At 57.8% G+C, this 43,423-nt stretch carries 37 protein-coding genes and 1 tRNA gene (1 of these 38 cut by a window edge); 14 read left to right on the forward strand and 24 right to left on the reverse strand.

Translation table 11 applies throughout. The features are described from left to right. The 3 genes in view from ruvA to Ga0074115_RS07185 are tightly spaced (at most 32 nt apart) and all read right to left on the reverse strand, a layout consistent with a single transcriptional unit that may run on beyond the window. Positions 1 to 24, reverse strand: the 5' end (the start) of a protein-coding gene (gene ruvA, locus Ga0074115_RS07175) for a Holliday junction branch migration protein RuvA (protein ID WP_057955238.1). It extends 585 nt beyond the left edge of the window; only the first 24 of its 609 coding nucleotides appear in the window; its start codon is at positions 22 to 24; its stop codon lies beyond the left edge, outside the window. After that, positions 21 to 521, reverse strand: coding sequence for a crossover junction endodeoxyribonuclease RuvC (ruvC, locus tag Ga0074115_RS07180; RefSeq protein WP_198295053.1), 501 nt, complete (start codon positions 519 to 521; stop codon positions 21 to 23). Before ruvC ends, ruvA begins: the two co-directional genes overlap by 4 nt. Positions 522 to 553: 32 nt before the next feature. Then, positions 554 to 1,300, reverse strand: coding sequence for a YebC/PmpR family DNA-binding transcriptional regulator (locus Ga0074115_RS07185; protein ID WP_057955239.1), 747 nt, complete (start codon positions 1,298 to 1,300; stop codon positions 554 to 556). Positions 1,301 to 1,587: 287 nt separating this feature from the next. On the opposite strand from Ga0074115_RS07185, the gene Ga0074115_RS07190 reads away from it, so the two are divergent. From Ga0074115_RS07190 to murI, 6 genes are all read left to right on the forward strand, one after another. Continuing rightward, the gene (locus tag Ga0074115_RS07190) at positions 1,588 to 3,087 is read left to right on the forward strand and encodes an HDOD domain-containing protein (protein ID WP_060528365.1); all 1,500 of its coding nucleotides are present in this window, start codon (positions 1,588 to 1,590) and stop codon (positions 3,085 to 3,087) included. A gap of 644 nt (positions 3,088 to 3,731) precedes the next feature. Further along, positions 3,732 to 4,331 (forward strand): TatD family nuclease-associated radical SAM protein, encoded by a 600-nt coding sequence (locus Ga0074115_RS07195; protein ID WP_057955241.1) that lies wholly within the window; start codon positions 3,732 to 3,734, stop codon positions 4,329 to 4,331. A 3-nt stretch (positions 4,332 to 4,334) separates the two neighbouring features. After that, positions 4,335 to 5,246, forward strand: coding sequence for a tRNA modification radical SAM protein MnmL/YtqA (locus Ga0074115_RS07200; RefSeq protein ID WP_057955242.1), 912 nt, complete (start codon positions 4,335 to 4,337; stop codon positions 5,244 to 5,246). A 67-nt stretch (positions 5,247 to 5,313) separates the two neighbouring features. Then, positions 5,314 to 6,309: a ubiquinone anaerobic biosynthesis protein UbiU gene (gene ubiU / locus Ga0074115_RS07205; protein WP_057955243.1), complete on the forward strand. Its 996-nt coding sequence runs from the start codon at positions 5,314 to 5,316 to the stop codon at positions 6,307 to 6,309. Positions 6,310 to 6,330: 21 nt separating this feature from the next. Beyond that, the gene (locus tag Ga0074115_RS07210; RefSeq protein ID WP_057955244.1) at positions 6,331 to 7,236 is read left to right on the forward strand and encodes a U32 family peptidase; all 906 of its coding nucleotides are present in this window, start codon (positions 6,331 to 6,333) and stop codon (positions 7,234 to 7,236) included. A gap of 56 nt (positions 7,237 to 7,292) precedes the next feature. Continuing rightward, the gene (murI, locus tag Ga0074115_RS07215; protein ID WP_057955245.1) at positions 7,293 to 8,087 is read left to right on the forward strand and encodes a glutamate racemase; all 795 of its coding nucleotides are present in this window, start codon (positions 7,293 to 7,295) and stop codon (positions 8,085 to 8,087) included. 24 nt (positions 8,088 to 8,111) lie between these two features. On the opposite strand, the gene Ga0074115_RS07220 is transcribed toward murI, so the two are convergent. Next, positions 8,112 to 10,805, reverse strand: coding sequence for a phosphoribosyltransferase (locus Ga0074115_RS07220; RefSeq protein WP_232432961.1), 2,694 nt, complete (start codon positions 10,803 to 10,805; stop codon positions 8,112 to 8,114). Between the two features lie 192 nt (positions 10,806 to 10,997). Beyond that, positions 10,998 to 11,480: a ubiquinone anaerobic biosynthesis accessory factor UbiT gene (gene ubiT / locus Ga0074115_RS07225; protein WP_232432962.1), complete on the reverse strand. Its 483-nt coding sequence runs from the start codon at positions 11,478 to 11,480 to the stop codon at positions 10,998 to 11,000. 85 nt (positions 11,481 to 11,565) lie between these two features. Here ubiT and Ga0074115_RS07230 point away from each other — a divergent pair, with 85 nt between their 5' ends. Both Ga0074115_RS07230 and Ga0074115_RS07235 read left to right on the forward strand, forming a co-directional pair. Beyond that, positions 11,566 to 12,447, forward strand: coding sequence for a TauD/TfdA family dioxygenase (locus tag Ga0074115_RS07230; protein ID WP_057955580.1), 882 nt, complete (start codon positions 11,566 to 11,568; stop codon positions 12,445 to 12,447). 92 nt (positions 12,448 to 12,539) lie between these two features. After that, entirely contained in the window at positions 12,540 to 13,181 is a 642-nt protein-coding gene (locus Ga0074115_RS07235) for a gamma-butyrobetaine hydroxylase-like domain-containing protein (RefSeq protein ID WP_006475026.1), read from the forward strand. Between the two features lie 10 nt (positions 13,182 to 13,191). Here Ga0074115_RS07235 and gspC read toward each other — a convergent pair whose 3' ends face one another. The 14 genes from gspC to leuC all read right to left on the reverse strand — a co-directional run bounded on the left by gspC (position 13,192) and on the right by leuC (position 29,308). Continuing rightward, positions 13,192 to 14,127 (reverse strand): type II secretion system protein GspC, encoded by a 936-nt coding sequence (gspC, locus tag Ga0074115_RS07240; RefSeq protein WP_057955579.1) that lies wholly within the window; start codon positions 14,125 to 14,127, stop codon positions 13,192 to 13,194. Positions 14,128 to 14,148: 21 nt separating this feature from the next. Further along, entirely contained in the window at positions 14,149 to 14,688 is a 540-nt protein-coding gene (locus tag Ga0074115_RS07245; RefSeq protein WP_057955578.1) for an SPOR domain-containing protein, read from the reverse strand. Positions 14,689 to 14,752: 64 nt separating this feature from the next. Continuing rightward, positions 14,753 to 16,024, reverse strand: coding sequence for a bifunctional tetrahydrofolate synthase/dihydrofolate synthase (gene folC / locus Ga0074115_RS07250; protein WP_057955577.1), 1,272 nt, complete (start codon positions 16,022 to 16,024; stop codon positions 14,753 to 14,755). A gap of 15 nt (positions 16,025 to 16,039) precedes the next feature. Beyond that, entirely contained in the window at positions 16,040 to 16,900 is an 861-nt protein-coding gene (gene accD, locus Ga0074115_RS07255) for an acetyl-CoA carboxylase, carboxyltransferase subunit beta (protein ID WP_005965843.1), read from the reverse strand. A gap of 51 nt (positions 16,901 to 16,951) precedes the next feature. Continuing rightward, entirely contained in the window at positions 16,952 to 17,758 is an 807-nt protein-coding gene (gene trpA, locus Ga0074115_RS07260) for a tryptophan synthase subunit alpha (protein WP_057955576.1), read from the reverse strand. Continuing rightward, positions 17,755 to 18,972 (reverse strand): tryptophan synthase subunit beta, encoded by a 1,218-nt coding sequence (trpB, locus tag Ga0074115_RS07265; RefSeq protein ID WP_057955575.1) that lies wholly within the window; start codon positions 18,970 to 18,972, stop codon positions 17,755 to 17,757. Before trpB ends, trpA begins: the two co-directional genes overlap by 4 nt. Then, complete coding sequence (locus tag Ga0074115_RS07270) at positions 18,956 to 19,582, reverse strand: phosphoribosylanthranilate isomerase (protein WP_057955574.1); 627 nt, start codon at positions 19,580 to 19,582, stop codon at positions 18,956 to 18,958. Before Ga0074115_RS07270 ends, trpB begins: the two co-directional genes overlap by 17 nt. A gap of 41 nt (positions 19,583 to 19,623) precedes the next feature. Continuing rightward, positions 19,624 to 20,385 (reverse strand): tRNA pseudouridine(38-40) synthase TruA, encoded by a 762-nt coding sequence (truA, locus tag Ga0074115_RS07275; protein WP_057955573.1) that lies wholly within the window; start codon positions 20,383 to 20,385, stop codon positions 19,624 to 19,626. Positions 20,386 to 20,458: 73 nt separating this feature from the next. Further along, positions 20,459 to 23,533, reverse strand: a complete 3,075-nt coding sequence (locus Ga0074115_RS15760) for a motility hub landmark protein FimV (protein WP_158294668.1) — start codon at positions 23,531 to 23,533, stop codon at positions 20,459 to 20,461. A 136-nt stretch (positions 23,534 to 23,669) separates the two neighbouring features. Continuing rightward, on the reverse strand, positions 23,670 to 24,689 hold the full coding sequence (locus Ga0074115_RS07285; RefSeq protein WP_232432963.1) for an aspartate-semialdehyde dehydrogenase: 1,020 nt from the start codon (positions 24,687 to 24,689) through the stop codon (positions 23,670 to 23,672). 90 nt (positions 24,690 to 24,779) lie between these two features. Next, positions 24,780 to 25,895, reverse strand: coding sequence for an aspartate-semialdehyde dehydrogenase (asd, locus tag Ga0074115_RS07290; protein WP_057955572.1), 1,116 nt, complete (start codon positions 25,893 to 25,895; stop codon positions 24,780 to 24,782). 105 nt (positions 25,896 to 26,000) lie between these two features. Beyond that, entirely contained in the window at positions 26,001 to 27,074 is a 1,074-nt protein-coding gene (leuB, locus tag Ga0074115_RS07295) for a 3-isopropylmalate dehydrogenase (RefSeq protein WP_060528368.1), read from the reverse strand. Between the two features lie 149 nt (positions 27,075 to 27,223). Then, positions 27,224 to 27,859, reverse strand: coding sequence for a 3-isopropylmalate dehydratase small subunit (leuD, locus tag Ga0074115_RS07300; RefSeq protein ID WP_060528369.1), 636 nt, complete (start codon positions 27,857 to 27,859; stop codon positions 27,224 to 27,226). A gap of 45 nt (positions 27,860 to 27,904) precedes the next feature. Beyond that, complete coding sequence (gene leuC, locus Ga0074115_RS07305; protein ID WP_057955570.1) at positions 27,905 to 29,308, reverse strand: 3-isopropylmalate dehydratase large subunit; 1,404 nt, start codon at positions 29,306 to 29,308, stop codon at positions 27,905 to 27,907. Between the two features lie 98 nt (positions 29,309 to 29,406). Between leuC and Ga0074115_RS07310 the strand changes: the two genes are divergently transcribed. Further along, a complete protein-coding gene (locus Ga0074115_RS07310) occupies positions 29,407 to 30,318 on the forward strand; it encodes a LysR family transcriptional regulator (RefSeq protein ID WP_060528370.1) in 912 nt (303 codons plus the stop codon). A gap of 187 nt (positions 30,319 to 30,505) precedes the next feature. After that, on the forward strand, positions 30,506 to 31,165 hold the full coding sequence (trhA, locus tag Ga0074115_RS07315; protein ID WP_060528371.1) for a PAQR family membrane homeostasis protein TrhA: 660 nt from the start codon (positions 30,506 to 30,508) through the stop codon (positions 31,163 to 31,165). A gap of 10 nt (positions 31,166 to 31,175) precedes the next feature. Here trhA and Ga0074115_RS07320 read toward each other — a convergent pair whose 3' ends face one another. From Ga0074115_RS07320 to Ga0074115_RS07335, 4 genes are all read right to left on the reverse strand, one after another. Then, on the reverse strand, positions 31,176 to 32,312 hold the full coding sequence (locus Ga0074115_RS07320; protein WP_057955568.1) for an MFS transporter: 1,137 nt from the start codon (positions 32,310 to 32,312) through the stop codon (positions 31,176 to 31,178). A gap of 68 nt (positions 32,313 to 32,380) precedes the next feature. Continuing rightward, positions 32,381 to 33,481, reverse strand: coding sequence for a chorismate synthase (gene aroC, locus Ga0074115_RS07325; RefSeq protein ID WP_057955567.1), 1,101 nt, complete (start codon positions 33,479 to 33,481; stop codon positions 32,381 to 32,383). Between the two features lie 4 nt (positions 33,482 to 33,485). Next, positions 33,486 to 34,802 (reverse strand): TolC family outer membrane protein, encoded by a 1,317-nt coding sequence (locus Ga0074115_RS07330; RefSeq protein ID WP_057955566.1) that lies wholly within the window; start codon positions 34,800 to 34,802, stop codon positions 33,486 to 33,488. Between the two features lie 108 nt (positions 34,803 to 34,910). Continuing rightward, entirely contained in the window at positions 34,911 to 35,762 is an 852-nt protein-coding gene (locus tag Ga0074115_RS07335) for a M23 family metallopeptidase (protein ID WP_060528372.1), read from the reverse strand. Between the two features lie 166 nt (positions 35,763 to 35,928). On the opposite strand from Ga0074115_RS07335, the gene Ga0074115_RS07340 reads away from it, so the two are divergent. Further along, a tRNA-Leu gene (locus Ga0074115_RS07340) sits at positions 35,929 to 36,015 on the forward strand. Positions 36,016 to 37,186: 1,171 nt separating this feature from the next. Here Ga0074115_RS07340 and Ga0074115_RS07345 read toward each other — a convergent pair. Beyond that, a complete protein-coding gene (locus Ga0074115_RS07345; RefSeq protein ID WP_057955563.1) occupies positions 37,187 to 37,627 on the reverse strand; it encodes a helix-turn-helix domain-containing protein in 441 nt (146 codons plus the stop codon). Between the two features lie 419 nt (positions 37,628 to 38,046). On the opposite strand from Ga0074115_RS07345, the gene Ga0074115_RS07350 reads away from it, so the two are divergent. Genes Ga0074115_RS07350 through Ga0074115_RS07360 form a run of 3 tightly spaced genes read left to right on the forward strand, consistent with a single transcriptional unit; the run spans position 38,047 to position 43,207 of the window. Continuing rightward, on the forward strand, positions 38,047 to 38,655 hold the full coding sequence (locus Ga0074115_RS07350) for a TetR/AcrR family transcriptional regulator (RefSeq protein WP_057955562.1): 609 nt from the start codon (positions 38,047 to 38,049) through the stop codon (positions 38,653 to 38,655). Then, positions 38,652 to 40,103: an efflux RND transporter periplasmic adaptor subunit gene (locus tag Ga0074115_RS07355; RefSeq protein WP_057955561.1), complete on the forward strand. Its 1,452-nt coding sequence runs from the start codon at positions 38,652 to 38,654 to the stop codon at positions 40,101 to 40,103. The genes Ga0074115_RS07350 and Ga0074115_RS07355 overlap by 4 nt, the downstream gene beginning before the upstream one ends. Next, entirely contained in the window at positions 40,100 to 43,207 is a 3,108-nt protein-coding gene (locus tag Ga0074115_RS07360) for an efflux RND transporter permease subunit (RefSeq protein WP_057955560.1), read from the forward strand. Before Ga0074115_RS07355 ends, Ga0074115_RS07360 begins: the two co-directional genes overlap by 4 nt. The last annotated feature ends 216 nt before the right edge of the window (positions 43,208 to 43,423 follow it).

Genomic DNA, 43,423 nt, shown 5'->3' on the forward strand with positions numbered 1-43,423 from the left:
CTCGCCCCTGAGCCGGCCGATCATCGCCGCAGATTTCCGCCGATACGAGCCAGGGTGATCCCGGTATGGGCATGACTGAGCGCCACCGCCAGCGCATCGGCGGCATCGGTGACGGGTTCTTTCGGGAGGTTGAGGATCATTCGCACCATGTGCTGCACCTGGCTCTTTTCTGCACCGCCGCTACCGACCACCGCCTGTTTGATGGTGCGCGGGGTGTACTCCGCGACCTCGAGCCCCTGGCTGACCCCGGCGCAGATCGCCGCGCCGCGGGCCTGGCCCAGCTTCAGCGCCGACTGGGGATTCTTTGCCACAAACACCTGTTCGATCGCCATCACTTGCGGCCGGTAGGTCTCGATCACCTCGCTCAGACGGCTGAAGATCTCACCCAGTCGCGGCGGCAGCGCATTACCTTCCAGGCGCAAGGTTCCATGCACCACATGAGAAGAGCGCACCCCGTCGCTGTCGATTACGCCAAAGCCTGTCACCCGCGAGCCGGGATCGATACCGAGAATCCGCAGCACGATGCTTTACCACCGCTCCCAGACAGCGCGGATCAAGCCAACGCCTCCATGATCTCATCAGAAATCTCGGCGTTAGTGTAGACGTTCTGCACGTCGTCCAGATCCTCCAACATGTCGATCATGCGCAGCATCTTCTCCGCGTCCTTCCCCTCCAGCACGGTGCTGGTGGCGGCGCTGAAGGTCACCTCGGCGTTGTCCGGATCGAAACCTGCGGCGATCATCGCATCCTTGACATCGGAGAAGTCATCCGGCGAGGTCATCACGTCGATGGAGCCGTCGTCGTTGGTCACCACATCTTCGGCGCCCGCCTCCAGGGCCGCCTCCATCAGCGCATCCTCATCGGCGCCGGGAGCATAGCTGATCACCCCCTGCTTGCTGAACATGTAGGCCACCGAGCCGTCGGTTCCCAGATTGCCGCCCAGTTTGGAGAAAGCGTGGCGCACTTCCGAAGCGGTGCGGTTGCGGTTGTCGGTCATGCAATCGACGATCACCGCCGCACCGCCTGGGCCGTAACCCTCGTAGCGCAACTCATCGTAGTTCTCGCCCTCACCCGCGCCGGCACCGCGTTTCACCGCCCGGTCGATGGTGTCCTTCGGCATGTTGGCACCCAGACCCTTGTCCACGGCCAACCGCAGGCGCGGGTTGGCGCCGATGTCGCCACCGCCCATGCGCGCCGCCACGGTGATCTCACGGATCAGTTTGGTCCAGATCTTGCCGCGTTTTTTGTCATTAGCGGCTTTCTTGTGTTTGATGTTGGCCCATTTACTGTGTCCAGCCATGGATTACCTCGTTTCTGTTGGAGAGCTGATGGCAGTGGCGTCGGCAGCAGCCCGGCAGCCAGTTTTGAGAATGGCCGCTGCGCCTTGCGCAAAGCCCGCGTTACTCAGCCAGGAGAGTTCGCCTGGCCCGAAAAACTCTCGATTCTAACACTCCCCACCAGCGGCCGGAACTCTCCTGCGAGTTGAATTCCGTCGCCTCTCCGCCCATAGCCGCGATAAAGATCCCGCTTCCTCGGCCGACCCTAGTGGTGGAAACCAATAACCATACTGACTGGTGACCTTCATCCATGTCCGATGCGCTCAACAGCTGGCTCACCCGACTCGCCAACAAACCTCTGCCCGCGCTGCAACGCACCCTGACACGGGTCCGCGATCTGCTGAATCAGCCAAATGCAAGCCACAGCACCTTTGCTGCTGTGGTGCAGTACGACCCGGGCTTCAGCCTCTACCTGTTCCAGCAACTCAACCGGCAACCCAACAGACCCAGAGAACCGATCTGCAACATCCATAACGCCCTGCCGCTGATCGGCATGGGCCTGCTGGAGCGGGCTGTGATGGAGCTCACTCCGCTCGAATCACAACTCAAAGGCCCGGCAAGACGCGGATTGCTCGGCTGTTACAGCCGCGCCGCCCATGCGGCGATCTATGCCGAGAGCATCGCACAGCGCCAGGGACAGAGACACCCCAAGAATTTTGCCACCGCCGCCCTGCTCCACGAGCTCGCCGAGATGTCACTCTGGTTGGCAGCCCCGGAGCAACTCAGAGATATGGAGCGGGCAATCTCCCGCGGAGATGGCCGGGAAGATGCTGCGCTGAAGACCTTTGGTTTCACTCTGGAGGCACTTAACCTGGCCTTGGGTGGCCGCTGGGAACTGCCCGAGTTGGTGCAAGAGGCGCAGGGGCTGTTTAACAGTTTCCAGCCCAAGGCACTAAGCGTGATGCTGTGTATCGCCCTGGCCCGCAGCAGTGCAGAGAGCTGGAGCGGAGAGGAGACCCAGGAGAATATCGAGCTACTGGGGGAATTTCTGAATATCCCTGAAGCGAAGGCCCAGGCCCTGAGCCACCAGATAGCGGTCGCGGCAGCCCATGAACTCTACACGCTACCACTCCCGCTAACGGCTTTCAGTCTGGCCAGGGCCGTTGCAACTGCGGCAAGCAGACCAGCCAAAGCTCAGCACTCAACACCCAAACAGCCACCTCGGTTGAAGCAAACAGGCATTAAAGCGACCAAGCCAGCGCCAACACCCCAAGCCGTAAAGAGAGCCCCGCCGCCGGCCGCACCACGCACAACACCACCCACCCCGCCTGCCAAACCGCCCCCTACAAAGCCCGCCAAGGCACGCCCCAACCCCCTGCAGACCATCATCGCCGACAGCATGCGGGAGCTGAAACAGCGCCATGGCATGCAACGGATCATGTTCTCCATGCTCACCCCCGACCGCAAACAGCTGAAGGCACGTTTTGTGATCGAAACCGGCCAGCAGGCCTCGCTGAAGGACTTTCAGGCGCCGCTGACCCAGACCAACATCTTTACTCTGCTACTGCAGAAACCACAGCCACTCTGGCTCAGGCCCGACAACATGACCAAGTACCTGCCGCTGATCCCGGAACAAGCAATCAGTGTACTAGGTGGCAGAGAGTGCCTGATGATGTCGATCTTCTTCGGCGACAAACCGATCGGGGTACTCTACGCCGACAAGGGCTCAGAGAAGAGCAGCCTGAGCATGGAGCAGTTCGCCAACTTCAAGGCACTCGGTATCCGCTCGATGAAACAGTTGCGTAGGTGATGCTTTCCGCTGGTTACCTCATGAGAATCAATCGAGTCCGACCCGAATGGCACTAAGGAGCATCTGAATAAGTCAGGGCCGTACAGATTGCTGATAAAAATGCGCTGATTTGAGGCGCACATCGCACGTAATAGCCAGCTATTGCGAAGGTTTGCAACGAAAAATCAGCGTATTTTGGCAGCAAGATGTAGGTCCATGAGTTGTTCAGAGGCTCCCTAAGCTAAGGGGGGTTAGCTGCGGTGCGGGATCTCTTTCATTTCATGTCGTGGGCCGTTAGAAGCGGGAAAGGTTTGGGTCTTCGTTTGACGCACCGGGGTTCTCGCCGGTCCGGTCGTAGCGTGAGGATATGGGCGGCTTGCATTCAAGCTCTTCCTGTCATCTGACAACAGGCCTGCCTTTACGCAAACCACGCTGACACAAAGACGGAAAAGCAGACCAGAAAGAAAAGCGCTTGCTGCATCGTGGACCAATGCGGTAACTCTTCACCCTCCCTACAGGGCCGTATCATAGTGACATCGCTGTTTGTGTCGACACCAAAAACCAGACGCAGCGCAAGGATTTTCCCGGATAGCGATTGACCCAGATCATTTGCACACCCCCAGTCCCGGCTAGAATGGGCGGTTTTCACTGCCAGACTGAAGCACGTGCCGCAACAGATCGCCTACCAGATCAACAACAGACTCTATCTCAGTATCACCGACCGCTGCACCCTGGAGTGCGCTTTCTGCCCAAAGACCCAAGGCAACATGCAGGTCAAAGGCTACGACCTGACACCAGATCACCGCCCTGAGGCCGAAGAGATCATCGCCGCCATCGATGACCCAAAGGCTTACGATGAGGTGGTGTTCTGCGGTTTTGGTGAACCAACACTGCGCCTCAACGTGCTGCTGAAGGTGGCTCGTAACATTAAATCGCGCGGTGGCCGGGTACGGGTTAACACCGACGGGCTTGCCAATCTTGTGCACAAAAACGACACTCTGCCGGCGCTGAGCGAGTGCGTCGATGCCATCTCGGTATCAATGAACGGCCAGAACGAAGAAGTCTACGAACGCCACTGCCGCCCCAACCTGCCCGGCTCGTTTGAGGCGATGATCAAGTTCATCGAGGACGCCAAGGCCCACATCCCCCAAGTCACCGCCACCGCAGTAAACGGTTTGGAGGGGCTCGACATCGACGCCTGCCGAAAGCGGGCCGAGGCGCTTGGGGTGGAATTTCGCCAACGCGAACTGGACCGGGTCGGCTAGTCGATGACCCTGGCACAGCAGGCCCCAACCTTCGGCCAATATCTGCTCCAGCGTTACGGTGAGCGGGTCCACAAGGTCGCCATCGACGCCGCCTTCACCTGTCCCAACCGAGACGGCAGCAAGGGTATCGGCGGCTGCACCTTCTGCAACAATGTCTCCTTCAGTCCGAACGGTCGCCAGCCCAAGTCAATCGCAGAACAGATCGCAGCGGGGCGGCGGGTGATCCGCAAACGCACCGGGGCGAAAAAATACCTCGCCTACTTCCAGGCCTACACCAACACTTATGGCGACCTGCAGCAGCTAAAGTCCCTCTACGACAGCGCCCTGGCCGAGCCCGACGTGATCGGTCTGTCGGTGGGTACCCGCCCCGACTGCGTGCCACCGGCGGTACTCGATCTGCTGGCCGGCTACCAGGCGCAAGGCTACGAGATCTGGCTGGAGCTGGGGCTACAGTCCGCCTTCGATACCACGCTGCAGCGAGTCAACCGAGGCCACGGTTTTGCTGAATACCAGGAGAGCGCCAGCGCGGCCAGGGCACGGGGACTAAAGCTCTGCACCCATCTGATCGCCGGTCTGCCTGGAGAGCAGGCGAGCCACTGCCACGAATCCCTGAGGCGGGTGCTGGAGGTCGGCACCGATGGCCTCAAGCTGCACCCGCTGCATGTGGTCAAGGGCACCCAGCTGGCCAACCAGTGGCGACGCGGCGAGTACACGCCGCTCACCCTGGAGAATTACATCCAGATCGCCGCCGACCTGGTGGAGATGGCGCCGGCCGGAGTAGTCTGGCACCGCCTCACCGGCACCGCCTCCCGGGATATCCTGCTGGCACCGGAGTGGTGTGCTGAGAAGTGGCGGGTGCTCAACGGCATCGAGCAGGAACTGCGCCGGCGGCGCACCGGCCGCAAGGTGGCATAAGCGCCGCAGCACAGATATCTAAGATAGTCGCGGCCTTGTCCGCGCCAGCACGTTTGAGGAATCCACTATGGAACTGGTCTGCCCGGCAGGTAATCTGCCCTCCCTGAAGGCCGCTGTCGACAACGGAGCCGATGCGGTCTATATCGGCCTGCGCGACGACACCAACGCACGCCACTTCCCCGGCCTCAATTTCAACCAGAAGCGCGCCAGCGACGGCATCGCCTATGCGCGGCGCAAAGGGGTACGGGTGTTCATGGCGATCAACACCTACCCGCGCCCGGATGGCTGGCAACGCTGGCAGCAGGCGGTGGACAGCGCCGCCGATCTGGGTGTCGATGCACTGATCTGCGCCGATATCGGGGTGCTCGACTACGCCTCCAGCCGCTGGCCCGACCTCAACCTGCACCTCTCGGTGCAGGCCTCTAGCACCAACTACGAGGCGTTGCGTTTCTATCACGACCACTTCGGCATCAAGCGGGCGGTGCTGCCGCGGGTGCTGTCGCTGCCCCAGGTCAAGCACGTAGTCGACAACAGCCCGGTGGGGATCGAGGTGTTCGGCTTCGGCAGCCTCTGCGTGATGGTGGAGGGGCGCTGTATCCTCTCCTCCTACGTCACCGGCGAGTCGCCCAACACCCAGGGCGCCTGCTCGCCGGCCAAGTATGTGGAGTGGAAGGATGGCCCGCAGGGGATGGAGTCACGCCTCAACGGCGTGCTCACCGACCGCTACCAAGAAGGTGAGCAGGCGGGCTACCCGACCATCTGCAAGGGACGTTTCGAGGTCGGCGACAACACCTTCTACGCGATCGAGGAGCCGACCTCGCTCAACACCCTGGAGCTACTGCCCGAGCTGATGGCCGCCGGAGTGGAGGCGATCAAGATCGAAGGCCGGCAACGCAGCCCAGCCTATGTAGCCCAGGTGGCGCAAGTATGGCGTCAGGCGATCGACAGCTGCCAGCGCGATCCTGAAACCTACCGGGCAAACCCGGCCTGGAACGCCACCCTCGGCAACGTCTCCGAAGGCACGCAGACCACCCTCGGCCCCTACCACCGCCCCTGGCAGTAACTCCCGCGGAATTATCCTGATATGAGCTCCAGCATGAAACTCTCCCTCGGTCCCGTACTCTACTTCTGGTCCCGCGACGATCTGTTCACCTTCTACGAGGAGGTGGCGGAGATGCCGGTGGATATTGTCTATCTCGGCGAGACGGTCTGCTCCAAACGGCGCAGCCTCAGCACCGCTGATTGGATCGAACTCGGCGAGCGGCTGAGCCAGGCCGGCAAACAGGTGGTGCTCTCCACTCTGGCGCTGCTCGAGGCGGAGTCGGAGATGAAGACCCTGCGACGCATCTGCGACAACGGCCAGTTCATGGTCGAAGCCAATGATATTGGCGCAGTGCAGCTGCTATCGAGCGCCGGCCTGCCATTTGTCACCGGACCGCTGGTCAATATCTACAACCCCCGCACCCTCAACCTGCTGGCGAAGCAGGGGCTGAAGCGCTGGAGTCTGCCACTGGAGCTCTCCCGTGAGACTCTGAAGCAGATGCAGGCGGAGCGGCCGGAGGGGGTCGAGACCGAGGTCTTCGCCTTCGGCCGCCTACCGCTGACTCTCTCGGCGCGCTGCTTCACCGCCCGCTCCCACAACCTGCCGAAAGACGACTGCGACCTGAAGTGCATCGACTACCCGGACGGCCGCCTGCTCTCCACCCAGGAGAGCGAACCCTTCCTGGTGCTCAACGGCATCCAGACCCTCTCCGCGCTCAGTTGTGATCTGCTGCCGGAGGTCCCGGCCATGCAACAACTCGGGGTGGATGTGCTGCGCATCAGCCCACAGTACCGCCACACCGGTCGCATCGTCGATGCCTTCAGCAAGGCCATTGCCGGTGAGACAGCCGCCAACCTGGCTGCGCTGACCCCGCTCGGCACCTGTGACGGTTACTGGCAGGGTGAGGCCGGCATCCACAACAGCCTGAAAGCACCCCGGCAGGTCTAGTCAGACTCCGCATATGGGGTAGAATTCTGGCTCCCCATCTGCAACACGGTGCCTTAATGGATCCAACCCGCCCCATCGGTATCTTCGACTCCGGTATCGGTGGTCTCTCCGTATTGCGCCACATCCGCGAACAGCTCCCCGCTGAGGATCTGTTCTACGTCAGCGACAGCGGCCACCTCCCCTACGGCGCCAAAGGCTCCGATTTTGTTGCCCAGCGCGCCCAGCAGATCACCCGCTTTCTCATCGCACAGGGCGCCAAGACGATCGTCATCGCCTGCAACACCGCCACCGCCGCTGCGGTGGCCAGTCTGCGCCAGCAACACGTGCTACCGATCATCGGCATGGAACCTGGCCTGAAACCGGGGATCGCTGCCAGTCGCAATGGCGTGGTGGGAATACTCGCCACCGAGGGCACTCTCGGCAGCGCCAAGTTCCGCGACTTGCTAAGGCGTCACGGAGAGGGTGCAAGGGTGATCATCCGCCCCTGTCACGGCTGGGTCAGGCAGGTTGAATCCACAGACCTCAGCGGACCACGGGCACTCAAGGTGGTTGCGGAGGAGATCCAACCGTTGATCGATCAAGGGGTCGATAGCCTGGTGCTCGGCTGTACCCACTTCCCTTTTCTGCACCAGACGATCCGCCAAGTGGTGCCTGCCAAAACACACATCATCGATACCGGCCCGGCGGTGGCCAAAGAGCTGAAACGACGTCTTGCGGAACAGGGGCTGCTGAGACGCAGCACTGAGGGCGAGGTGCGCTGTTGGTGCAGCGGCGAGATTGCACAAACCCAGTATCAGGTCGAGCGGCTCTGGCGGCCGGGCTGCCCCGTACTGCCATTGCCGGCAAAGTGATCCCTCACTCTGTCGGCGATCAGGCTACAGACCGGATTCAAAGGCGCCAATATCGGGTGCCTGACCGCTCCACTCGCGGCACTCCCCATCGCCAGGCCCCGGCTCGGGACAGTGGATAGCGGAGAGATGGACACCGGCATCGATCAGAGCTGAACCGGCTGGGGGTGTGAAGGCGCTGCGGAACTGGTTGTGCATGTAGGCCCAGCGTTCGCGGATACTGATGCCTTCCGGCAGATCCAGATTGGGCACGAACCGGGAGAGCCCCCCCGAGACCTCAGAGTTGGCCTGGTGGCTCATATTGCTGCCGTAGGTAAAATCACTAGCGCCCCAGGCCACACTGTTGACCACCTCACCCGTTGCCGAGGCCCCCATAAAATTGTGGCTGCCCGCTCCCGTCGCCAGGATATGATAGGCATTGGCCGCACCCCGCAGTTCAAAGCCCCGCAAAGGACACTCATTGAGCGAGCAATGCTCCGGGCTGCCGGTACCCAGCGAGACACAACCGAGATAGGTATTGGCGTTAGCTGCCTGGTCTTCACCACGCAAGATCTTGTAGTTACGCTGTCCCGCCGGACCGTTGTCAAAGGAGATCAGGCCCTGGTAGAGCGACTCGGACATAGAGAAGTCGAAGCCGTCGTCCGCATTGTGCCAGACGATCACCTCCACCACCTTGTTACGGCGACAGACGTTGCTTGAGAGATTGTCGGAGCAAAACTTGGATGCCCCCATGCCGTCTGAGTTACCACCGCCGCCAGGATCACCCGGCACCTCCGGGGACTTACGACCATCCGAATACCTGCCGTTGTGGTGGGAGATGACCCGGTAGACCAGGTTCTCGTTAATCGGTACCGACTGGTCATCCGGCCGAATCATTACACCGCCCCCATGGGCGCTGTGAGCAAACTCAGAGTAGCGCAGGGTATTGTGGCTACCACGGATGCGAAACAGGGAGTACCAGCCGTGATGGGCGTAGATCTCTTCCACCAGGGCGCCGCTTACATCCTTGTTGAAACCAGCACACTCATAGGGACACTCACGGATCTCGAACTGGCGCACTGTGACGTCATCGGCGGCGATGCGCAGTAGTGTGGTGCGTTCATTGGACTGGGCATCATAGGGAAACCCTGCGCCCTCTATCACCGGGCGCTCATCGCCATACCCCGCCAGGGTCAGCCCCTGTACGTCGATAACCACCTCATCGGAGGAGGCAACAGGGTAGATACCACTGCGCACCAAGACTGTCTGGCCAACCTGGGCAACGGCAATGGCATCGCGGATACTGGGGTAGGCATCGCCATCATTGCCGGAGCAGTTGCGTTTGGCGATCGAATAGCTAGCGCAGTCGCCGGGCAGCTGTATATCAACATACAAGGTCTCACCGCTGTTTCCAGCCGAAGAGCCGGCACCGTCCCCGGATGAGCCACTGCTCGTGCTGCTGCCGCTCTCACCGGATGAACCACCAGTGGGGACATTACCGGAAGAGTCACCAGCCGTGGTACTGCCACCAGCCCCGCTTGATGTGACGCCACCTCCAGTCGAGGTGCTGGCGGAAGCAACCTCGCTACCGCTGTTGGAACTGTTACTACCGCTCGAACTGCCGCTGGCCACCTGATTGACCTGCTCAACGCCGCTGTTGTTGCTGTTAGCGACGATGGAAATGGTCTGATCTAGGCCGTTGCTCAGCGAGCTGTCGACCCCGGCGTTGCTGAGTGCCTCACCGGCATTGCCCGCAGTGCCGTTCTGCAGCCCGCTCAGCAGGCTCAGCAGATCGCCCAGCGGGATGTTCGGGTCGATCGCTTGGGCGGCGGCCAAGGCCGCCTGAGCCTGGCTGAGCATCAGGCTGTTGACGTTGACCTCGCTCACCGAGCGGCGTACTGAACGATCAGCGGTACTGAGCACCCGGTTGATGGCGCTATCCAAGGCAGCATTGGCCGGCTGGTTGTTGACCTGCAGGCCGTCGAGCATCGCCTCAATCAACACCTGGGCGCTGACCACATGGGCGATCGCAGTGTAGCGTGCCACGGTACCCTCGGCACCGCGGCCATCCAGTGCCGAATCGACCAGGTCGGCGGCCAGCGCGGTGAAGATATCATCCTCGCTGACATTACCGCCTATCCAGTAGGCGGTGCGACGTGCCATCTCGCCGAACACCTCGCTCGACAGGGTCACCTCGGTGACATTGTCGATAGTCACCTCGGCGCTCATCGGATCGGGCACCTTGCTGGTATCCAGACCAAAGTTGAGGCGGGTGGTGACAGCGCTTCTGGCGCGCTCCAGGTTGGCTTGTGTCAGCCCACCCTCCATCGCCAGTGCGCTCTTCACCATCATGGTGGTGTGCGGCGTTAGGTTGACCCGCGTCTGCGAGGGTGTCATCACTACCCCGCTGAGAACAAAGTCGGGGGCGGCATTGGTCACCAGGTCGGTGCCCTCGGTCGCCTCGATAATCAGCGGGAAGGCGCTGTCGGCGATCTCACCGTCGAAGTTGAAGCTGGCCCGGTCGGTACTGCTGGTGGTGGCGAGCAGCTGAAAGTTGCGGTCGCGGATGCTGACAGTGGCACCAACCACCGGGCCGTCACCAACACTGCCGTCAAAGGCGACACGACTGGAGGTTCCGCCAGTCTCCCCGACCGGTGTGCTGACCGCTCCACCGCCGCCACCACAGGCGGCAAGCAGGCTGGTGGAGAGGGTGATCGCGGCGATGGTACGTAACAGCTTCATGACTCTACCCACAGGATGGCCTATAAAAATGACACCCGAAGTATCGGTGGCAAAGGCAGGGGGCTTAAGTGATGAAGTCACATTTTCCTGTCAGATAGCCTGCATATCGCCTTGGGTTCAGCGATTTTGGGAGGAGGATCACGCCACCCCGCCAGACAGCGAGGCCGCTACGGCAGCCGACAGGAAGATAGATCAGGCAAAACGCTCGTAAGCACTGAGACAACGCTGCAGCATGGGCTGAAAGCTACCCGGCAGCGGCAAGGAGTCAGGGTCTAGAGCGGCCAGCATGTTTTTCAGGTGCACGCCCAGATCAGTATCGCCCACCATCTGCAGATGGCGCTGAAAAAACAGGGTATCCGGATCCTCACGGCCGGAGAGCAGCAGCAGAAAATCGTAGGCGGTGCCGCTGACGGTCAGGTCCGCCTCATCCTTCACTGACAACTCTCTGATCATCCCCTCTTCCAGTGAGAGCAGGTAGCTAATGCCTGCATCGCTCACCTTGATCCTCACACTGCGCCCCTCGAGAAAGTCAAGTTCCCCCTCCTCACGTTCGATAACCAGCAGACGATTCAGCAGCCGGCTCAGGATCAGGCTGTGCAGGCGCTCCGGAATCAGCCGACCGGGCAGGGCAAGCGGCTTGGGGAGACGCGGACGTTTGGCGATTTGGTTTATCATCGGACCCACTACCTCTGAAAAGCGGCTGGACAACAGGTTGCTGATCATAACAACAGTGACCGATATCTGCGACAATTTGCGGATCATGACAAAGCAACGGAATCCCTTCGACCTCGCCAACAACGAGGCCTACAAACGCTGGCGTGAGCAGAAGCTGACAGACTACCCAACCAGCCTGGACCAACTGATCGTGGAGATCGGCAATCCCCGTGATCTGCGCCAGAGCGAATACGACGCCCTGATGACCTGCTGTCGCAAAAGTAACATGGCGATCTGGGCTGGACTCTCAGGACACGATTCAGACAAGAACATCATCCGCCGGCTGGGCGAGCGATTTGGCCTGCACCGTCTCGATCACAACATGTGTGCCGACAATGACGCCATCACCTCACTCACCGTCCAGCCTGATGCGCTGCACCGAGGATACATCCCCTACAGCAACCGTCCTATCGCCTGGCACACCGACGGCTACTACAACCAGCCAGAGAAGCAGATCCACGGTCTGCTGCTGCACTGTGTCGAGCCGGCTGCAAAGGGAGGGGAAAACGACCTGCTCGATCACGAGATCGTCTACCTGCAGATCCGGGATCACCAACCCGCCTACATCCAGGCCCTGATGCACCCGCAAGCCATGACCATCCCCGCCAACCAAGTCGACGGCGAGATCCTGCGTCCGGCACGCAGCGGCCCGGTCTTTTCGATCGCCTCAGACGGCCATCTACACATGCGCTATACCGACCGCTCACGCAGCATCGAGTGGCGGACAGATCCGCTGCTGGCAGAAGCCGTCAACTATCTCAAAGCGCTGCTGAATATTCCCTCACCCTGGCACTTCCGCGGCAAGCTGGATGCTGGCCAGGGACTGCTGAGCAACAACGTCCTGCACACTCGCAGCGGCTTCAACGAGGACGAATCCCAACGACTGCTCTATCGCGCGCGCTATTTCGACCGCATCCAGGGCACCTGAGCCGGAAACCTTTCCTACCACCGCCGGTTGAACCCTGCCAACATTCTGTGTCACCATCCCGCGCCTTGGCCGCTATCGATCAGGTTGATGAAATGAGTAACGAGACCCCGATCCCCTTGGAGATCAATCTGCACCAGAAGTCACGCAAGCTGACTATCAGTTTCTCCGATGGAGCCAGTTTTGATTACCCCAGCGAATATCTGCGGGTCTTCTCCCCTGCGGCGGAGGTAAAAGCGAGCAGTGAACCGGTAACGGGTAAGGAATCAGTCAACATCAAGCGCATCGAGCCCCAGGGGCAATATGCAATCCGTCTGATCTTCGATGACGGCCACGACACAGGCATCTACTCCTGGGAAACCCTCTACGAGTTGGGGCAGCAATGGGAGACGAAGTGGCAGGCATACCTGCAGCGGCTTGAGGCGATCGGCTATCAGCGCGGCGCATCCGAAGTGGAGACCGACCGGCGCATCACCATCTACTATTTCTCCTGGCTGGTGCAGAAACTGGGAAAACAGAGCGAAGAGATGATTCTTCCCGCCTCGGTCAGCAATATCGAAACACTGCTGACGCTGCTGCGTCGGCGCCGTCCCGACCGGGCGGACATGCTTGAGATGGAATCGATCCGCCCAACCGTCAATAAACAGTTCGCGGAGTCCTTCACACTGCTAGAGGATGGCGATGAGGTGGGTCTGATCCCGCTCTCCCCAACCCCACCGGCCACACCGAGCATGTAACGCGACGAAACTATTTCAGGCTGAAGCTGAGAGACTGCACATTGCCCTGACGTAGGATGGTGACTTCAAGCTGCTCTGCCTTTTTCAGGGTATCAAGCAGCTTGAAGGCCTGCCTCTCGTCATCCAGCGGGATCCCGTTTACCGCCGTCACCAGATCGGATGGGCGAACGCCGAGACGATTGTAGAGCTTCCTGTCCTTCTGCGGCAGCAGCCGGTAACCCTTCAATTTTTTCCCCGAGCGCACCGGGACAAAGCGCAGGTGCTGCATGATCTTCAGCGGCTCTTTCTGAAACAGATCCTTGTAGCTGCGCAGTGAGGTGTTGGCAGCGGTATTGCCGGCGTTCCCGGAGAGGCGGGGACGCCTACCCTGGGTGGAGATGCCACCCCCCTTTGTCTTGGGGAATCGCAGCACTTCTGACTGGCCGTTTCGCAACAGCACCACCCGGTCGTTGTAGACCGCCTGAAGTTTCACACCACCCACGCCTTTGATGTTGGCCCCAACCTTATAGTGATCCTGCTTCGAGCCAGCCTTGCCGATGATCGCCGCCCCCTTCTCCGGGTTGTCATCGACAAATACTCCATGCAGGGTCAGATTCAGGCGGGTCTCCGGTGCACTCTTCTGGATCACCTTAGCGGAGTTGCTCTTGATCACCCCCGGGCGGCCAAACAGATGCAGGGAGGCGAGGCGCCGTGCCTCCTTGGCGATATCCAACGTCTCTTTTTCAGGGACCGCGCTCTGCTGGGTCTGCAGCGTGATTGTCTGTGTGGCGGGCTCCGGGATCAGCGACCAGGTGATGCGCGCTGCCAATTCGGAGATCAACAGCACAAGGATGACCACCGCTGCCTTTGGCAAGACCTGTTTCATCAGCGGGGCGAGCCAGGCGGGCACCTGTCGCTGATCGAGAAGCGAACCAAACACCCGTTGCAATGAGATGGAGATATCCATAGTTGTTCCGTTCTGCCCGGATCACCCTCCGCTGTAGCGGCGCAGCGACACCCTAAGTTTGAATCTTTTTTTGATCTTCGCGGCCATCTGCTCCGCAAGCTTTTTATCGACCTCCGGACCGACCTGCACCCGATAGACCCTCTTCCCATCTACTGTAGCTTTTTTCAGGGTGCCCGGCAGATCAGCCTTGCGCAATCGTGATACCAGCGCCTCCGCATTGGCGCGCTTACGAAAGCTGGCCACCTGGATCATCCAGGCGCTCGGGACCGCTCTTTCGATCCGTCCTTCTTGTTTGTAAATTGGGGGTTCAGATGTAGGATCATCGACCACGGCAGGCGCCCCGCCAACCTCGGGCGAGCGATCTTCCGGCGGCATCAGACCTGGCAGAATATCACCGTTCTCATGGCGCATCACCGGCTCCGGAGGACGCGGCGGTATCCGATCCCCCTGAAACACTCGCTCGGTATCGATCGGCTGCTCCAGCAGCATCGGCACAAAGATCACCACCAGTGAGACCAGTACGGCGCCACCCACCAGTCTCTGTTTCAGCCGCTCGCGCAAAATCTTTATCCGCCCTTTTGTCGTCAGACCTGTCGAAGTATATCAACAAAGCCAGGCGCTTCTGTCACTCCTGGCCCAATCTGTGCAACGCGTCGCCAACGATCTGAAACGAGCCGAACACCACCACCAGATCATCTGCCCCCAGGCCCGCACTGGCCGCTTGCAGGGCAGCTGCAATGCTTTCGTGGGGTTCGACCGACGACTCGACTGCCGAGCGCCGGAACAGGGCCCCAAGCTCCCCGGTCTGACGTGCCCGCCCAGACTCATCCGTCGCCACAATGCACCAGCGATCGACCAGCGGCTGCAGCAGCGCGATCACGCCTGCCGCATCCTTGTCAGCAAGCATGCCAAACACCGCCCGCACCTCACCCTTGATGCCCAGCGCCTCGATGCGCTGCTTCAGCGCGGTCGCAGCCTGAAGATTATGCGCCACATCGAGCAACACAGGCGGCGTACCTGCCAGCAACTGCATGCGCCCCTGCAATCGCACCCCGCTCAGCCCCGTCTCCAACGCCTGACGACTGACCGGCAGATGCGATTCCAGCAGCTTGACTGCACTGATCACTGCCGCCGCATTGGAACGCTGAAACGCTCCGGCGAGGGCAGGCAAGGGCAGATCCCGCTCGACCTGGTCCGGTCCAAACCAGTCCCAGCTCTGCCCACATGGGCTGGCGCGAAACGCGCTGCCCAGCTGGAACAGCCGCGCCCCCAACGCTTCACCATGTTGCACAACGGACGCCGGCATATCGGCATCCGCCAGCACCACCGGGATTCCCGCTCGCATGATGCCCGCCTTCTCCCGGCCGATCTGCTCCCGCTCTTCTCCCAACCAAGCAGTATGGTCGATATCCACTGTGGTGATCAGGGCCAGATCGGGATCGATGATGTTGACCGCGTCCAGCCGTCCACCCAGCCCCACCTCGAGGATCACCACCTGTGGCTGCGACTCGGCAAAGATCTCCAGCGCCGCCAGGGTGCCGAATTCAAAGTAGGTCAGGGAGATCCCCTGCCTTGCCTGATCGACCCGCTCGAACGCCTGACAGAGACGCTGATCGCTCACCGGCGCACCATTCAGGCGCACCCGCTCGTTGTAGCAAATCAGGTGGGGAGAAGTGTAGCTACCAGTGGTGTAACCGGCACTGCGGTAGATCGACTCCAGCAGCGCAACACAGGAGCCCTTGCCGTTGGTGCCGGCAACCGTGATAACAGTGCTCTGCAGCCCCGTCGGCCGCATTCGCCGCCACACCGAGGCAACCCGCTCCAGACCCAGTTCGATCGACTCGGGGTGGAGCGACGCCTGCCACGCCAGCCACTCGGCCAGGGAGGTGAAACGCATGGCGTAGCCGTGGACTCAGGGGCGGGTGGCGTGGGTAAAGATACTCAGCAGATCGGCGATGCGGTCACGCATGTCACGCCGGTCGACGATCATGTCGATGGCGCCCTTATCCAGCAGAAACTCACTGCGCTGGAACCCTTCAGGGAGGGTCTCGCGCACCGTCTGCTCGATCACCCGGGGACCGGCAAAGCCGATCAGAGCGTTGGGCTCGGCGACATTGACATCACCCAGCATCGCCAGACTGGCAGAGACACCGCCCATGGTGGGGTCGGTCATTACCGAGATGAAGGGCAGGCCACGCTTCTGCAACCGCTCCAGAGCGGCACTGGTCTTGGCCATCTGCATCAGGGAAAAGAGCGACTCCTGCATGCGCGCGCCGCCGCTGGCGGAGAAGCAGACCAGGGGGATGTTGCGCTCCAGCGCCACACTCACGGCACGGGCGAATTTCTCCCCCACCACCGAGCCCATCGAGCCGCCCATGAAGCTGAACTCAAAGGCGGCGACGACCAGATCGACCCCCTTCAGCTGACCGCGCATCACCAGCATCGCATCCTTCTCGCCGGAGTTTTTCTGTGCCTGCACGATGCGATCTTTGTACTTCTTGCTGTCCTTGAACTTCAGCGGATCTAACGACTCCAGATTGGCCGCGATCTCTTCCCTCGGCGCCTCGTCAAGGAAGGTGTCGAGACGCCGCCGCGCACCAATCCGATTATGGTGGTTGCACTTGGGACAGACATCCAGATTGCGCTCCATCTCGGCACGATAGAGGATCGCGTTACACCCTGGGCACTTGGTCCATAAACCTTCGGGTACCGCCCGCTTGTTGCCGCCATCGGTACGAATGCGGCTCGGCATTAATTTCTCAAACCAGCTCATGACGCAGAGTCTACATAATAGATATCAGAAAGTCAGTGGATGATGAACGGATCAGGCCCGGTCCATCGCCGCACGCATCTCGCTTAGCAGGCTGCCCAGCGCCGGTGCGATCGCTTTGGGGGTGTCGGCCAGCGCCTCGACCCGTGATACTAGCGCACTGCCAACCACCACCGCATCGGCAATCCGCGACATGGCGGCAGCGGTCTCGGCATCCTTGATGCCAAAACCGACACCGACCGGCAGATCGGTGGCGGTGCGGATCTCTCCGATCTTCTCAGCCACCGAGTCGAGATCGAGGTGACTGGCGCCGGTGACACCCTTGATCGCGACATAGTAGACAAAGCCACTCGCGGCAGCAGTGACCTTACTGATCCGCTCGGCAGTGCTGGTGGGGGCGAGCAGATAGATCTGGTCGAGCTGTTGCTGGCGCAGCGCCTGCAGCAGTTCCTCGCCCTCCTCCGGCGGGATATCGACTACCAGCGCCCCGTCCACACCGGCCTTGGCGGCGGCCTCTGCGAACGCTGCATAGCCCATGATCTCGATCGGGTTGAGATAGCCCATCAGCACCACCGGGGTCTGCTGATCCTGCTGGCGAAATTCCGCCACCATATCGAGCACGTCGTGCAGGCTGACCTGGTGCTCCAGTGCCCGCTCGCTGGCACGCTGGATCACCGGCCCGTCAGCCATCGGATCGGAGAAAGGCACACCCAGCTCGAGCAGGCTAGCACCGCTGCGCACCAGCTCGTGCATCAGCGGCACGGTGATGCCGGGACCAGGATCGCCAGCGGTGATGAAGGGGATCAGCGCCTTCCTGCCCGCCTCGCGCAGCTGCTGAAATTTTGTCTCGATACGACTCATATCACGATCCCCTCCCGTGCCGCCACGGTATGCATGTCCTTGTCACCCCGTCCGGAGAGATTAACCAGGATGATCTGATCCCGCCGCATGGTCGGCGCCAGTTTGGCAGCATAGGCAAGCGCATGGCTCGACTCCAGCGCCGGGATGATGCCCTCCACCCTGGTCAGCTGATGGAATGCCGCCAGCGCTTCGTCATCGCTGATCGCCACATACTGGGCGCGGCCGCTGTCCTTCAGCCAAGCGTGCTCGGGTCCAACCCCCGGGTAGTCCAGGCCGGCGGAGATCGAGTGGGTCTCGATGATCTGGCCATCCTTGTCTTCCATCAGATAGGTACGATTGCCATGCAGCACGCCGGGCTGGCCGGCACAGAGCGGCGCGGCGTGATGGCCGGTCTCAAGACCGTCGCCCGCCGCCTCGACACCGTAGATCGCTACCTCAGCATCGTCGAGGAAGGGATAAAACAGGCCGATCGCGTTGGAGCCACCGCCAACACAGGCCACCAGTGCATCGGGCAGGCGGCCGGCCTGTGCCTGAATCTGCTCGCGGGCCTCGCGGCCAATCACGGTCTGAAAATCGCGCACCATCGCCGGATAGGGGTGGGGGCCGGCCACGGTGCCGATGATGTAGAAGGTGTCATCAATGTTGGTAACCCAGTCACGCATCGCCTCGTTGAGGGCATCTTTCAGGGTCTTGGAACCCGATTCGACGGCCCGCACCTCAGCACCCAGCAGCTTCATGCGGTAGACGTTGGCCTCCTGCCGCACCACATCCACCGCGCCCATGTAGATCACGCACTCCAGGCCCAGCCGCGCAGCCACGGTGGCAGTTGCCACACCGTGCTGGCCAGCGCCGGTCTCGGCGATGATGCGGGTCTTGCCCATGCGTTTGGCGAGCAGCGCTTGGCCGATGGTGTTGTTGATTTTGTGGGCGCCGGTGTGATTCAGATCCTCGCGCTTGAGGTAGATCTGCGCGCCACCCAGTTCACGGGAGAGGCGCTCGGCATGGTAGAGCGGTGAAGGACGGCCGACATAGTTGGCCAGATCCGCATCCAGCTCTTTGATGAAATCAGGGTCCTGCATGTAGCGCTCGTAGGCGAGGCGCAGTTCTTGCAGCGGCTCCATCAGAGTTTCTGCCACAAACAGGCCGCCGTAGGGGCCAAAGTGGCCGCGCTCGTCCGGCAGTGTTCCGATAATCTTTTCAGCAGTCGTCGCCACGTTTTACTCCCTCGATGAAGGCTGCAATCTTGTCGGCATCTTTGATGCCTTTGGTCTGCTCAACGCCACCACTGACGTCCACCGCATAGGGACGCACCTGGCGTACTGCAGACTCTACATTGAACGGATCCAGGCCGCCCGCAAGGATGATGTTTGGTGCCAGTTCCAATGGAATCCGATCCCAGCTAAATGTGCTGCCGGTGCCACCGGGCTTGCCAGGCTGGTAGCTGTCAAGCAACAGACCGGCAGCATCCGCAAACCGCTCAGCCTCGGCCAGCAGATCCACTCCGCCACGCATACGGATCGCTTTGATCCAGGGCCTACCATGCCCACCGCACTGGGCCGGTGTCTCGTTGCCATGAAACTGCAACAGGCCGAGTGGAACCCGGGCAAGGATCTCTGCAATCCGCTCAGCTGACTCATCGACAAACAGACCAACCACGCTGACAAAGGGTGGCAACTGCGCCACGATTTGGCTCGCCTGATCCAGATCCACCGCCCTCGGGCTTGGCGGATAGAAGACCAAGCCGATCGCATCGGCGCCACTTTGCACCGCCGCCAACGCGTCTTCAGTCCGGGTGATGCCGCAGATTTTGACCCGTGTTCTCATAAGGGGGCAGAAGATACAGGATAGCGCCGCAGCGCGCCACGTCAGCGCCTATCCGGCAACTGGAATTTTTCCGGATAGTCCACCTTGGTCAAGTAGAGTCCGTGGGGCGGCGCCGTCACACCACCCTTGCGTCTGTCGCGTAACTGCAGGATCTCCTCCGCCCAGGAGACCTCCTGCTTACCCTGACCAATCGCCATCAACACTCCAGCGAGGTTGCGCACCATATGATGCAAAAAAGCATTGGCGTAAACCTCAATGGCGACCATCTCCCCCTGCCGGCTCACATCGAGACGATGAATGGTTCGCACCGGATGCTTTGCCTGACACCCCAGGGCGCGATAGGAGGAGAAGTCGTGGGTACCCACCAATGCCTGTGCCGCCTGGTGCATGCGATGCTCATCCAGCGGATGATGGTGCCAGGTCGCCCGATTGCGCCACAGTGCGGAACGGGTACCCCGATTGAGGATAAGGTAGCGATAGTGTCGCCCGGTTGCCGAAAAACGTGCATGGAAATCGTCTGCCACCTGCCGAGCCCAGCTGACACTAACATCATTAGGCAGGTTGACGTTGCTGCCCAGCACCCAGGCGCGAGGCGGCCGTTCTGCCGTGGTCTCAAAATGGACTACCTGACCGGTACCATGCACGCCGGTATCGGTGCGTCCCGCGCAGTGCACTCGCACCGGTTGATCGGCAACGCGTGACAGCGCCGCCTCCAGATCCTCTTGCACGCTGCGCGCGTGACTCTGCTTCTGCCAGCCGTTGAAACCGCTGCCGTCATACTCAACTCCCAGTGCGATTTTCATCTTGTCTGTGCCGCAACAAAAAGGGCGCACAGTGTGCGCCCTGTAATCGATCATTGTCGTTAAAGTATCAGGCTTAAGAGAGCTGTCCCAGCAGCGATTGCGCCGCCTGCTTTTGTACGGATGAGCCCTCTGCAATCACTTCGTCGAGAAGATTCTTTGCGCCCTCTTCGTCACCCATATCGAGATAGGCACGGGCCAAATCCATCTTGGTGTTAACCTCATCTTCACCACCCAACTCGATCCCTTCATCGAAGGTCAAGGAGATCGGCGCGATGCTGTCGTCTGCCTCGCCAAAGGCACTGCTTGATTCAAAGCTCTCGCTGCCATTCTCCTCGTTATCCAGATCATCAGAGAGCGATTCAAGCTCCCGCTCCAGGCTGGCCAGATCCAGATCATCAAGCGACTCTGAATCATCACCGAGAGTAAGTGAATCCCCTGTGTCTGCCGAGTCCGTCATAGCAGCACTCAGGTCAAGATTGCTCAATTCGCTCGTATCATCACCAGCGCCCCCCATCTGATCCAGTTTGTTCAGCTGGTCAGACAGATCATGGGGCAATTCGATCTGGGTGCTATCGTCGGCATCCAGCTCATCCAGGTCAAGGGTATCCAGATCGATATCGAGCGTTTCGGTGTCAACCGCCAGGCCCACAACCGACTCTGCCTGCATCTCTTCCACCGCCGCTTCCAGTTCGCGGGCCAGGCTCGAATCCGCCTCAGCAACATCAAGCCCCGGCACCGAACCTAACGCCTGGGACTCTGTGACAGTTTGAGGGGCGGCCTCTTCCCTGGAGACCTCCTCCGGTGCTGCCATCTCACTGACACCAAGAGCCTCTGAGTCAATGGAGATGGTCTCAGAAAAATCTTTGAGCTCACCAATCTCCATACTATCGAGATCGATCTCGGTCTCGCCATCCGGAGCCGGCCGGTCACTGCTGATTATCGCCGATGGAATGCTCTCAAGTCGTGAGGAGTCAGTAAAACCACTCTCCAGCTCCAGCCCCAGATCATCCATCTCATCACCGGCAGAGACCTCCTCATCACTGTCTAGCGCCGACTCATAGAGTACATTCTCGGGATCCAGCTCTCGCCCCATACGGGCGATCTTTTTCCAGGAGTCGGTGTCGCTCTCGGCTATACCTTCCTGGTGCATTGCAACTGCAGCTTCATTAAACGCTGTAGTGTCTTTTGCTGAGTAGTGGATCTCAAGCAGTTTCTCTTTCAGCTCAAGACGCTCGGGAGACTTCTCAATTGCCTGCTTGATAAGTTCTTCCGCCTGTTGGTAACGACCATAGGCGATATAGACATCAGCCTCAGAGATCGGATCGACCTCACCAGTCTCATCCTGCAGAGCATCGATATCGCTGGGCGTGAAGTCGCTCATGAAGGAGGTTTCATCGGTCGGCTCATTGACCGGCCCATCCCCCATCTCGGCAGCTGACGGTGAACTGGCATCGGCCTCCGGCACGATCAGGATGCTCTCCTCGAACTCGGCTTCCGCCTCCTTTCGACGGCGCATCGCCAGTGCCATCACACCAAGCAGCAACACGGCGACACCGCCAACCAGACCAGCAACGACAGTGGTATTGCCACCCATTACCTCAATCAGGCCTTTTGTTTCAGGCTTTTCCGGCTCTGCGGTCGCTTCTGGCGCTACCGCCACTTCCGACACTGCTTGCGGCTTACTCTCCACTACAGGAGCTTGCGGCTCTACCACCACCGTCGGTTCCATTTCTGCCGGTGCGATTGTCTCTGGCATTACCGTTTGCGGTGGAACCACTTCAGCAGCGGGCGCAACAGGCTTGGTTGCCACTGCATCTTTCATCGCTGCTTCGATTGAGGCCTCGATGTCTACCTCTTCGATGTGCGTTCCTGGTGGAATCACCACCATTTCAGGCTGAGCAACCTCTGGCATAGCCGACTCAGGCGCCGAAACGGCGGGCTTCACTGCTTCAGGTTCAGACACTGCCGCCGCGAGAGCTTCGGCCTTCTCACGAGCTGCCTCCGCAGCTCTTCGTGCCTCTTCTGCAGCCTCCTGCTGAGCCAACTGCAGCTGTGCCAGTTGATCGCTCTTGAGTGTCAACAAGCGCTGAATATCAACGAGCTGCGACTCCAACTCGTGAATCCGGGCGCGCATCTCCTCGCCTTCCTGACGCGTACTCTCATTGGTTTCACGCATCAGCAGAACCTGCTTCTGCAGCTCATCTATCTTTTTTGCAGCCGCCGCTTTACCTTCACGATCGACCGCTTCCTGGGCATCAGGCTTGGCGGAGATCAGCTTGATGCGATCCTGCTTGGGCTTGGGTTTTGCCGCGGTCGAGGCGATTTCCTGTGCAGCACCTTCGGAGGTCGAGGCGGCATCAGCCGCAGCCGACTTTGCCTTTGCGCTTTTCGCCCGCCAAGCGGATGTCTGAGCAAGAAACTCCTCACGGGCCTCGCGGTGTGACAGAGCCTGTACATTCGCATCTGCCGGCAGCCGTAAAATCTTGCCCGCTTTCAGCCGATTGACATTGTTGCCGATAAAGGCATTGGGGTTGTAGCGCAGCAACGCCATCATTACCTGTTCGGTGGTTTCCCCCGAACGGCGCATCTTGCTGGCGATGCGCCACAGATAATCATTCCGCGCGATCGGGCCATACTCCCTAGCCCCCTCTTCGACCACCTGACGAGCGCCCTCGCCAGCCGCACTGGCAGGCTGGACCGGCAAACGGCGGGTGACTGTAGGCGCCGCCACCGGTGTGGGTTTGCGTTTCAATATGACGGGCGGGTCCAGGAGCACGGTGTACTCCCTGATGAGACGACCTTTCGGCCAGTTCACTTCCACGAGAAAATTCAAAAAAGGCTCACGGACAGGAGCGCCGCTGGTGACACGAATAACCGCCCGACCATCAGACAGGATGACAGGCTCGAACCTGAGCCCCGACAACATGAGCGAACGCTCGATACCAGCCCGTTCGAAATCCTTAGCTGACCCAAGTTCAACCTTGACTCCCTGGATTTCACCCTTGTCGATAGAGAGCAGTTCTATATCAGCTTTAAATTCCTGATTAAGTACTGACTTGGTCTGGATCTCTCCAAGCCCGAGAGCGTTGGCCACAAACGGCGATAGCGCCGCCGCAATGGCCACTGCCAGGGACAGCTTACGAATCATGCTTCCTCCTCGCCAAAGCGAACGCAACCCACGGGCAGATTGGACGTTTCCGCATACAAAAAACCGTCGGAACATATAGACATCTGTTCCGAATCTCCATCAAGAATAAGGGTAATAAATCTGGCCTAACTATAGCTTACAAGTGGCCTTTTACCAAAATCTCTAGAATCTTCAAGACATTCGCCGCAATACCGGAACGCAGGTTGTCGGCAACTGCCCAAAGTGAGAATTCAGTTGGATTCTCTGTTCTACACACGAAGCGGCCAACCAGCACAGACGCACCACCAGAGGCATCACCAACCGGAGAGGGCCCCTGACTATCAGCATCGATCAACTCAATGCCATCCGCCTGCGCCAGACAGCTCTCGATCATCTGCTGAGCCACAGGTTGAGAGGCCGTGCAGTGCAGCGCCATCGAGTGGCCGAAAAAGACTGGCACCCAAGCGGCGCTAACACTGATTGACGGACAAGATCGCCCCAGGACAAGCTGACAGACATCCAGCAGATCGGCCTCCATCTTGCTCATCCCGCCCGACAAACGCTCGCCACCCTGTGGGATCAGGTTAAACGCAATCTGGCGAGGAAACAGCAGCGGTGCGACTGGCTTGCCATTGAGCAGCAGCGAGGTCTGCCGCACCACCTCTTCCACCCCGCTGCGCCCCAGCTCCGATACCGCCTGGCCAACAAACAGCGAGACCCGCTCCACCCCGAGCGTTTTGATGAGTGGCTTGATCACCGTCAGAAACTGAGTCGCGGCGCTTCCTGGTAACGGCACCACTCCACCCGATAACACAGGCTCCAGCGCCTCCGGGTTCACTGCCCCAACCACCGGAACCAGGTCAGACTCCGGGCGCAGATGCGAGCCGATATCCAGCACGATACAACGCGCATCCTGAGCCCGCTCCACCCAATCCGGCGCTACATCCGACTCGCCGGTGGAGATAACGATCGGGGTTGCATCGAAGCTGTGCAGTTCCAGGTCGGCAATCTCCAACTCCCGACTACCAAATTCGATGCCTCTGCCCACCTCATCCGGACCACCCAGCAGCACAACACTGCCGCTCAGCCGGGGGTGTGCATCGATGGCGGCCAGCAGCGCTTCCGCCACCAACCCGGCCGCCCCCACGATAGCAATATCAACCGATCTCTCCTGCAAACCATCACCTCATAATGAAAAAGAAAACCCCGTTGAATCTATCTCCAACGGGGCTCTGAATAGCGCCCAGCGCCTGGGCCATTGCGTCGATCAATCTTCCAGAAGGATCCGCAGCATGCGGCGCAACGGCTCCGCAGCACCCCACAACAGCTGGTCGCCGACGGTGAAGGCGTTGAGATATTCACTGCCCAAGTTCATCTTGCGCAAACGCCCCACCGGTACCGCGAGGGTGCCGGTAACCTGGGTCGGACTCAGCTCCTGCACGGTAATATCCCGCTGGTTGGGAATCACCTTCACCCAGTCGTTGGCGGAGGCGAGTATCGACTCGATCTCATCCATCGGCACATCCTTGCGCAGCCTCACGGTCAGGGCCTGACTGTGGCAGCGCATGGCACCGATGCGCACACAGGTACCGTCGATAGCCACCGGATTTTCGGAGCGGCCGAGGATCTTGTTGGTCTCGGCAAATGCCTTCCACTCCTCCTTGCTCTGGCCATTCTCCAGCGCCACATCGATCCAGGGGATCAGACTGCCGGCCAGCGGCACACCGAAGTTGTCGGTGGGAAATGCATCGGCGCGCATGGTCTCGACGACAGTTCGGTCGATATCCAGGATTGCCGAGGCGGGATCGGCCAGCTGCGGCGCTACCGCATCCTCGATGCTGCCCATCTGACTGATCAGCTCGCGCATGTTGCGTGCACCGGCGCCAGAGGCGGCCTGGTAGGTCATCGCAGTGACCCACTCCACCAGATCCTCGCGGAACAGACCGCCCATCGCCATCAGCATCAGGCTGACGGTGCAGTTGCCGCCGATGTAGTCTTTGGCACCCTTCGCCAGACCGTCTCGGATCACCTTGTCATTGACCGGGTCAAGCACGATGATCGAGTGCTCCTTCATGCGCAGGCTGGAGGCCGCATCAATCCAGTAGCCCTCCCAACCCGCCTCACGCAGCTTGGGGAATACCTCGTTAGTATAACCGCCGCCCTGGCAGGTGACGATCACATCCATCGCCTTCAGCTCGTCGATGTCGGTGGCATCCTTCAGCAGGGGGATCTCGCGGCCGATATCCGGACCCGCCTGTCCCACCTGGGAGGTGGTGAAGAAGACCGGCTCATCGATATCGGCAAAATCACCCTCTTCCAACATGCGGCCCATCAGGACCGAGCCCACCATGCCGCGCCAACCTACAAATCCGACTCGTTTCATCGTCTTGACCTAAGAATTTTTTACCACTAAGCACACGAAGGACACAAAGCACGCCAAAGGCTGATTACCTCTTCGTGATCTTTGTGCCCTTTGTGGTTAAACCATTTACAAAACCGCTACTATGGCATCGCCCATGCCTTCGCAGCTGACCTCGGTCATGCCATCGGACATGATGTCCGGGGTGCGCAGGCCATCGTCCAGGACCTTGTTGACCGCCGCCTCGATACGCTCAGCCATCGCCGGTTTGTCCAGACTGTAGCGCAGCATCATCGCCACCGAGAGAATAGTAGCCAGCGGGTTGGCCACGCCCTGCCCGGCGATGTCCGGCGCGGAGCCATGAATCGGCTCGTACATGCCCTTACTGTTCTCGTCCAGCGAGGCCGACGGCAGCATGCCGATGGAGCCGGTCAGCATCGCCGCGCAATCGGACAGAATATCACCAAACATGTTGGTGGTAACCATCACATCGAACTGCTTGGGCCACTTCACCAGCTGCATCGCGGCATTATCGACGTACATGTGACTCAGCTCCACCTCCGGGTGCTCCTCGGCCACCTTGGTGACAACCTCACGCCACATCTCGGTGCACTCAAGCACATTGGCTTTATCCACCGAGCAGAGCCGCTTGCCGCGCTTCATGGCGATGTCGAAGGCGACGCGGGCGATGCGATCCACCTCGGACTCGCTGTAGACCAGGGTGTTGTAGCCCTGACGCTCGCCGTTATCCAGCTCACGCACACCACGCGGCTGGCCGAAGTAGATGCCGCCGGTCAACTCACGCACGATCATGATATCGAGCCCGGAGACCACCTCAGGTTTCAACGTAGAGGCATCCGCCAACTGCGGGTAGAGGATCGCCGGGCGCAGATTGGCGAACAGGTTCAGTTCGGAACGCAGTCCCAGCAGTCCCTTCTCCGGGCGGATAGAGATATCCAGCGCCTCCCACTTGTGGCCACCCACCGCACCCAGCAGGATCGCATCCGCCTCTTTCGCCAGGTCCAGAGTGGCGTCGGGCAACGGGCCGCCAGTGGCGTCGATAGCCGCACCACCCACCAGTGCCTCGTCCATCTCGATGTCGAGACCGTGCTCATCGCGCAGAGTCGCCAACACCTTGACCGCCTCAGTGACGATCTCGGGGCCAATGCCGTCACCCGGCAGAATCAAAATCTTTTTGCTCATATTTAATCCTAATTACATTGTTTATAACGCAAAGTTCACAGTGAAGCGCAAAACACGCAATGGCTTTTTTGAATAATCAGAGCTGAAGCATCAACTCAAATCTTTGCGAGCTTTGCGTCTTTGCATTGCGATCTTCGCGTTAGAGGAATTTAAAATAACCAGGGCGCTTGCTGGCGGTGACGTTCCTCGTAGGCCTTAATCTCATCCACATGCTGCAGGGTCAGGCCGATGTCATCGAGGCCGTTGAGCAGGCAGTGTTTGCGGAACTCGTCGACATCGAAAGGTATAGCCTTGCCATCCGCCATCTTTAGCTCCTGGGCCCGCAGGTCGACGCTGATCTGCGCCGCCGTCTCACCCTTTGCGGCAGCAAACAGCTCATCCATCGTTTCATCTGACAAAACGATGGGCAGGATGCCGTTCTTGAAGCAGTTGTTGAAGAAGATATCAGCAAAGCTCGGGGCGATGATGACGCGGAAACCGTAATCCTCCAGTGCCCAGGGGGCGTGCTCGCGGGAGGAGCCGCAACCAAAGTTCTTGCGCGCCAGCAGGATGCTCGCCCCCGCATAGCGCGGGTCATTGAGCTCGAACTGCGGATTGAGCGGGCGCTGGCTGCAATCCATGCCCGGCTCACCCTGGTCGAGGTAGCGCCACTCGTCGAACAGATTAGGGCCGAAGCCGGTGCGTTTGATCGACTTCAGAAACTGCTTCGGGATGATCGCATCGGTGTCCACGTTGGAACGGTCCATGGGGCAGACAATGCCGGTAAATGTTTTGAATTTTTTCATTGCACAATCCTCAATCTGTCCGGCTAAAGCCGGACCTAGATGGGGCTAGAGATCCCGCACATCGATGAAATGGCCAGCGATCGCCGCTGCCGCCGCCATCTCAGGGCTGACCAGATGGGTGCGCCCGCCCGCGCCCTGACGTCCCTCGAAGTTACGGTTCGAGGTGGAGGCGCAACGCTCGCCCTCCTCCAACCGATCGGCGTTCATCGCCAGGCACATGGAGCAACCCGGCTCGCGCCACTCGAAGCCCGCCTCGGTAAATATCTTATCGAGCCCCTCCGCCTCGGCCTGCTGCTTGACCAGCCCAGAACCCGGCACCACCAGTGCCAGCTTGACGCTGTCGGCCACCTTGCGCCCCTTGGCGATGGCAGCAGCAGCCCGCAGATCCTCGATCCGCGAGTTGGTACAGGAGCCGATGAAGGCCTTGTCGATGGCGATCTCTGTGATTGGGGTATCCGCCTCCAACCCCATATACTCCAGCGCCCGGCGCATGCCGCCGGCCTTCACCTCGTCCGACTCATCGGCGGGATTGGGCACCCTGGCATCCACCGCCACCACCATCTCCGGGGAGGTGCCCCAAGTCACCTGCGGACGAATCGAGGCCGCATCGATGTGCACCACCTCGTCAAACTCGGCGCCGTCATCACTGTGCAGGGTCTGCCAATAGGCGACTGCCTTCTCCCAATCATCGCCCTTGGGGGCGTAGGGACGGCCCTTCACGTAGTCGATAGTCTTCTCATCCACCGCCACGAAACCGGCGCGGGCGCCCGCCTCGATCGCCATGTTGCAGACCGTCATGCGGCCTTCCACGGAGAGATCACGGATCGCCTGACCCGAGAACTCGATGGCGTAGCCAGTGCCGCCGGCGGTGCCGATCTCGGCAATGATCGCCAGCACAATATCCTTGGCGGTGACGCTAGGTCCCACCTGGCCATCAACGATCACCAGCATCGATTTCGACTTCTTCTGGATCAGGCACTGGGTGGCGAGCACGTGTTCCACCTCAGAGGTGCCGATACCGTGGGCCAGTGCGCCAAAGGCACCGTGGGTGGAAGTATGGGAGTCGCCACAAACCACGGTCATGCCCGGCAGCGTCGCACCCTGCTCCGGCCCGACCACATGGACGATACCCTGGCGGATGTCGTCCATCTTGAACTCGGTGATGCCGAACTCGGCGCAGTTCCGGTCCAGCGTCTCCACCTGGGTGCGGGCGACGGCATCCGTAATCCCTTTATGACGATCAGTGGTCGGCACGTTGTGATCCGGCGTGGCCAGATTGGCCTCCACCCGCCAGGGTTTGCGCCCGGCCATGCGCAGACCTTCAAAGGCCTGAGGTGAGGTCACTTCATGCACCAGCTGGCGGTCGATATAGAGTAGTGCGGTGCCATCCTCGTCGTAGCGCACCACATGGGAATCCCAGAGTTTATCGTAGAGTGTCTTTGTGCTCATCGCCTGTTCCTCTTGAGTACGCGTGCCAGATTAGGCCGAGGCATCCTATAATACAAATTCATATTGTTTATTTATTTCATTCCGATTGGGAATATCTCATGGACTTCACTAGTCTACGTGTCTTCACTCAGGTCGCCCATTCCGCCTCCTTCTCCGCAGCAGCGGAACGGCTCTTCCTCACCCAGCCAGCGGTGAGTAAGCGCATCGCCGGGCTGGAGGCAGAGCTGAGCACCCCCCTGTTCGACCGGATCGGCCGCCAGATTCTGCTCACCGAGGCGGGCCGTCGTCTGCTACCGCGGGCCGAACAGGTGCTGGAGGAGCTGGCCGACATCCGCCGCGAACTCTCCCATCTAAGCGAGCAGACCAGTGGCACCCTGAGCATGGCCACCAGTCACCACATCGGTCTGCACCGCATGCCGCCGATACTGCGACGTTATGTCGACCGTTATCCTGACGTGAAACTGGACATCCGTTTCATGGAGTCGGAGAAGGCCTGCCAGGCGGTGGCCCACGGAGAACTGGAAATGGGCGTGGTTACCCTGCCGCTGGCCCCATTTCCACAGCTGAAGCAGATCCTGTTGTGGAATGACCCCCTCTCCTTCGTCGCAAGCAAGGACCACAACCTGTCGACACAGGGACCACTCTCCCCAGAATCGCTACTCACCCAGCCCGCGGTACTACCAACCAAAGGCACCTATACGCGGACACTGCTTGAACAGATACTGTCGCCTCTTGAACTGGATGTTCAATGCAATATGGCCACGGATTACCTGGAGACCCTCAAAATGATGACCTCTATCGGTCTTGGCTGGAGCCTGCTACCGGCAACCATGCTCGATGACGAACTGGTGGAACTGGAGGTGATAGGTATATCGCTTACCCGTTCATTGGGTGTCGTCAGCCATTCGGGGCGAACCCTTTCCAACGCAGCCCATGCAATGCTGAATCTGCTGTCTGAGGCGGCAGACGGGGTGGCTGAGACAGTCCCTCCCCCGCCAACCCTTTTATAAATAGGACATGTCAGAATCAGTGATCATTCCTATGGCTATCGAGCTCGCTCACGCCGCCACAATGAAGATCTCACCCAACTCTCACACAACCCATTTTTTTATCCGCATCTTCTGCTGACGCCAGCTTGACAGCCCCATAACACGGAATCATGATCAAAGCTCTTCCTGGGCATCCAAGGCCTCAGCCATGCAACAATCATTGACCACTGCTCAATACAGCCTGGGCGAGGAGATTGCCCACGCCATCACCCACGGCATCGGCATTCTGTTGAGCATTGGAGGACTGGTAGTATTGATCGCCTTTGCCAGCCTCTACGGGAATGCCTGGCATATCACCAGCTGTACCATCTACGGTGTCACCCTGATCCTGCTCTATACCTCCTCCACCCTCTACCATGGCATCCCGAATCCGCGGGCAAAACAGATATTGCAGCAGATCGACCATGCCGCAATCTTCCTGCTGATCGCCGGCACCTATACGCCCTTCACCCTGGTGAATCTCCGGGGCGGCTGGGGCTGGACCCTGTTCGGACTAGTTTGGGGAATCGCCATTCTCGGCATCATTCTGGAACTGGCGACTAAGCGCCAATACAAGCGGCTCTCCATCGCCCTCTATCTGGGTCTGGGCTGGCTGGTGGTAATCGCCATCAATCCCTTGCTGTCAGCAGTGGATATCGGTGGGTTGATACTGCTGCTCGCGGGTGGACTGAGTTACTCGCTGGGCGTTGTTTTCTATGTCTGGAAACGGCTAGCCTACCACCATGTGGTCTGGCACCTATTCGTGCTGGCCGGCAGCATTCTGCACTTCTTTGCCGTGCTCTTCTACGTGGTACCCGGCAGCATCTAGTGCGCCTGCCTCAATCCGCCTCCCTGTCGATCCAGCGCCAGGCGATCACCACCGCCAGGGCGGCGTAGCCGGCGGCCACCCAGAAGGTGGGACCGGGGCCGATGCCGCTCCAGAGGTAACCGCTCAACAGGCTGCCAACCGCACCGCCGGCGCCGAAGCTGATGCTGCTGTAGAGGGCCTGGCCGCGCCCCTGGTGTTTGCCGACGAAGTAGAGATGCACCAGGTGGATCGCCGCGGCGTGGAAGGTACCGAAGGTGGCGGCATGCAGGATCTGGGCGAACAGCATGATCCAGAGCTGATCAGGGGCTGCGCCGATCAGCAGCCAGCGCAGCACGGCGATCAGCAGGCTGGCGATCAGCACCTTGCGCGCCCCCCAGCGCTGCAGCAGCCGGTGCATCACCAGAAAGATCAGCACCTCAGCTACCACCCCCAGGGACCACATCTGGCCGACGAAGGTGCTGGAGTAGCCGTGCTCTTCCATATAGATGGAGTAGAAAGCGTAGTAGGCGCTATGGCTCGCCTGCATCAGAAAACAGGCGGCCAGGTAGGCGATCACCGCCGGGCGCTTCAGCACCGTGAGGATCGAACCCTGCGCCTCATGGTGGGGTGCCGCACCGCGCTCCGGCACCAGCAGGCTGCTCAGCCAGATGCCCAGATAGAGCAGCAGCACCAGCTGTGGGATCACCTCCACACTCATCCGGTCGAGCAGAAAACCCAGCGCGGAGACCGCCAGGATAAAGCCAATTGAACCCCACAAACGGATCCGTGAATAGTGTTTGATGCGCTCACCCAGATAGCTCATGGTGACCGCCTCGAACTGTGGCAGCGAGGCGTTCCAGAAGAAGCTGAACAGCATCATCACCAGCGCCAGCGCCCAGAAGCCCTCAGCGTAGAAGACCCCGACAAAGATCATCAGCGACAACAGCGAGGCGATCCGCACGATCGGCATACGTTGGCCGGTATGGTCGGCGATCCAACCCCAGATATTGGGGGCCACCAGCTTGGAGACCATGATCACCGCCATCAGCTCACCAATCTCTGCCGAAGAGAAGCCGCGATCCTTCAAGTAGACACCCCAGAAGGGCAGCAGCGCCCCGAGCGAGGCAAAATAGAAGAGATAGAAGCCGGAGAGTCGCCAGTAGGGCATTAGGGTTGGGTTACCAATGGGTGCGTGATGGCCCCGTGGAGAGCTGCGGCTCTCCCGGGGTAGCCGGACTAATCGATGGCGGCAGGGATCTGCGCCACCCCGGACTCCACATCCATATTTTGCCCGCGGTGACGCAGCATATGGTCCATCAGCACCAGCGCCAGCATCGCCTCGGCGATGGGGGTGGCACGGATGCCGACACAGGGGTCATGACGCCCCTCGGTCACCACCTCGGCGGTCTCACCCGCGCGGTTTACCGTTTGGCCTGGGATGCGCAGACTGGAGGTGGGTTTGAGGGCGATACTGGCAACGATATCCTGGCCGCTGGAGATCCCACCCAGCACACCACCGGCATGGTTGCTGGCAAACCCCTGCGGGGTCATCTCATCGCGGTGTTCGGTACCCTTCTGCTCCACCACTGCAAAACCGTCGCCGACCTCGACCCCCTTCACCGCGTTGATGCTCATCAGAGCATGGGCGATCTCGGCATCGAGACGGTCAAAGATCGGCTCGCCCAGCCCTGCCGGCACCCCGCTGGCCACCACTGTAATACGTGCACCGACCGAGTTGCCCTCCTTGCGCAACTCATCCATGTAGAGCTCCAGCTCGGCGATCTTGTCCGGATCGGGACAGAAGAAGGGGTTCTGATGGACTTGATCCCATTCCAGCCGCTCCGCACGGATCGGCCCCAGCTGCGCCATGTAGCCGCGGATCTCGATGCCGTAACGAACCTTCAACCACTTCTTGGCGATCGCTCCGGCGGCAACCCGCATCGCGGTCTCCCGCGCCGAGGAACGACCGCCGCCACGGTAGTCGCGAATGCCGTACTTCTGGGTATAGGTGTAGTCGGCATGGCCCGGGCGAAACAGCGCTGCGATCTCGGAGTAGTCCTTGGACCGCTGGTCGGTATTGTGGATGATCAGGCCGATCGGCGTACCTGTGGTCCGGCCCTCAAACACCCCGGAAAGGATCTGCACCTGATCTGCCTCGCGGCGCTGGGTGGTGTGGCGCGAGGTGCCGGGCTTGCGCCGGTCGAGGTCCTGCTGCATATCCGACTCGTTCAGCTCCAGGCCCGGGGGGCAGCCATCCACAATGCAGCCGATGGCGGGGCCGTGGCTCTCGCCAAAGCTGGTGACAGTGAAGAGTTTACCGAATGAGTTGCCAGCCATCTGATTAGCGCTCCAGCCAGGCGTTGATACGTTCCAGGTCCGACTGGCTCAGGATGCCCGACGCCTGCTTCAGCTGCAGGCCGTTGACGATGTAATCGTAGCGGGAGCGGGCGTAGTTGCTTTGGGAGGAGAAGAGGTTGCGCTGCACATTGAGCACGTCGACGATGGTGCGGGTACCCACCTCGTAGCCTGCCTGGGTCGACTCCAACGCACTCTTGGCGGAGATGGTGGCCGCCTTCAGCGCATTGACCCGGCTGATGGTGGAGAGCACACCGCGGTAAGCGTTGCGCACCTGTTTGTTAACCGCGCGGCGCGACTGGTCGAGCTGCTGCTGCGCGGCGCGATAGTTGGCCTTCGACTGCTCGGTCTGCGAGGTCACCGCACCGCCAGCGTAGATCGGCAGACTTAACTGAAGGCCAATCTTCGAGGTGTCGGCCTCGGTAGAGCTGTCGTTGCTGGTACGGAAGATGCTATGGGAACCGACCAGATCGAGGCTCGGGTAGTGGCCCGAGCGGCTGATCTCAATGGTCTTCTTGGTCGCCTCAAGGCCGTTGCGCGCGGCGATGATGGCATAGTTCTGCTGCTGTGCGGTCTTCGACCACTCCTCCAGATCACTAGGCACCGGCGGCTTCAGCTGCAGCTCTTCACCCAGTTTCGCCAGTCGTTCCTCCTCGCCGGGGCCGATAATCTCGAACAGCGCCTCCCAGGCATTGTCCACTTCATTCTCGGCGGCGATCTCGGCGGCGCGCGCCGAGTCGAAGGCGGCCCGGGCCTCATGCACATCGGTAATGGCGATCAGCCCCACGTCGAAGCGTTGCTGCGCCTGCTCCAGCTGACGACCGGTGGCCTCGCGCTCCGCCTCGGCAACCCGCAGTTCATCCTGCGCCGCCAGAATATTGAAATAGGCATTGGAGCTGCGCACCATCAGGTCGATTTCGGCGGCTTTATACTCCGCCTCGGCCTGGGCGATGGTGTTGTCAGCCTGCTCCAGCCGGATCCACTGGTCGCGGTGGTAGATCGACTGGGAGAGACTGAGGTTGAGGCTCCGATCGTTGTAGGTCGAAACGCCTGTACTGCTAAACGACGAACTCTTTACGTCACTCCGCACCCCGTCGAATTGACCGCCGAGGGCGATACTGGGCAGCAGTTGCGCGCGAGCCTGCACCTTGGTCTCTCTTACTGCATCCAGCTGCGCCTTGGCAACCTGCAGGGCGGGGTCATTTTCCTGGGCAAGTTTGTAGACGTCCATGAGATCCTTCGCCTGAACCGACAAGGCGGCTCCAGCCAGAAGGAGAGGAAGAACCAGTCGTACTAACTTCATGTTCTGCTCCACAGATAGCCGGAGTCAGCTCAGCCCCAGCGAGAAAAAGAGGCATTATATGCGATAACGCCCAACGGAACAGTCGCCATCCCCCCGTCTCTGACTGGGTTATTCACCTTTGCTGGTAGGATCTGCCTTCAGCAGCAGCTGCGGGTCGAGACGCTTCTCGAACAGGTTCAATCCCCAATGAAGATGCGGCCCAGTCGCTCTTCCGGTCATGCCCACTTCACCGATTACCTCGCCCTGACGCACCCGCTGGCCCTGCTCTACCAGCAGCCGACTCAAATGGAGATAGGAGGTCGTCAGACCGTGGCCATGATCGAGCAACAGAGTGCCACCAGAATAGAACATGTCGGGATGGGCCAGGGTGATGACGCCATCGGCGGGGGCCACCACCGGCGCCCCTTCCGATGCTGCCAAATCGAGACCAGAATGGGGCCGTTTTGGCTTACCGTTGAGGATACGCTGACTGCCGTAGACACCGGAGATACGCCCCTTCACCGGCAAGATAAAACCCTTGAGAAAGTCAGTGCGTGGCTCGTCGAGCTTTCTGGCTGCCTTGATCTGCGCGGTCTCTTTGCGAATCCGCTCCCAGTCCCGCTTCGGCGGGGTCACCTTACTCTGTGGCAGGCCATCGATGCGCTGGATTTTATAGCTGCGCTTGCCGATGCTGATCAGCTCTTTGTGCTCGCTGCCATCTGGGGCGATCAGCTGGATCTCACTCTGCAGGGGGTTTTCGCGACTAAAGCCGATGATGAAGATCCCCTCCTCGGAAACCCGCACCGGCTTGCCGTCCACCCGCACCTGGGTACCAGGCTCTACCTGCGCAATCGCCAGCCCACCTTGCAGCAGGTCACCCTGCAGGCTTAGTGCAGCAACACTGCCTGGCAGCAGAGCCAGCACCATCAGCCAAACTAACACCACGCTGCGCAAGGGAAAAATCGCCACCCAAACTGCCATCGCAACACCTCATCCGTCCAACACCTCATCCGTCCAACACCGAGCTGAGCAACCTAGCACAGCACACCAGACCATCCAATCAATTCGCATCAGGCGTTGACAGGGATAAAATCAGGTTGTAAAGTTCGCGCTCTCCAAACGGCTGTAGCCGTTAAGACCAGCTCTCGCCGAGGTGGTGAAATTGGTAGACACGCTAGCTTCAGGTGCTAGTGGGGGAAACCCCGTGGAGGTTCAAGTCCTCTCCTCGGCACCATATATAGATCGAGGAGTTACGAGAAATCGGACTCTTTTTTTATTTCTCGCAAGTTTCTTTTTTACCTCGCCCTTACCTCGCTTCTAGACTAGGTTTGAGAGACAGCCTGACACTAGCACAGCGTAAGCCATGCCCTTTGCAGCTCTGAAGGCGTTCCACTGTGAGGCTGATAACGGCGACCCACTCCTAACCACTCCGAAACGGGGGCTCCGTTTCGCTCACCCCTTTGCGATAGCGAAAAATAGCGATTTCAGGCTTAAGGAAAGCCTGCTGAAAGTGGCTTTGAAAGTTGCTCCAAGATCGAGCCAGCTTTATCGATCATCTGTGCCTGTCTTAGGTTTTGCCATTTCAAATGACAGAAGCCCTTGCTCCTCTTGCCTCCTGGTTTGCGGCCCAACAAGCTCTTAAAAAAGCCAACTGATTGAAAAGATGATGTTTATGAGTTGAGGGCGAAAGCAAACACAAGAAGTAGCCTTAGAGTGAAACGTAAGCCTCAACCCGCTCATATGTCACCGGAAACCGAGTGCGGTTGGAGGCATTGATGTCGTACGAAAAATATATGTCCCTAAATATCTTAAACAAGGGCTTCTCTTGAGCGCGAATACGACGCTTAATACTCCCTATACTCGATATTCGCTGTGGGCCATGAGATTTGATTTTCCGATAAATTATTCTCGCCAGTTCATCTATTCGTTTTTCAGAACATTCATTCCTTGAGCATATTCAATAGCGTGACAAGTCCTTTAAGGCGAGTCCAGCTAAAATATGGGTATCGGCTGTTATAAAGCCGCTTTCGCCAGTTGAGCCGTGCCCTTCTATATGGATCCACGGAATTAAGCCATGTTCAGCAGCCTCGCTCAGAAGAACTGAGATACAAGACGCCATATCATCAGGTGAGTCCACGCGAAAATAGCGCACTTCAAGGCCATGCGCGATGTAATCTGCAATAGCTCTAAGGTCTTCACGGAGATGCGCGCTATGTTCAGCTCACCTTCTGGTATAGCATCGAAAATTGCTACGCTGTTGAATTTTGCATCGCTCCTTGATCTGCCTGATAGTGTCTGCTGAAGAGAAATAATCGAAATCTTTGGGGGTGCTCAGAGCTTCCTTAGCAAGTAGCTTGACAAGAACCCCTGGAAGGGCCGGAAAACCTTTCCGCTGGTTACTCCCCTCACCCGCAATTATTTTTCAACTCCCGCAGGATCCGCTGACACTGCCGCAGGCCGAGATCCACCTGATAGTGTTCCTGAAGATGCTGTTGTAGCAACTTGCCACTCCAGCAGGACACCGAATAACCCAAGCACTCGGGTGTCACCACGATCTCTCGCAGCAGGAGCTGAAACTGACCCGCATCCAGGCTGGCCAAGCGCCCAGACTTGTCGTCATCTTTTAGGCCCAGCGGGCCGAATTCATAATAGCTGTCGACCCAACGCTCCACCGAGCGGGGACTTTCACCAAACCAGTTGGCCACGCTGCTGCACTCCTGACCTGCACTGACCAGCAATACGCAATGCAAACGATGTAGATAGCGCTTCTCAGGCGCGTGGTGGATCTCCCCTTTGAGAGCTTCCTTCAGAACCCCCAAGTCCGCATCCGTCAGTTGCCTTGCCATGCCTCCCCCCCCAAAGGACGCGCCTGGCATCGACCTGTTTATTGTTACCCCAGCCAATTGGATTTTTTTGGTCGAGCAGGACCTAACCCCATAACAGCTAGAATCTATGCCTTCTAATTATTTAGGCAGGAAAATCCAATAAGGACCTCCACTCCTTGGCAAGAATGACAAATCATTGACATAGATCAATCGTAAACCCATTTTTGACGAACTGCCCATGCGAATCTCGTTAAAGGGGTTGCACCACGACATTAGAAATGTAGATCCACCTCAAGGTGGATCTACATATTCGATATCCTCCCTTCTGTGTAGGGCGGAATAGCTCCTTTCCACAGGGTAATCGATTAGATCTACTTGGAATTGACATTGTTCGCCCAATGACACAAGATAGTGATTAATTACTATCTTGTGGAGATAACATGCCCTCAAACAGCAAACATCTGCCTGCAAATAAACGTCGTGCAGTTACTGTTGAAGCTGTGGTTGATCTCGCCGCGGAACAAAACCCAAGCGACATCACCACTGCTGCTATTGCCAGATACATGAACGTGACCCAGGGGGCGCTGTTCCGTCATTTTCCAAATAAAGAGGCCATCTGGCAGGCAGTGATGGAATGGGTCGCAGAACGCCTGCTGGCGCGAGTAGACGCGGCGGCAAAGGCTGCAACAACTCCAGTTACAGCACTGGAAGCGGTGTTTATGACCCATATTGATTTTGTCTCTGCCCATCCAGGTGTGCCGCGTATGTTGTTTGGTGAATTACAGCGTGCTGAGGATACAGCAGCCAAGCGCATGGCGCGCACCCTGATCCGGAAATACAGTGAGCGTGTGGCTGTATTGATAGAGAAAGGTAAGGTCGAAGGTGAAATTGATCCGGCTGTTGATACTGTGGCTGCAGGTACATTGTTCATAGGCACCATTCAAGGTCTGGTTATGCAGTCATTACTAGCCGGGGATACTGGAAATATGCAAGACAAGGTGCCCGGGGTTTTTGCAATCTATCGCCGTGGAATTGAGCGGAAATTATGAAAAAAGTCTTTCAAAAACCGTTTATTCTGCCATTGATTGTCATTGCAGCCCTGACCTTGGTGATTTTCAAAGTGAAATCCAGGCCACCTATCGAACATGAGGAACTGCAATTCCCCACCAAAACAGTGGAAGTCATTACAGCTAAGAAGATCCCTTTCCGCAGTCGTGCCATTGCTTATGGATATGTAGAACCTGCTGTTTTATTAAAAGCTAAGACGGAAGTTGCTGGCAAGATCAGTTATATCCACCCATCCTTGAAAAAAGGCGCCAGCCTGGCAAAAGGTACCGTGGTTCTACGCATTGAACCAACCACCTATGAGTTTTCCCTGGATCAAAGTAAGGCAGGACTAGCAGGCAGCCAATTTTCCTTAAAACAATTGGAAGTTGAAGAAAAAACCACCCAGCGCTCTCTCGAAATTGCCCAAAAAAACCTACAGACCGGCCAAAAAGAATTAGATCGCTTGCTTAGTATCTGGGAGAAACGTTTAATTTCTCGTTCAGCCGTTGATGCAGAAGAACAGAAGATTTTACAACTACGCCAGCAGGTCGAAGATTTACAGGGAAAACTGGAAAGCTTCAGCAGTCGTAAATCCGCAACCCAGGCGCAAATCAAACAATCCAAAACCCAGCTTGCTCAGAGTAAAGATACTCTGTGGCGCACCGAAATTCGTCTGCCTTTTGATGCTCGTATCGGCAAGGTTTCAGTAGAAAAAGGTGAATATACTGCCGTTGGCAGCGTGTTGTTTGAAGCATTGGGCACACAGGCCATTGAAATCAATGCCCAGCTACCCGTGCGTCAGTTTTACCCACTGCTAATGGGGCTTGGCAAACACAGTTTGAATTTGCAAAACCCAGAAGACTTGCAGTCTGCATTCTCGAAAATTCAACTGGAGGCGAAGGTTAGCCTGGTCGGATACAAAGGGAATATTGCAAGATGGCGAGGTGAATTACTGCGAATAGGCGAGTCTATTGATCCTGACCGGGATACGATTGACCTAGTCGTTGCTGTCAACAATCCTTATGAAAACGTCATTCCTGGCAAGCGTCCACCATTGCTACAAGGCATGTATGCAGCCGTCGAATTTTTCACGCCCCCACATGAGATGCTGATTTTACCAAGAAAGGCTATCCACCAGGGACGCGTCTATGTCGCCAAAGAAAATAATCGGTTAGAAATTCGCCCGGTGAACATTCTTCACAAACAAGGACAACTAGTGATTGTCGACAATGGGGTCAAAGAGGGTGAAAAAATTATTATTACCGATGTCATTCCTGTGATTGAAGGTTTGCCTCTCAAACCTGTTCTGGCAGGCGAGTATGAAAAGCAGCTAGCCAAAGACGCTATTGGTGAAGAACACATGAGGCCAAACGATATTAATGAAAATAAAGTTATGGGTAGTGGCAGCCTTATTTCACCTCATTATTTTACTGAAGGTGATACGGAATGATTCGTTATTTTGCGGCACATCCCACCATCAGTAATATATTGATGATGGTAATAATTGCCATTGGTTTTTATTCACTAAATGGGCTAAATAAAGAATCATTTCCATTACTTAAGCCCAGCAAGGTACAGGTCACGGTTGCCTATCCTGGAGCAAGTCCATCCGATGTTGAAGATGGCATATGCATCCCACTGGAAGATGCCACAGATGGTATCAGCTTTTTAAAAGAGCAGGAATGTGATGCCCGTGACAATGTCGCCATTTTTACATTGGAAATGCAGGAAGCGGGAAATATACGTGAGTTTACTGATGACATTAAAACTGAAATTGATGCAATCCAGAACTTCCCGGAGAATATCGAAGACCCTGTGATCAAACAGTTGGGGAGAATTAACCCGGTTGCTAATATTGCCATCACCTCAGACAAATTAACCCCCACTGAATTAAAAGCACTGGCAGAGTATTACCGTGATCGTCTGATTGCCATGCCCCAAATCCCGATCGTGAGCATGGACGGCTTCTCCACGCATCAATTGCAAGTATTAATCCGCCCTGATACTCAGAAAAAATACAATCTTAGTGTCCAGGATATTGCTAACTTAATTGCAACTCAGGCGCTAGAATTACCCGTAGGAAAATTGGAAGCGACGGAAACCTCCTATCAGATTCGCTTTGATAATGCCAGAAAGACAGCTAATGAACTCGCAAATCTTATTATTATCAATACGCCAGAAGGTGGTGAAATAAAACTGGGCGACATTGCCAAAATTGAGGATAAATTTGAAAAGCCTGAAGAACGCATCGAGCTAAACGGCAAACTGGCCGCACTACTTAAAATCAGCAAAAACACCATTGACGACACACTAAAAGTTGCTGATGCACTGATTGAGTTTGTTGAAAAAGAAAACAAAATCCTGCCTGAAGGAACACGACTAACTATTGTCAACGATAGCTCCACATCAGTGCGCGACCGGTTACAATTGTTATTAACAAATGGTTGGCAGGGTTTGATCCTGGCAACTTTTATGCTGCTCCTGTTTTTTTCATGGCGTTACACTTTTTGGATTGCTCTGGGCTTACCTATTTCATTTTTGGGTGGTCTTGCCATGATGGTCGTCTTTGGCGTGAGTATCAACATGATCTCAATGGTCGCCTTGCTTATGGCCATAGGCATTTTAATGGATGACGCCATAGTACTGTCTGAAAATATTGATCATGAATACCGCAAAGGAAAATCGCCACTGGATGCCGCCATTGATGGCACCAAAAAGGTTTTTCGCGGTGTCTTTTCTTCCTATCTTACATCCGCCTTTTTATTTGGCAGCTTGTTGATGATGAAAGGCGATCTGGGTCAGATATTGGGTGTACTGCCTGTGGTTTTACTATCAGTGCTTACCATCAGTTTAATTGAAGCATTTCTGGTGTTGCCACACCACCTGAAGCACTCGCTGGAACATGCGCACCACAAGGCACCGCCAAAATGGCGACAGCAATTTGAAACCCTATTTGATCAATTTCGCCATGCAGTTGGTCGTGCCGCCCAACTCTCCATGCAGTTCCGCTACATCACTGTTGGTATAGCACTGGCTATGTTGATATTTTCTGTCGGTTTGATTGCAACTGGAGTAGTTAAATTCAAGGCATTCCCTGATCTGGAAGGCAATAATCTGGAGGCCAGAATTCTACTGCCGCAAGGCACTCCATTGGCAGAAACAGAAAGGGTGGTTGATAGGCTGCTCAATGCTCTGGGTGAAACCAATAAAATCCTTAGCCGAAACGAGTCAGAAGAACTGGTTAAAAATGTGCAGCTTTCATATGGCAAACATGGCGATGTACCCGAAAATGGAACGCATCTGGCAACCCTTGGCATCGATTTACTTAACACCGAAAAACGCAATACTAAAATACTTGAGTTAATCCAGCTTTGGAAACAAAATACCGGGGCACTACCCGATGTCCTAAGTATTCAATATAAAGAACCCAAGGTGGGCCCAGCGGGACGCGCTATTCATATTCGCCTGAGTGGACAAGATATGGATGAATTGTCAAGGGCATCATGGGAAGTGCAAAACTGGCTCAGAGGCTACAATGGCGTAAACAATTTGCTGGATGATCTTCGCCCAGGCAAGCCGCAGTACAGTATCAAGCTTAAACCAGGTGCATTAGCCGCAGGCATTGATTCCCGTAGTATTGCCTCGCAACTGCGATCAGCTTATCTGGAAGTTAAAATCAGTGAGATTTACAAGGGGCGTGAAGCCTATGAAATTGTTGCCAAACTGGACAGCCAGCAAGGTTATGAGTTACGTGATTTTGATAATTTCACCGTATTTTCAAAAACTGGAAAGGAAATTCCCTTAGGCAGTGTCGCCATCATTACCGAGGAACGTGAGTTTTCTCGAATCGGGCATATCAACCACCAGCGCACAGTCAATATATATGGCGATGTGGATGCAGACATTGCCAATACATCCGAAGTCATCGCAAGCTTACAAAAAAACTTTTTAGGCGCATTGCAAGAACGCTACCCTGAAATCACTTTTAAACTCAAAGGTGAAGTCGAGAACGGCACTGAAACTAAACTATCCATACTCTCAGGCTTCGGGCTGGGTGCATTTGGTGTATTTCTTTTACTTAGCCTGCAATTTCGAAATTACCGCGAACCATTAATCGTCATGATTAATATTCCTCTTGCCCTCATCGGTGCGACCTGGGGGCATCTGATTATGGGACTGGATTTCACCCTGCCGAGTATGATCGGCTTCGTTTCTCTGGCGGGTATAGTTGTGAATGATTCGATCCTGCTGGTCGAATTTGTGAAATATCGAGTAGAAGAAGGCATGCTCTTTCACGATGCTGCCAGGCAAGCGGTATATGATCGCTTTCGAGCCATTTTCCTCACCTCTGTCACCACCATTGCTGGCATGACACCCTTGCTGTTTGAAACCAGTACACAAGCATTAATTCTGGTCCCTTTGGTAACCAGTATTGTGTTTGGCATGTTGACATCTACAGTATTGATCATGTTGGTACTGCCTGCCATGTATGCAATTATGGAAGATGTTGGTTTTGTAAAATTAACAGGGGAGCCAGAGCGGTCAGCAGCATAGCTAATGGAGAAGCAAGGGCGCCTCTAATAATGTATGACTTAATCAGATGCGTTAATAAAGATCGATAACTGCTCAGCCAGAATCGTTCGGGGCAACCTAAAGCTCGCATAAATTCCATATTAATCGTTCCGAAAGTATTGGCAGTCTATTTTTGAACTTGCCAAAATATACTTTGTATCTGACATGCGGAAGAAACTCTTAATCAGCGAAGTGCGC

Source organism: endosymbiont of Ridgeia piscesae, assembly GCF_001443665.1.
Lineage (GTDB): Bacteria > Pseudomonadota > Gammaproteobacteria > Chromatiales > Chromatiaceae > Endoriftia > Endoriftia persephonae.

What these genes read in the sequence shown, in the direction of transcription:
- folC (WP_057955577.1), bottom strand. Translation starts at nt 16,024, where the DNA reads ATGCGTTTCACCTCCCTGGCCGAGTGGCTGGCGTGGCAGGCGTCGCTC.
- asd (WP_057955572.1), bottom strand. Translation starts at nt 25,895, where the DNA reads ATGAAACGAGTCGGATTTGTAGGTTGGCGCGGCATGGTGGGCTCGGTC.
- Ga0074115_RS07210 (WP_057955244.1), top strand. Translation starts at nt 6,331, where the DNA reads ATGAGCTCCAGCATGAAACTCTCCCTCGGTCCCGTACTCTACTTCTGG.
- Ga0074115_RS07355 (WP_057955561.1), top strand. Translation starts at nt 38,652, where the DNA reads ATGAAAAAAGTCTTTCAAAAACCGTTTATTCTGCCATTGATTGTCATT.
- leuC (WP_057955570.1), bottom strand. Translation starts at nt 29,308, where the DNA reads ATGAGCACAAAGACACTCTACGATAAACTCTGGGATTCCCATGTGGTG.
- trpA (WP_057955576.1), bottom strand. Translation starts at nt 17,758, where the DNA reads ATGAGTCGTATCGAGACAAAATTTCAGCAGCTGCGCGAGGCGGGCAGG.
- ubiU (WP_057955243.1), top strand. Translation starts at nt 5,314, where the DNA reads ATGGAACTGGTCTGCCCGGCAGGTAATCTGCCCTCCCTGAAGGCCGCT.
- Ga0074115_RS07235 (WP_006475026.1), top strand. Translation starts at nt 12,540, where the DNA reads ATGAGTAACGAGACCCCGATCCCCTTGGAGATCAATCTGCACCAGAAG.
- Ga0074115_RS07350 (WP_057955562.1), top strand. Translation starts at nt 38,047, where the DNA reads ATGCCCTCAAACAGCAAACATCTGCCTGCAAATAAACGTCGTGCAGTT.
- Ga0074115_RS07345 (WP_057955563.1), bottom strand. Translation starts at nt 37,627, where the DNA reads ATGGCAAGGCAACTGACGGATGCGGACTTGGGGGTTCTGAAGGAAGCT.
- leuB (WP_060528368.1), bottom strand. Translation starts at nt 27,074, where the DNA reads ATGAGCAAAAAGATTTTGATTCTGCCGGGTGACGGCATTGGCCCCGAG.
- Ga0074115_RS15760 (WP_158294668.1), bottom strand. Translation starts at nt 23,533, where the DNA reads ATGATTCGTAAGCTGTCCCTGGCAGTGGCCATTGCGGCGGCGCTATCG.
- aroC (WP_057955567.1), bottom strand. Translation starts at nt 33,481, where the DNA reads ATGGCTGGCAACTCATTCGGTAAACTCTTCACTGTCACCAGCTTTGGC.
- Ga0074115_RS07320 (WP_057955568.1), bottom strand. Translation starts at nt 32,312, where the DNA reads ATGCCCTACTGGCGACTCTCCGGCTTCTATCTCTTCTATTTTGCCTCG.
- Ga0074115_RS07330 (WP_057955566.1), bottom strand. Translation starts at nt 34,802, where the DNA reads ATGAAGTTAGTACGACTGGTTCTTCCTCTCCTTCTGGCTGGAGCCGCC.
- Ga0074115_RS07310 (WP_060528370.1), top strand. Translation starts at nt 29,407, where the DNA reads ATGGACTTCACTAGTCTACGTGTCTTCACTCAGGTCGCCCATTCCGCC.
- Ga0074115_RS07200 (WP_057955242.1), top strand. Translation starts at nt 4,335, where the DNA reads ATGACCCTGGCACAGCAGGCCCCAACCTTCGGCCAATATCTGCTCCAG.
- Ga0074115_RS07360 (WP_057955560.1), top strand. Translation starts at nt 40,100, where the DNA reads ATGATTCGTTATTTTGCGGCACATCCCACCATCAGTAATATATTGATG.
- leuD (WP_060528369.1), bottom strand. Translation starts at nt 27,859, where the DNA reads ATGAAAAAATTCAAAACATTTACCGGCATTGTCTGCCCCATGGACCGT.
- Ga0074115_RS07270 (WP_057955574.1), bottom strand. Translation starts at nt 19,582, where the DNA reads ATGAGAACACGGGTCAAAATCTGCGGCATCACCCGGACTGAAGACGCG.
- accD (WP_005965843.1), bottom strand. Translation starts at nt 16,900, where the DNA reads ATGAGCTGGTTTGAGAAATTAATGCCGAGCCGCATTCGTACCGATGGC.
- Ga0074115_RS07230 (WP_057955580.1), top strand. Translation starts at nt 11,566, where the DNA reads ATGACAAAGCAACGGAATCCCTTCGACCTCGCCAACAACGAGGCCTAC.
- trhA (WP_060528371.1), top strand. Translation starts at nt 30,506, where the DNA reads ATGCAACAATCATTGACCACTGCTCAATACAGCCTGGGCGAGGAGATT.
- ubiT (WP_232432962.1), bottom strand. Translation starts at nt 11,480, where the DNA reads ATGATAAACCAAATCGCCAAACGTCCGCGTCTCCCCAAGCCGCTTGCC.
- Ga0074115_RS07185 (WP_057955239.1), bottom strand. Translation starts at nt 1,300, where the DNA reads ATGGCTGGACACAGTAAATGGGCCAACATCAAACACAAGAAAGCCGCT.
- murI (WP_057955245.1), top strand. Translation starts at nt 7,293, where the DNA reads ATGGATCCAACCCGCCCCATCGGTATCTTCGACTCCGGTATCGGTGGT.
- Ga0074115_RS07190 (WP_060528365.1), top strand. Translation starts at nt 1,588, where the DNA reads ATGTCCGATGCGCTCAACAGCTGGCTCACCCGACTCGCCAACAAACCT.
- truA (WP_057955573.1), bottom strand. Translation starts at nt 20,385, where the DNA reads ATGAAAATCGCACTGGGAGTTGAGTATGACGGCAGCGGTTTCAACGGC.
- Ga0074115_RS07220 (WP_232432961.1), bottom strand. Translation starts at nt 10,805, where the DNA reads ATGAAGCTGTTACGTACCATCGCCGCGATCACCCTCTCCACCAGCCTG.
- Ga0074115_RS07335 (WP_060528372.1), bottom strand. Translation starts at nt 35,762, where the DNA reads ATGGCAGTTTGGGTGGCGATTTTTCCCTTGCGCAGCGTGGTGTTAGTT.
- gspC (WP_057955579.1), bottom strand. Translation starts at nt 14,127, where the DNA reads ATGGATATCTCCATCTCATTGCAACGGGTGTTTGGTTCGCTTCTCGAT.